This is a genomic window from Pseudomonas sp. R2-7-07 (genome assembly GCF_003852355.1).
GTDB lineage: Bacteria > Pseudomonadota > Gammaproteobacteria > Pseudomonadales > Pseudomonadaceae > Aquipseudomonas.
Genome location: NZ_CP027759.1, coordinates 1671717 through 1727019, shown reverse-complemented (window position 1 = coordinate 1727019; position 55303 = coordinate 1671717). Strand labels below are relative to the sequence as shown.

Sequence of the window (55303 nt, the reverse complement as noted above, 5' to 3'; positions counted from 1 at the left end):
ATGTCACCGCGATCATGGGCGGCGCGGCACTGGCCGCCTCGTTTGCGCCCTTTGTGCAAGTGCACACCGGCAGTTGGCGCATGGGCCTGGCGATATGGGCGGGGCTGGCGCTGCTGGGGCTGGTGTTCTGGTACGCCCAGCGCTCGGCGTTGCCGCCCTTGCCGCAGGTCGACAGCGGCCCGCAGGCGTGGTTTTTCGGCAATCGCCGGGCCTGGCTGCTGGCGCTGTTTTTCGGCCTTGGCACGGCGTGCTACACCTGTGTGCTGGCGTGGCTGGCGCCGTATTACGTCGAGCAAGGCTGGAGCGAACAGCAGGCCGGTTTGCTGCTGGGTTTGCTGACCGCCATGGAGGTCGTCTCCGGCCTGGCGACTCCCGCCATCGCCAATCGCCGCCGGGATAAACGCGGCGTGGTCGCGGTCTTGCTGGTGCTGATCATCATCGGCTTCTGCGGCCTGATCCTCAGCCCGCAGCACCTGAGCCTGGTGTGGCCGTGCCTGCTCGGCCTGGGGATCGGCGGCCTGTTTCCGATGAGCCTGATCCTGTCCCTCGACCACCTCGACAACCCGCGCCGTGCCGGTGGCCTGACCGCGTTCGTGCAGGGCATCGGCTACCTGATCGCCGGCCTCTCGCCGCTGATCGCCGGGATGATCCGTGACCAATTGGGCAGCTTCGAATGGGCCTGGTGGTCATTGGCGGCCGTGGTGGTGGTGATGCTGCTGATGGTCACTCGCTTCAATCCCGCACATTACGCGCGGCATATCCGCTGAGGTCGTGTTGTAAACACTTTTTGTCCCACTCAAAACATAGAAGAGTCCTACAGAGCTTTCTATTGGCACGAGCGTTCCGTTAACATTTTAAGCAGTCTTGTACTGAGTTCGGTACAAAGGGTTTTACGGACGGAACCGATGCTAAACAGTAACTTGCTCAGAAAGCTCGATATGCAGGACTTGATGGTGTTTATCGCTGTCTACGACCAGAGCAGCGTTACCGACGTGTCCGAAACGCTGTTCGTCAGCCAATCCACCGTGAGCTACAGCCTGAAGAAACTGCGCACCAGTTTCGAAGACGAGCTGTTTATCAACACCCGCGCGGGCATGCGTCCGACGTACAAGGCCACCACGATGTACGGCCATGTGCAGAAAATCCTCGAAAGCATCAACCTGTGTCACGCCGGTGGCCAGGCCTTCGACCCGACCCGCGAGGCCGTGACCTTCAATGTGTGCGCCCCGGAATACTTCGAACAGCTGATCCTGCCGCGCCTGCTGAAAAACTTCGACCGCGCCGACCTGCCGGTGATCGTCAACGTGCGCAAGCTGGAAGCCGAGATTCCCGCCGATGACTTGCGCGAAGGCCGCCTCGACGTGGTGATCTGCTTCGGCCCGAATTTTCACCGTGCCCATAAAGACTTCAAGACCCAAATGCTGCTCGAAGATGACCTGGTATGCGTCTTCGATAAACGCGCGGCGCCCCGGGAACCGGCATTCGGCCTGCAGGCCTTCGTCGAGCGGCGCCACGTGTTTCCCACGCCCTGGACGTCCGACACCAACATGATCGACGGCTGGCTGGCGCGCCAGGCCCACAAACGCCAGGTGATCGCGCGGGCCAACAGCTACAGCGCGGCGTTGAAGATGATCAGCGGCACCGACTTCATCGTGACCCTGCCCCGCCGCGTGCAAAAGCTGCTGGCGTCGACTGCGGCGTACGGGTTTTGCGAAGCGCCGAATGGTCTGCCGGGCTTCACCCTGGATATGCAGTGGAATGAAACCAGCGAACAGGACAACGCCAATACCTGGTTTCGCGAGCAAGTGGTGAAGGTGTGTGAGGAGCAGCTGCAAGCGGCAAGTTAAAGCGGCAAGCGATGCCGGGGTGGCTGTCAGCTTGGCGCTTGCAGCTTGTCACTCCCTGCGGCTTCTTTGCGAAACGGTGAATCAGACTTGGACGCCGAGCCCTCGATCACTCATGAACGCCTCCAGCCGCGAGCGCATCCAGCGTTCTGCCGGGTCGGTGTCGACGTGGCTGAGCCAGACCATCGACAAGTCCAGGGTCGGCGTTTCAAATGGAAACGCCTCGCAGAACAGGTTCCCGCCGGCGGCCATGGCCTGGGCCGTGTAGTCCGGCAGGCTGGCGATCATATCGGTGCCAGCGAGCAGCGCCGGTAGCGAGCTGTATTGCGGCACCGACAGTACCACGTGCCGCTTGCGGCCGATCTCCGCCAGCCATTCATCGGCAAACCCGGCCACATTGGCGGTGTGGGACACCAGCACATGGGGCCGTGCGCAATATTCGTCGAGGGTCAGCGGTGTGTCGGACGCATCGGCGCGCAACAGGCAAGGCCGGATATGCCGCAACAGTTTACGCTTGGCATTCGCCGGCAGGCCGCGGGTCTGGGTGATGCCGACGGTGATATCGCCGGAGGCCAGCAGGTCGGGAATGCGCCAGTAATCCACATGCTGTACCACGAACACCACCTGCGGCGCCTCCTGACGCAGAGCCCGCAGCAACGGCGGCAGCAGGCCGAATTCAACGTCATCGGACAGGCCGATACGAAAGGTCATGGTGCTGATGGACGGGTCGAAATCATGGGTCAGGCTCAGGGCCGACGACAGCGAATCCAAGGCCGGCGACAAGTGCTGGATGATTTCCTCGGCGCGTGCGGTGGGCTCCATGCGGTGGCCGACGCGAATGAACAACGGGTCATTGAACAAAGTGCGCAGACGATTGAGGGCCGAGCTGATGGTCGGCTGGCCGAGAAACAGCTTCTCCGCCACCCGGGTCACGTTGCGCTCGAGCATCAGCGCTTCGAAGACCACCATCAGGTTGATATCGGCCTTGCGTAATTCATTGCGATTCATCGGCGCCTGCCCCTTCCCCAAGACAAGCCGCAGTTTAGAAAGGCAATGGGGCGGCGTCTATGTCGGTCGACGCATCGGGTTTCCACAGTTGGCTCGCGTCGTCCCTGACATCAAGGTTTCAAAGGGAATTCCTGATCCCGCTCTGAAAGCTCAGTCCCATCGTCGGGATGCTTCCAGGTTTGCGGTTTTTCTTCCTCAGGTCGTTGCCGAGGCTGTTCTCGCTCCGGCTCATTGTGCTGTTTGTGTTCGTCATCCATAGCCACCTCCCATTCGTAAGCATTGAACCCAGCTTCAAGCGTAGAACAGGACCGACAATTCCGACGGCTCTTTCGATTGATAGCCAAGACGCATCAATCTATCCAAATTTGTCACTTATCATTTCTAAATGTGTCAGCCACTATCCCAAGTCTTAAGCGAAACAAGCACTTTAAAAAGAACGCTGGAGACACAAACCATGACTAGCCCTTCCCGGCCTGCGGCTGCTTCCTCGAAAGTAGGCGCCGTACTGCGCGTTACATCGGGCAACTTTCTCGAACAGTTCGATTTCTTTCTGTTCGGCTTCTACGCCACCTACATCGCCGCTGCCTTCTTCCCCGCCGCCAATGAATTTGCATCATTAATGATGACCTTCGCCGTGTTCGGTGCGGGCTTCCTGATGCGGCCGTTGGGCGCGATCATCCTGGGTGCCTATATCGATGACGTGGGTCGGCGCAAAGGCTTGATCGTGACCCTGTCGATCATGGCCAGCGGCACGCTGTTGATCGTGCTTGTGCCCGGTTATCAAACCATTGGCCTGTGGGCACCGTTGCTGGTGCTGCTGGGGCGTTTGCTGCAGGGCTTCTCGGCCGGTGCGGAATTGGGCGGTGTATCGGTGTACCTGTCCGAGATGGCCACCCCGGGCCGCAAGGGCTTCTATACCAGCTGGCAGTCGGGCAGCCAGCAGATCTCGATTGTGGTTGCGGCCGCACTGGGCTATGGCTTGAACGTATGGATGGAGCCGGCCGTCGTCGCCGACTGGGGCTGGCGCATTCCGTTCGCCGTCGGTTGCGTGATCATTCCGTTTATCTTCGTGCTGCGGCGCAACCTGCAGGAAACCGAAGAGTTCGCCAACCGCAAGCACCGCCCGACCATGCGTGAAGTGATGGCCACCCTGGTGAAAAACTGGACCGTGGTGATTGGCGGCATGCTGATGGTGGCCATGACCACCACCGCGTTCTACCTGATCACCGTGTACGCACCGACCTTCGGCAAGACCGTGCTGCAACTGAGCACCTCCGACGCGCTGCTGGTGACGTTGCTGGTAGCGGTGTCGAACTTTGTCTGGCTGCCGATCGGCGGCACCCTGAGCGACCGCTTCGGCCGCAAGCCGGTGCTGGTGGCCATGACGGTGCTGACCGTTCTTACGGCTTATCCTGCGTTGTCCTACGTAGTCAACGCGCCAAGCTTTGCGCATATGTTGGAGACCCTGTTGTGGTTCTCCTTCCTCTACGGCATGTACAACGGCGCGATGATCCCGGCGCTGACTGAAATCATGCCGGTAGAAGTGCGCGTCGCAGGCTTCTCCCTGGCCTACAGCCTGGCAACTGCGGTGTTCGGTGGCTTCACGCCCGCGATCTCCACCTGGTTCATTCACATCACCGGAGATAAAGCGTCGCCGGCTTACTGGATGATATTCGCTGCGCTGTGTGCCCTGTGTTCTACCCTGGCGCTGTATCGCCGCGCCAATGCCCGTGGCCAGGTCATGCAGGGGGCCGCACAATGAAGCCGCTGTTCAAAACCCTCACGGCCTTGGTCCTCGGCGCCCTGGCGCTGTCAGCCCAGGCTGAGGAACTCAAGGTGATGACCTCCGGTGGCTTCACTGCCGCGTATAAATTGCTCGGCCCGCAATATGCCAAGCACAGCGGCGACACCCTCGACACTATCCTCGGCCCGTCCATGGGCAAGGCGCCGGAAGCGATTCCCAACCGCCTGGCCCGTGGCGAACACGCCGATGTGGTGATCATGGTCGGCTACGCCCTGGATGAGCTGATCAAACAAGGCAAGGTCGACCCCGCCTCCCGCGTGGAACTGGCGGATTCGCGGATTGGCTTGGTGGTCAAGGAAGGCGCGGTCAAACCATCGATCGGCACCGATGCCGAACTCAAGGCCGTGTTGAGCAAGGCCAAGTCAGTGGCGTATTCGGACAGCGCCAGCGGTGTGTATGTCGAGAAAGAGCTGTTCAAAAAGCTCGGCATGCCCGCCAAGGGCACTATGATCGAACGGGTGCCGGTGGGCGAACAGGTGGCCAAGGGTGACTACGAAGTAGGCTTGCAGCAGGTGGCGGAATTGTTGCCGGTCAAGGGCGTGACGTTTGTAGGTAAGATCCCGGAAGACGTGCAGTCCGTTACGCGTTTTGCAGCGGGCATTCCGGTAAACGCCGAACATCCGCAAGAGGCCAAGGCGCTGCTGCAGTTCATGGCGTCGCCCGAAGCCCAACCGGTGGTGCAGTCCACCGGACTGGACTCGGTGTCACGCTGACCGAAACGGCATCTCCCGCACCAGCCGCTCCAACTCCAGCGCCGCCGGCGGCAATGTCCGCCCGCGGCGCTTGATCAAGCCCACATTGCGCATCACCTGCGGTTCCACCAGCGGCACACTCACCAGGATCGGGTGTTCGCACGCCGGCATCGCAATCGACGGCACCATCGCCACGCCCAATCCCGCCTCCACCAACCCGATCATGGTAGTCACGTGGTGGGTCTCGCAGATACTCGGCTTTTTCACACGCACGCCGCGCAGGGCCTGGTCCAGCAGGAAGCGGTTGCCCGAGGTTTTGTCCACCGTGATGTAGTCATGCTCATAGGCTTCGATCCACGTCACGCTCTCACGCGCGGCCAACGGATGGTCACGACGACAGGCCAGCACATAGCGCTCCTGCAGCAACAACTCGAACTCCACTTCATCGGCCAGGCTGCCGCTGAAACTCACGCCAAAATCCGCCTCGCCACTTTCCACCGCATTGCACACTTCACCGGCACTGGCATCCAGCACCCGCAGGCGAATTTTCGGATACAGCTTGTGGAATTCGGAGATGACGTGCGGCATGAAGTAATACGCGGTGGACGGCACGCAGGCGATGGTGACGTTGCCCATGCGCGTGGACGCGACGTTACTGATGCCCATCAAGGCGATGTCGAGATCGTCGAGCATGCGTTCGACCTGGGGCAGGAACGCCCGCCCGACCATGGTCAGGCTGACCCGCCGCGTGGTGCGCTCAAACAGTTTGACGTCGAGCGCGGATTCCAGCTTTTCGATACGCCGGCTGAGGGCCGGCTGGGAGATTCGGATGGCCTCGGCAGCGCCGCGAAAACTGCCCTTGTCTACCACGGCGCGGAAGGCTTGGAGGTCATTGAGGTCGAAGTTGATGATCACGGGAGGCAGGCCAAAGTGGTCGGGGTGGCGGGCATTATCGTATGGGAGCCGGTGGGATGCCATGCGTGCTGGGGGGAGCTGGCCGAGATAGCTCTGTTACACATATGAAGTCATACATATCAGCAGCTTATCAGCGTCCCCAGACCACGCAATCGCCAAAACGGGTCAATACTTGCGGCCTGACCTACACAACGGGAGAGGCAACACCGCATGGAAACCTATCACTTCTGGATGGACGACGAGACGCCGGATATCGGCATCGATCAGCTGCTTCTTGCATCGCGTCAATGGTCGAGTAGGATTGAATCCTACTCACCTCTGGCGGACATCCAAATGCGCTCAACCCAGCAAATGAGCATCACGTTGCCCCTTGAAATGGCTGCCCTGGTCAAGGCCAAGGTGGCTGCCGGCGAATATGCCAGCGAAAGTGAAGTGATTCGCGACGGACTGCGCGTGCTGCTGGCACGTGACCGCGCCATGGACGACTGGCTGAGGGATGAAGTCATTCCGGCAGCGACCGCCCTTGAGGCTGAGCCTGAGCTCGGGCTATCCGCTGAACAGGTCCGCGAACACATGGCAGTCAAACGTCAGCGCAAAGGCACAGGGAAAGCGTGAGCTACTCGGTAGTCTTTTCGCCTGAAGCCCTGGCGCAACTCGATGCCCTCGAAGACTACATCAGCGATGTCGGCTCCCCGCCTGTGGCTGCGCGTTTTATCGACAATCTCGTCAGCTACTGTGAAAGCCTCGCCCTGTTCCCCTTGCGTGGCTTGCGTCGTGACGACCTGCTGACAGGCTTGCGCGTCACCCATTATCGTCGCACCACCCTCATTGCTTTCAGGGTGAGGGCTGGCTGCGAAACGGTATCGATAGTGGGGATATTTTACGGCGGGCAAGACTACACGGCGTTGTTGCAGGGAGATGAGAGTTAACGTCCAACACTGGATAAAACAGCCTGCTGAAAACGGGTCAGCAGGCTCTTAGTATTTCTTCTCGCTGATTGAATAAGTGCACGCCTCGTCACATCGATGGCACTGATGATTACTATCGAAACGAGCGCCTGCCCGATTGCCCACACTGCTTCCTATAATCCCTTCCGAATTCCCTCCCCCGCCTGGCTTCAGGCGACATTCCTGTTGGAACCCAATCCCATGCCAAGCGCGAGCCAGGCCCCTAGCGGGCTTCCCGAACATAACCAACAAAGTGTCAAACAGCAGTGGCTGGCGATTCTCTCGGTCGCCGTGGGCGCTTTCGCCTTGGTGACCAGCGAATTTCTGCCGGTGGGCGTGCTTAACGACGTTGCAAGCGACCTGGGCATCAGCGCCGGTCACGCCGGCCTGATGGTGACCCTGCCCGGTATCATGGCCGCGCTTGCCGCGCCGTTTCTGTCGGTCAGCATCGGCACCATGGACCGCCGCTATCTGCTGATCGGCCTGACGTTGGTGATGATCATCGCCAACTCGGTGGTGGCCTTCGCCAGTGATTTCAACCTGTTGCTGTTCGGTCGTGTACTGCTCGGCATCAGCATTGGCGGCTTCTGGGCCACGGCCATTGCGCTCAGCGGGCGGCTGGCGCCCAAGGGCGTAGGCGTTGCGAAAGCCACCTCGATCATCATGATGGGCGTGACCCTGGCCACCGTATTGGGCGTGCCGGTCGGCACCTGGCTCAGCGGCCTGATGGGCTGGCGCATGACCTTCCTGGTCACCGCACTGGTGGGCATTCCGGTGTTGCTGGCGCAGGTTTTCCTGCTGCCCCGACTTACCCCGGAAAAAGCCATTCAGATCCGCGACCTGCCGGCCTTGTTCATCAACCCACAAGCTCGGGTCGGGTTGATCGCCGTACTGCTGATCGGCTTGGCACACTTTGCCGCGTACACCTATGTCGCGCCGTTTTTCAAAAACAGTTCAGGCTTTGACGGCCCGACAATTGGCTCACTGTTACTGCTGTATGGCGTGGCGGGCGTGATGGGTAACGTGTTCGCCGGCTTCGCCGCCAACCGCAGCGTACGCAACACCCTGCTGCTGGTCGCGCTGATGATCGGCACCAGCACCGCGCTGTTCCCCTACTTCGCCACCGGCATGACCGGCGCCGCGATGCTGATCGCCCTCTGGGGCTTCGCCTTCGGTGCTTTCCCTGCCTGCGCCAGCATCTGGATGTTCGTCGTAGCGCCCAAGGACGTGGAGCGCGGCATGCCACTGTTTGTCGCGCTGTTTCAGGTGATCATTGCCCTGGGCTCGTTCTTTGGTGGGCGGATTGTCGATCAGATGGGTAGCTCGGTGTTGTTGAGCCTGGCGACGGTGTTGGTGGGATGTGGTTTTGCGACGGTATTGGTGCTGGGGCGCAAGGTGAGTAATAGCCTGGTGGCGCAGCCTGCCTGATTGGGTTGAATCCGCGAAAAAGCCTGCTTAGCGTGAGTTCAGCAGGCTTTTTCATTTTGAGCGTGGATGATTATTGAACATGCTTATTGAAAAGCCTGGTAATGAGAATTCCCAGCGCAAGACGGGCGTGCGTAATTCCTTGGACTAGCCTGAGAAGGTCGCTGGTGTGGCGACATACTTTCAGGGAGCTTATATGCCAACAAAATATCGAGATGCCGTCACAGGGGAATATGTAACTGCGGACGAGGCGAAGAAGAGGCCACGGGAAACGGTGCGGGAAACCGATAAAAAGCCGTCAGCAGAATCAAAGGGTAAAAAACCGAAGCTTCAGGCGTCGCACTCTGTAGGCGAGCGGAGCCGATTGCCTTACACGCCCGATCTGGTGACTGAGGTTTAGCTGCCAGCTACGGACGCGGTAACGCATTACGGGGCGTCTTTCGAAGCGGGCGGCTGGCCCGAATCCTTGGTTAAAACATGTGAACTGAATGCCAGAAAATCGCCCAGGTGTTTAGTAATGATGGCAACCGTGATCGGCAACTGAAGCGTCTGATACTCATGTACTGCGATGTTGCGGAAACCGACCATATTTTTCAGGTTGGTCAATAAAGAAGGATTCACCCATCCGCCCTGTGCCAGCAATTCGAACACATCACGAGCGCCCTGGGGAACGCCCAGGCGCTCACGACGAATCAGGTGCTGCCCCATGTCCAGAGCAGCCTCGCAGGCGCGCTGAATATTGAGAATGGCCGCATCCTGACCTACTGTTTGATTCTCCGGATCGCGTAACGGTTCTGCGTTTAAACCACTTGGACAAGGACACTGTCGTTGAAAACGCAATCATCTATGCCCGCCAAATGGTAGGAACGAAGTACTCGAAGAAAGAAGCAGCTGGATCGCTCGTACCAAAGCTTCGCTCAGACCTCAAGAATCGGCAGTTTTGCTCTCGCTTGGTTGCGTAGGCGTTCAATCAGGGTGGAGTCCGCCTCGTGGCGAATCCCGCAGATATCCACGAATCTCAGCTCTTGGTTGAGGTTCACAACTGCATTCGCAAGGCATCACCTGAAGAGTGCAAGTTCGCCGAAAAAACCAGCCCATTAAACACGGGGCACATCATGACGGCTTGCTCCTGAAAAACATCGGGAGCACAGCATCAGTCATTAGATTTCGAGTTGGAATGTGGGCTTTATGGCGCGCTTACTAAAGATCGATTACACGAACTAGGTGATCCTCGGGGATCAACTCTTCCAGCGAGACCGGGAACAGGCAGGTCTGACTGCGCGGCTCTCCTTGGATGTAGGCCATAACGAAAATGCTCCGTATCTTTCGATACGGAGCATCTTCTTTGAGTGCCGCGCAGATTGCTAGGTTTTCACAAAGTCTGCTTGGCCGTTTTTTTATAACTCAGTGCTGAATGTTACTTCTGTAAGGTTATAGGTGCACTATAAGGTGAGTATGTATTGAGATCAGATTTAACTACATAGGACTGGGCCTGAACTGTAACCCATTGGTCAGTACTCGAGAGATCTACGTCGATAGCCCATTGCCCGTCGGGGCCTGCCACTCCTTGTCCATACTGCACGCCAGTATTGGCTTGAATAATTCTGACCGATTGATTTGGTTCTGCCGTCCCCCACAGCCGGGGGGTTGGGCCACATCCAAGACCGCCATTTCCATGGATGACTGGTGTTTGTGCCATGTCATGTACTCCTCAATTTTTATTAAGCATTGTTGTAAACGCCGTTAGAATCGCAACGACGCTGCGTTTAATGATGGGAGAAGTTAGAATTCAGGTAACCTGTTATAAGTGACAGTTTTTTATATTTTTTTTGCATGCTTTTTTTACCTTATATTCCAAGGCTATATATAGCCTGTGTCATGCTGTTTTTGATTTTTTAACGCTCGAAACTCAGTAGGGCAGGTCCATGCCGGTGAAAAAGGGGGGTTGATATCTATCCCGAGTCCCCCAGTGCGCGGGCTTAAGCAATCATGCCGACAGAAAGGGTGCCGCTCTCGACGGCAATTACTTTGTGTCGCTCACGTATTTGTAAAAAAGGGGACTTATTTGAATGGCACTCACTTAGCTGCTAACTAGCTGATGTGATTACGAAAAAAGGAAATAAGGCTGGTATTGATCTACGGTGATAGTTGCGAACACACACCCATAGAGCAAGGACCAACCCGAGTGAATCGTAGACGTCAATCGTCAGGCATCAACAGCAGCGCATCCATCAGCACGCCACAAACAGCAATGCTCATGCGTTCTTCAAGCTGCTCGCCAATCCAGAAATGCGGCTGCTGTCGAGTCAACGATGCATCGTGGCGCACCGCTCGTCTAAAAAAATGCCCCGTCCCCTGGTAGCCACGGTCAAGCATGAACGTCCATTGAATGGCGCACATCGTTTGATAGTTGATGCACAATCTAGCGGGCAAAAAAAATCCCGCAGAGCGTCTAACTCGCGGGATTTCTTAGGTATTTATGGCGGAGAGATAGGGATTCGAACCCGACCTGCCCCGCCCCCAACCCGCTCTAGGCCGCAATTATATTGGGTTATGGATAAGCTGCAAGGACAGAAACGGCCTACAGCGGCCTAGGTTATGCCCTAAATTTGCCCTAAGCTCACAGCGCTTATCGAGCCGCTTTGTTAGCTTCAGTGCAATCGCGTCATCCGCTACGATGCGATCAGATCTCCAATCGAAATGCGGCATTCGAGAGTCAGCGCGGAGACCAGTAGGTTTGGCCCCTGGATATCATCCCCGGTGTTCTCCCAAAACGTGCTGCCAATATGGCAGCCATCATCGAATCCATGGTTTCTAGGTGGGGAATCATCATGGCCACATAGGCGTCAAAAGTCGGGTGTTTGGTCCAATAGCCGTCCGTGACTGCGCTGTGAAGCGAACGGTCGAACCAACTCCGAGTGATCATAAGCAAACCATCAACTCGATCTGCCTCATTCTCCCCACGGCGCATCTGCTCGTATCCATCCTGCTTCATCCGCTCGCGCTCAGTATAGGTCCCAGGTCGGTACCCAAGCTTATCCTCGGCCTCTAATAAGCGCTCGTGGACATCACGGTGCGATTTTTGATCGGGCTTATAGTCGGCAGCAAAACGGTAATCACAAAATAAACAGTGACTTACACTGTTTGGACCATCGGGCGTGGCGACATGCTGATTGATAAGTCGGTCGAACCAGCGATTCAGCTCGTGAAAATTTCGAGCACCGCAAAGCTCAACTGCTGCTTTGTCCAAACGCTGAGCATGTGATAGTTCAGGGGCTGTAGCTTTGAGCTGCTTGGCGAGACGCTTGACGCATCGGACGTCAGCGTAAGTAAGGGCGTGTTTCATATCAGCCTCCAGGGCCAGGCCTAGTGTCCACTACGAGAACCCAATACAGGGCCGTTGTTACGATCACGGTAGAGCGTGAGCTTTGCCTTTGTGGACGGCCGGCACCTACCGGGTGCCTTTAAAACATTACGACAAACAGTTCTTAAAATGCAAATTTTCAGCGAGCCGAGAGTCAGCAAAGTGAAGTCAATTGAATAACGAACACACCCCAATTGTGCAGGGGTGTGTGCGGGATTTTAGGGGATAGTCTCGTAGTCGCTGACTGTGACGTTCGTCCACGGCAGTTTGCGTCATTGCATAGTGGGCATTGGACGGCGTAGCTTGGCGTATGATTTGCCCCATTTTTGCCCGATGCGCGCCTTAAAAATCCCCCTTCACCTTCCCCTCCGTCCGAGAATGTATTGGGCCGTTTAAATAGGCAATAGCCTAATAAACATTGCTCCGAAAGCCATATTTATACGCAGCCGTATCAATCTTAAAACAAGCTATGACCAGCGACAAAAACACAACCCTAACTAAAATCAAACTAGTAACAAATTTACAATTCTCTATAGTCCTGCTACTGATATATGCTCTAACATTGCAGAAGATTTGAGCGAATGCTTTGAGCTAATAGAATCACCATCTAAAAACTCAATCTCTTCCTCTCCAACCCCTACAAGCTTCTCCAAAATAAGACTGACCAGCTTAACATTTACCGCATTACCTAATGCCTCATAGGCATCATAGATGGAGCTGGGTAAAGAAATGTCATCCATGCTTTGGAGCCGAGCACACTCCCTAACTGTCAAGTAACGCTTTTTCCAAGCTACAATTGGAATCTGACTGTCAGAAGCGGCAACTAATGCTGGAGAAAAATCAGGTCTTTTGATGCGCAGTCCAGAGGCGCGCACCTGGACGAGATGCTTCCAAACGTCACGTTCTCCGTCCTTGTAGTTCCACTCTAACTTTTGTAGAGAAGAATGAAAGCCCTGAACACTTGGCAGCCAATCTTCAAGAAACTCTTTGTGCAGCTCATAAAAATTACGGTTTCTTTCGATAAAACTTATTTTCCACTTTGGAAAACCAATCGGTCTTAAAGCATGGCTTGGAAGAGAAGCGTAAATTTTTTCGCGACTCATCCCTTCTAAACTGACACCGAAACTACCTCTATACTTCCAAAGTTCTTTTGTTTTAACTTTGTCAATTGGCCTATCAATTGGGTAGGTAGCACCAAACTCCATACTCCATAATGGGTAATATGGAATGCTAACCTCCGCTGGTATACGAGAGATAAAATCCTGCCACACAGCCAAACAATCGAGAACATGATGAGGCAAATATTTCCCATCAGTCGGTTCATCCTCTAAAACACTTTCAATATGAGTTTTTTCAGCAATAGTCGATGGCCACTCAAATTCTCCTACCCCGTCAAGCGAAGCTACAATATACATTCGCTCACGATGCTGGGGTACACCAAAGTTGTGCGGGGATAGCTTTGCAGAAGTCACCTCATAACCTAATTCATTAAGAGTACTTATAACCTGCCTGTAAGTATTACCTTCATCATGCTTAAAAAAGTTAGCAACGTTTTCTAAAATGACATACTTGGGTCGCTTCAACTCTAAAATTTGAGCTATTACAAAAAACAGCGTTCCCCGCGTTTTATCCTTCCAACCCTTTTGCCCACCAGCCTTAGAAAATGGCTGACATGGAAATCCAGCACATAGTAAATCGTGCTCTGGAATATAACGAGGATCGACTAAGTTTATATCACCTTCAGATTTTACGCCGTAATTTAAATGATACAATTCTCTCAACAAAGGCTTTAACTCTGATGCGAAAACACACTCACCACCAAGAGACGCCGCTGCAAGATGAAAACCACCCAATCCGGCAAACAAATCAATAAATTTAAACCGCTTATTCATAATGTCTCGAGCTTAGAAACTTTAACATCAACCCAGCCATCAATCATATCCTGAAGGTCTTGTGGCAAATCAGCATTTCCGCTAAGACCGGAAAGCAGAAGCGGCCTATCGACCAGCGGTCCACCTATTAATACCAGACTTCGGGAAAACTCCATTTCATCAATTAAAAAAGGTACAGCCATACCCCGAATAGGTACGGAGTAAATATTCATTACATGCTTCCAAACCTGAAGGTCGGGCGTGGTCCTTTTCCCCTTCCAATTGGCGCCTGATGCGCACTGAAACATCATAAAAGGAGCGCTAGGTCGCCTGCCCTGCCCCGGAAAATATCCATAGACGTCTAACCCCAAATCTTTTACGTTACCTGTATCCCAAAGATCGAGGTTCTGTTCCGCAAAATTAGCATCCTGGCAAATCTGACCAACTAAATCGGCAAACTTCTGATTCGTTGTAACGCCACTCCACCCCGTGGACTTGAATCGAATATTAGGATGATGTTTTGCGAGCGACAACTTAGTCAACTCTTCTAATATGAAGCCTTGAGCAAGATAATCCCCACAGTGATTTTTAGACCACCCTTCATAGAAAACGCGCAAGGAGGCGGCCAAGCAATAAGCAAACGCTCTATCCTCCTTCCAATTAGCCTCGAATCGAATAGCTCTCGAATCTACAGTAACTACCGGACTGTTTATAGCACCCACAAACGATTCTAAAACGCCCCAAACAGAAGTTAGAAACTCTTGACAAAAATCCTGATTAGAGTAGACCTGATTTTCAATCAATATATCAGAAACATCTGATCGCGACACATCCTCTTCACAAAAAAGCGAAGAACCTAAAAGCCAGTCAGCAACAGCGAGAACATCACAATTATGAACCTTTACACTACTAGCTATTCCCTTATCTGGTAAAACTAACATTTACATTTTTTCCTCAACCAATTTTTTAAGATCGGGAAATATTTTTGTTATTTGAACCAAATGCATAGCTAAACGCTTCGCGACAGAATATACATCCTTATCATCTTGATGCATATGAAGAGTACTAAACGAGATTTCAATATTGTCGCCCGCCTGAGATAGCAGCGTTATTATCTCATCCGTGTCTCCGCCCGCCTTCTTTAAAGCAAAATCAAAATTAGGACTTTGACTATTTTCTAAATAATTTACCGCTTCGGCACTTAAAAGAACCTTGCCAAATTTATCAATATTCCGTGAATCTGAAAAGAGTGGTGGGTTTTTCTCATCACCAAACATCCATTTAGCATAATTGTATAGCTTTTGCTCATCATCTTGGGCAACTGGAACTCTAGCCACATCTGGAGAAGCTTTAATGTCTATACCGAGATACTTTTGTACGCCTGCCGTACGAAGAGAGAGATATAAAACACTAAATTTATCTTCAATCTTCTCGATCGCGACGCCTTCAGTATCCTCTAACTGCAAAAGCAACTTATACGCAATATAATGGCTTCTGACTGTCGGAGTCTTACTACCAATCTTTCGCATTACCTCTTCATAAGAAAGGTTTTCTCTTTCAATCAGATACGCAATAAATTGTGCTTTTTCTGCCGGATCCCACTCTTTTATTCCAGTAACATGTCGAAACCCTAGAAACGCCGAAACGTCTTTCCTGTCAGCCACCCGAATAAATGGTATACGATCAAAAAAATCAGGAGCCAACTTATCTGCAGACGCTGCTATCTCCTTCCACTTCTTTTCTTTAGCCTGACCGTCAACTGCCTGCTTTAATTTCTTTAAAGCAGCTAAACGCCTGTTACCCTCCAGAACAACTAACCCAGGAGTTCCATAGATCGGCTCTTCAACTACCAGCAATGCCTCTTGAGGCCAGAAACCGCTTTCTATGAAAGAGATAGCCAGTTCATCTAAAGTCCAGTCATTCATAACATCTAGAATAACTTCCTGCTTTACATTAGCTGTCGCTACATTTCGGCCCAACCTTGGGTTAAGGGGGTCAAGGAAAAGCTTATCTAACGAGATGAATTCAATTTCTACTTGACCCATTTTCGCCTCACACAAACTAAATTAGCGATAAAATCAAATATTTATCACAAAATAACCAAGAGCCGTCCCACCTAGGCGAGGGCCCACGAATACCAGAATATTAACCGCCCCCCGCCCTGACGTCACTGCAAATCCTATGTCAAGGTTTGGTCGGGCTTTTTCTCACAACGAGAGCTACCCAGAAGCAGGGGATATCTGGCACACGAAAGGCCTGCGCGACTCGAAGAAGCATTTCCCGTAACTCAGTTTGCGATTGATTAGCGGGGTGCGGATGGCATAACGCCACCTAAAATAGAGTTTCCAGAGCAGAGGGTTCCCAGTTCATAAAAACCAGCTCCACGCTGCACTCCGCCTTCCCTTTCCTTTGGTTGGTCGAACTGTACTTTATGTTGACAGCCTCAAAATGAACCCTTCGAACACTCGCCGGATGTCCGGATGATCGTTGATGCTAACCATAACCTTCCCCTTGCAGCACCGCATGAAGTCAGCCATGCGTTCGTAATTCTCAAACGGAAAATCCACGCCATAGCCGGCCGTCTGCCAGTAAGGCGGATCCATGTAGTGGAACGTATGGGCACGGTCGTAGCGCTCAGCACATTCAAGCCAGCCCAGGTTTTCAACATAAGTGCCGGACAAACGCTGCCACGCTGCAGACAGGTTTTCCTCGATCCGCAGCAAGTTGATGGCCGGGCCGGTCGTTGCAGTGCCGAACGTCTGCCCCGTCATTTTGCCGGCAAAGGCATGGTGCTGCAGGTAGAAGAACCGAGCGGCGCGCTGGATGTCGGTGAGGGTTTCAGGGCGGGTCATCTTCTGCCACTCAAACACCTGGCGAGAACTGAGCGCCCATTTGAACTGGCGGACGAATTCTTCCAGGTGGTTCTGCACGACGCGGTACAGCGTCACCAGGTCGCCGTTGATGTCGTTAAGAACTTCAACAGGCGCTGCCTGGGGACGCATGAAGTAGAGCGCGGCGCCGCCGGCAAAGACTTCAACATAGCATTCGTGTGGCGGGAAAAGCGGGATAAGGCGGTCGGCCAGGCGGCGTTTGCCGCCCATCCAAGGGATGATAGGTGTAGACATAAAAAGCAAGACCTTTGCTGTATGAATAAACAGTGCTAGGCTCGCTCCGCTTTGTGCACGAAGCAGGAGCCTTGGCTGGACTTGCAGGGGTGATCTGCGGGGAAGGTGGCCGGGTTGGATGTTGACGCATTCTACCCGGCCGCTCCTTTTATTTCGGTGTAGAAACTTCTTTTGCGTAAGCCTGACAGGCCCGCAGGGCGATCAATCCTCGGTCGCCGGCATCGGTGATTCCGATAATTCGTTGAGCATGCGCTGGGTCAAGTTGGGCTCTTGTGGGGCCATGAACCACGCGGCCGGTGGCGGTGGTGGTTGGCACTGAACAGCTGTCGGTGGTTTCGGTGGCGGAGAGTACGACTGACAGCCGCAGATCAGCAGTAGCCAGGCGATCACGCAGACGAGCCTGCTTGATTTGCTCATCGGTCAATTCCTTGTAGTGGGTTTCGTCTTTGTTCTGCAGGCGGAGCTCCAGGGCACGGCGCTTGTCCTGCTCGGTACGCTGCAGAGCAGCAGACGCTTGGGATATTTCGTTGAGGGTGTCCGCCTGCAGGCGGGCTTGCCGCTCCAGCACGCTGCCATAACGCCAGTCCTGAGCAGTCCAGGCCAATGCTGCAGATCCTGCGACCACCACCACTAACAGCAAGCTGATAGCGGCGATACGGAACTGCGCGGGGATCAGATCGAAGAGACGCATAACACCGCCCTCGCCCTGGCCCACAACTGCAGTCGATCCTCCAGGCCATTAAGGCCGCCGTTGATCCGGCGAGTGATGGTGTTGAACTGGTCCTGATCCGCGAGCGCATTCAGCCCGTTTACAGACCAGAACCACGCCGCCGACTCTGCCGCCCATTGCGGCTGCTCGAGCAGCTCGGGGGTGCGCAACAATCGCTCATCGCCGAACAGTGCCAGACTGCAGCGCAGGTAGTTATCGTGCCCGGTTACCTGGATCAACCCTCGGCCACGATAGCGTTGACCATCACCATCTGCAGCTGGGGTATTACCAAGCTTGGCAGCCAGAGTGCCGGTATCGTATTTACTCAGGTATTGATCCCCGCCCAGTTCGCGGACGTACTGCAGTTGACCGGACTCGTGACCAAGCTGCGCCAGGAAAGCAGCCTGGCGTTTCGGTGTATTGATCTGCCGATGCGCCATTGCCGCGTTCAGGGCAGATACAAAAACGCCCGCTTGGAGGCGGGCGTTTGGCATGATGCTTTGTAGCTGTTGTTCAGTGATGGTCATAAAAACTCCGGACAAAAAAATACCGCACATAGGCGGCGGTGGCTTGCATTACAGCTTCTCGACGCTCACGACCTTAAGCGGCTTCGTTTCTTTCTTACCCTTGGATTTGCCTTGCTTGCCGGCATTGCACTCGACCGTGGTCGACCAGCCAGATTGGGTAAACACCTGCTCCACCGAATCCGCCAGGTATTCGCCATCCAGCCCGACCTTGAAGCCCTGGGCGTTGATCAGGCGCTCGGCAAAAATGTCAGTCCGGCCTGGCATCTCGAAACGCACGTCGGCGGTCGAGCGATTGAATGCCGCTAACCGTGCTTTGGCTGCTGACTCAGCAGCGGTCTTGTTCGGATAGATGTGCCGATCCGTGTGCACCGCCGGCAAGCCGTCCGGCGCATCATCGTTGTCGATGGTGACCACCGCCAATTTGCCGTCCTTTTTGTTCTGATGCTTAGTCGCAACGGCCTTGTGCGAATTGCGATCCCCTAAACTGAACTGCCAGCGACTGAGATCGCTGCGGGTCAACGTGATCGCACCGAACGTTTTGCCGCTGGCTGTCTGCCCTCCCTGGCGCGGCATCACCAACAGCTTGCCATCCGCGACCTTGGCCGTGCAGTCGTATTGCTTAGCCAGACGCGTGATGAAATTAAAATCGGACTCGTTGAGCTGATCCACACGAGCGACCTTCGTCGCCACCGGACAGCCTGCCTGCCAGCCATTCCGAGCCGCGATGTCGGCCACGATCTTCGACAACGGCGCATCCTCCCAGCTTCCGCTGCGGATAGTCTTACCACTGCCGCGCATATCGCTGGCTTTACCCTTGATCACAATCGTGTCCGGCGGGCCGGAAACCTCGACCGTGTCGACCGCGTAAAGCCCTAAGCGCATCAAAGACGTTTCGGCATAGCCCAGGTGAATCTCGATTGAGCTACCGCGCCGGGGCAACTGCACCTGGCCGTCACGGTCATCGATACGCAATTCAAACTCGTCGGACTCCATACCCGGCTTGTCAGAAGTCCTAAGCAACAACAATCGATCATTGATCTTGGATGTAATATCGGCACCGTCGGCAACGATACGAAAAGTGGGGGTCATGGTTTTTTTTCCAAAGAAAAACCCGCACAGGGCGGGCTGAATACAGAGTTTTCTTACGCTTAACGCAACGGGCCGCACGGAGTCAGTCCCACAAGCTAATCCCTTCCTCAGTCGGGACTGGCAGATCCGGTAGCACGATCACCACACCAGCGCGGAAAGGCTGGGGCTCGTCTGCCAGGCCCTGATTGGCATCCAGCACGGCCTCGACGCTGCCGTTCAAGTGCCCATACACGTTATTGCAAATGACATCGAGCATGTCCCCGTCAGACGTTCTGCATGTCGTCGCCATAGCGCGTGAACTCCAGAGTGAATACTTGTTTACGCGGAATACCGCCGTGCAGCAGCGCGCCCTGTTCCTCGTTGATGGTCTTCAGGCACCAGGTGCCGATCACCTCTCCATAGCCGGTGGTCAGCGTCAGCGGCTGTAGCCGACCGCCGATGGTGCGCAATGTGTCAAGCTGCTTGAGCCCCCCTTTGAAACCTGGATAAATCGTACCCTTTAGTGTGAGCTTTTCATCGCCCATGCCCACGGCCTGCTGCGCCGGGCGCCGGGATAGTCGCTCCTGTGAAGCCCAGCGGAATTCAGTCGAGCGAGTCAATTCGTCGAAGGCCGCTGTATCCAAGTTGAAGTAGTACGGCTGAATTTTAGGATCCCTGGGCTGAATGATCAGCAGGTGCGGAAATGGCTTCACCGCTTCCGGCGCCGGTGTGGCATCCACGGCAAATGCGCTGGTGGGCACGATGTTTGCCAACGACGGATTGACCTTTCCGGCGACCTTGTTGATCGCCGTCGCAGCTTTTCCCGCCTGCTCCTTCAGCGCCCCCATTCGCTCCTGCACTTCGGCGGCGCCCCGTGTCGCACGACTGTACACTGCCAGCACCTGGCCGGCCTTGGCCTGTGCAGCATCCACGCCGCGCATCACCCGCTGGAGCTTGGCACCGACAGCAGGCCCCACGAACGGGATATTTTCCAGCTCGGCCGCTGCACCCGTTATCTCCCTTATTGCACCGTTGACGGGCCCAAGCATGCCCTCAGCACTACGCCTACCAGCCTCCCCGGCTTCAACCAGGTACTTGAAGCCCGACTGCATCTGTTCCATATAAGCCATAGGCCCTCCTTACAGGTGCGGTTCGTCGTACAGCTTCGCGGCGTTTTGCTTCGCCGCATCAGCCATCATTAACCGCATATGCGGCATGAGGTCTTGCGCCAAGCGTTGCGGATCTTTCACATCCCCTTGCACCGTAACCGGCATGTTCAGCGAGTACTGAAACTGCTGATCCACTTTGGCCGGGACAGGCTTTTCCGGCTCTTTGGGCTGGATCGCTACAGCCGCTGGCTTGGTCGGCGCTGACACGGCTAGAGAGCGCGCGACATCACCCAGGACCGGCGCTTGCGGTGCAGTCGCCATCAGCAATGCACCCGAACCGTCCGCCCGGTTGAATGACTTGCCCATGGCGGCCAAGCTTGGAATGGCTGGGCCCGGTCGAGGCGCCATCAACAAAGGCGTAACCGGCGGCGCGGGCTTTTCGTCCTCCCCTCCGAACCACGACTTACCTGCAGCACCGCCCAGCGCCGAACCACCCATGCTGCCTAAGTAAGCACCTACCAGCCCACCAATAGCGGTGCCGATGATAGGCACCACCGAGCCAATAGCTGCCCCTGCAGCTGCACCGGCCATAGTGCCCGCAAGATTGCCAGCGGCAGCGCCATAACCTTCGGCCTTTTCGTCCTTGGTCTTAGCATTTTCGTAGGTGTCAAAGGCCATGGCGCCGGCCTCGATGAGCGAGCCACCAGGTATTGCCTTGGCGGCTTTTCCGATCTTACCGACCGCTTGCACAACCCCGCCCAGTTTCGCTATCGCCCCGCTTGGAATAGAAACTGGCGGGATAGGCGGACGCGGGACCGGCGCTGCAGGCAGTGGTACCGGTGAACGTGGAGCCAGTGTTGCAGGCCGTGGCAGCGGCGGACGCGGAACCAGTGCTGCAGGCCGTGGCAGCGGCGGACGCGGAACCGGTGCTGCAGGCCGTGGCAACGGCTGACGCGGGACCGGTGCGGCAGGCCGTGGTACCGGCGAACGCGGGACCGGTGCTGCAGGCCGTGGCAGCGGCGGACGTGGGACAGGTGCTGCAGGCCGTGGCACCGGCGAACGCGGGACCGGTGCTGCAGGCCGTGGCAGCGGCGGACGCGGAGCCGGTGTGGCTGGCCGTGGTACAGGCGGACGCGGCGCCGGCACCCGAGCACGCAGCGAGGTCGGCCGACGTCGCGGGATATTACGTCTTGAACCGCGACCACGCCGGCGGCCTTCACCTGGCCCCCCAGCAGGCCCCCCCATTGCACTCAAGTTAACGACGAAGACCTTTTGGACGCCGTCGCCAATCGCCGCAGCATCTTCACCTCTCGCGCCGTCATCGTCAGATACCGCTTCTTTAGCTAGCGAAACGACTTTGAGGCCAGTCGCGACGATGTCTAACTTGCCGGTCTTGTTCTCATCCTTTCCCTCCCCATCAGTCGATTCACCCTTGAGAGCGGCTACTGCCTTGAGCCCAGTCTCAACTAACGACAGGGCCTTGCCGGTCTTGCCTTTAGCTTCGCCGCCCTTTCCGACGGCCCCAGCGCCATCCTTGGAGTTGGTCACAAAGACCTTTTGCACTTCGCCGGATTTGCCACCCAACGATCCCCGCGCGACGTTGAGCAAACCTTTAGCGATTTTGAACGAACTGAGCAGCCCCTTGAGCGCGACAAGCCCTCCACCGACCGCCGCGATGCCCGTCACCACACCTGGTGCGCTGTCAGACAGCGAGGTAATACCCCTGGTGACTTTGGTCAGTCCTTCCGCCACGGTGTCTGTGACCGGGCGCAGGGCGTCCCCAACGCTGCGCATGGCGTCATCCATCGACTGGGCCATTTCGGCCCACTTCTGCGACGACGCCTCACGTCGCTCGCTGAGGTTCTTGTCGAGAATGCCCGTTGCATCCCGCGAATCATTTTTAAGCTGGCTGTACAGCGCCTTGTTCTGCATATAGGCAGACAGCGCAGCCTTTACCTGCATGTCAGCGAACAGGTCACCGGTGCGCAGTGACTCTTCCAGCGAGGCCATCATGGCCTTGGCTTTCTCCGGGTCCGACTCCTTGCTGATCTTGGCCGTCGCCTCAGCCATCGCCGCCGCGCGCTTTGGATCCGTGGCCTGAATATATTTCTGCGCCAGTGACATACTGGTTTCAAGGGTGGACATACCGTTTTGTAAACCGGACTGCATCGACCCTTTGTAGTCAATACCAGCTTTTGCATACGCCTTGACGGTGTCGCCGGAGCCGATTTTGCCCATCCAGTTCTTGAGATTGTTTGCCGCTTCATCGGCGCCGCCGGCAGATTTCATCTGCACTTGCAGCATGGCACCCAACTGTGTAACCGCATCCATGCCGGTAATGCCGAGGCTGCCCATGTTCGCCAGCAGCTCAGGAAACCACTTAGCCATGTCGGCCGCTTCAAAGCTACCTGCCTGCCCTTGGTAGGCAATCGCTTCTAGGGCCTGCTGCATCTGCCTAGGGTCTGTAATCTTGGCATTCTGCCCCAGCGCGTTGATCATCTTTGCTGTATCAACACCGCTCGACCCTTGCCCCACGACGAACTTGGCCGCGACTGGCGCATATTCCAGGGCCTTGCTCAAGTCCATGCCGGCGCCAACCAATTGGTTAACCACATCGGCCACATCGTTACGCGCCATGCCCGTGTCGCGCGACGTATCAATGATCTTTCGCGACATCTCTTGTTCTTGCGGTTTGTTGGCAATGCCGGCCTTGATAGCGATATCACGAACAATGGCCCCAAAATCCGCACTGACCTTGGTCGGAACAGCCAGCATGCCGACACCGACGACAGCGGCTCCAACCGCGCTTTTCATGCCAGTCTTTCCAGCATCGATCTGCTGATGCCCTTTTGCTTTGAGCTCCGCCTTGATGGCTGTCTGCCCCATAGAGCGATAGGCTTTCTCCAGTCGGCCGACCTCAATTCCCTGTTTTTTCAAACTATCGAGGTTGGAGTTCAACCGGCCCAACAACTTGGACGCGCCCTCTGATCCACTGTCGTGGGCTTTCTTCCACTCGTCGCGCAGGCGAATGGTGTCACCGATAGTGCGCTGCAGGACACGCGCCTTGTTGCCCTCCGCCTCAAGACGCTTGATGCGCCCCGTTACATCTTTAAACGCAGCACCGACTGTCGAACTGACGGCGCCGCCGATCACCAGCCCGAGGGCAATTTTGTTTGCCATGTCGCGGCCCTCATTTGGATAGCCTTATCGAAGGCGGCTCAGTCCGTGAGCCACCACACCATTTCTGCAAACGGCATCGACAAAATCTCAGCAGCGGAAAATCCTGTTTCCGCCGCCAGACGTTTCGCGGCCATTTTTATGACGTGAGGGTTAAACCCCGTCGTCTTGGTCCAGACGAAAATAGCCGGCCTGCAGGCGGTTAAAATCCACCAGCTTCAGGCCCTCCAGATCCGCGACAGGCGCACCAGCAAGCGAGGCAAACAAAATCAGCTCCCGCTGTTCGTCGTCCCCGCCCGCGTCACGATTAGCCGCACGCACATCGCCCACTGTCGGGGAGCGCAGGGCCAAGGTATCAACCGATACCCCATTGATTACGCTCGGGCAGGTAAGGGTGACCTGGGCCCGATCAGTGTTAACCGACAGCCACGACGGCATCGATTCCGAATAGTCGGTTTCAGGCACCAGGTGCGAATAAGCGGCTTGAACACGGCGGTAGTCCGCCAGCTTCAGGCCTTCAAGATCCTTAACACCCACCTCTGCCAAACCCGCAAACAACATCAGCTCACGCTGTTCATCGTCGCCGTTAGAGGCGCGGTCGGCTGCCCGCACTTCCCGTACTACCGGAGCCCGCAAGGTCAATGTTTCGACCAGCACGCCGTTGGCATTGCTAGGTCGCGTGAGCGTTACGACGGCTGCAAGCGCAGTGAGTGATAGCCAAGCCGGTACTGCTTTAGACGTTGCTTTATTCATTTGGATCTATTCCCTTAGAGGCCGAGTGCGGTGCGCACTTCAAGGAGTTGGTCTTTGCCATCGATCACCTGAACACCAGCGACCATGTCGATTTCGTACATGAGGCGTCCGTCGATTTCGAGCTTGTAATAAGCGACTGCCACGGCGTGCTTGATCTCAGCAGGGTCACCGGCTTTCCAGTCCCCCAGATCGAGCTCTTTGAGGCGACCGCGCAGGGTAGCGACAACGGCCGTGACCGCCCCCTTCTGCCCTTTGAAGGCACCCCGGAACGTCGCATTGAAAGCGGTGCCATCGGCCAGACCGAAGTACTTCAACGACTCACGGCGCACGCCCTTGGTAACAAAGGACGCCTCCATTTTTTCAAGGCCTTGGTCCATCTCAATTGCACCGGCCATGCCACCAGCGCGATACTCGTCAGTCTTGGTGGTCAGCTTGGGCAGCGTAAGGCTCGGCACGTCGCCAGCGAAGTTCACGCCGTCGACAAACAGGTTCGTGTTAAACAAGGTTTGAGGAATCATTGACTAGGCCCCTTAGGCTGCTTCAAGAACTTCGGTCATCCACTGATCGGTGACTTCGAAAAGGAAATTCGGGTTTTCTGCCGGCGGCACGTCGGTGAAGCGGATGCGCCAATAAACTTTGCCCTGGGCGATCTGGCTGGCAGTGTTCAGCTCGGTGTCCGGGAACACCTCAAAATTGATAATCGCGCCCTGGGCTTTGAGGTCGCGCATGAACGCATCCAGCCCATCCGTAACGTCCTTGACGTAGGTCTTGGTGATCGAGCGGTCAACAGCCCATTTATGGCCGGCCTGCACAGCATCCATAAGGATGAACAGTGTGCGAACGCGCGTGACAAACGCCCACTTCGGATCGCTCGACAGCGTGCGGTTACCCCACAAGCGATAGCCGTCGTCACGAATGATCGTCGCGATATTGGCGTTGTTCAGCAGGTTGGCCCGGCACGTCTCATCGCCGTCCAGGTACTCGACAGCTCGGGTTGTACCAGTGAGACCGGTAAACTCTTTGTTAGACGGCGAGGCCCAGAAGCCGTATTCAGCGTCGGTCCAGGCGAACAGGCCCGCCGCCCAGGCCGAGGCCGGCGCATCAACTGTCTTGCTGGACTCGGTGTCCCAGTACTGAACGCCCGGATCGACCATGAACAGGTTGCGACTGCCAAAGTTATCGGCATAAAGCATCGCCGCCTCATCCGTGGTGCCAGGGCCATCAAGAATGCCGATTGCCCGCAGCTTCTGCGCCAGGCTATCAAGCGCGGTAGCGACCGCCTGAGTGGCCGTGTGACCCGGCGCAATCAACAGCCGCGGCTGCGCGTTGTACAGGCTTTTGCCATCGAGTAAGGCTTGTAGCCCGGTACGCTGACCCGAGGCCAGAACGCCGCCAATGATCGCCGAGGTTTGCAGCGCCGCGTCTTCGAGCTTCGGCACGCCGATGGCAACGATCACCGCCTTGGCCTTCGCGTAGATCGCTTTACAAGCCCTGGTGATAGCCGAGTCAGCGCCGAAGGCAGCAATAGCCTCGCGCTCGGTGGTGATCAACTTTAGCTCGCCGGCCTTGGCGGTACCGCCGCCGAGGACGCCTGGGGTGAAGGTGTCGCAAAGTCCGACAATGGAAGACGAGGGCAAGGAAATAGTACGCGCACCTGTCTTGATATCAGTCGTAGTAACGCCGTGAAAGAAACTCATAAAGCGAATGCTCCAGAAACGAAAAAGCCCCGCATAAGCGAGGCCGGGTGGGTGTTTTTGTTACGTGTCGCGGAATACAAAACGCCCCGACAGTGCGGGGCGTTATTGGGTTTGTAGCGCGATCCAGCTAGGTTTCTTGGGTCGGTATTTCTGAACTGGAAACTTCGTTGATTGAGGCCAGTCGCGCAGCAGCTGCATATACGCCAGCAGCTCACCATACTCATCCGAGGTCAATGAAGTCGCACTGCCTAACTCAACCTCATCACGATGACGCTCACGCAGCCATGCGACACCTTGAAGTTCCAGGTCTCGCCAGCGCCGTTCTTCATTCGCCGTTTCTTCAACGGTCTTCTCTGGCAAGGTTTGGCCGCCATCGGCGACCCACTCCAAGTAAGTTACCCAGTCTTTGTTGCCCATATCTTCCGGGATGAACACGCGGTCACTCATCCGCCGGACGCCGGCTGGAGTGAATCTGTACTCAGTTGTATCCATAGTCATCACCTCAGAGTTCCGCTTCGGCGGTCCACTCAATTTGCAGTGTGTAGCCAGGAATGGACCCAGCCGGCGGCAGGCATGAAAGCGCAAAGCCTGTTGCCCATAAGCTCTGGATATTCGTGGAGGTGCAGGGTTTGGCGGAGGACTGTGCCCAGATCTCCGACGAGTTATCACCAGGTGAAAACAATTTCAACGTAGGAACAACGCGTTTCACTTCCCGGAAGTCCATACGCAAGGCTGACTGTGAGGCCTGTGCTGCTGCGGATTGCGTGAAGGTGGCAATACAGGTCGACGGACCGTTGTTGGATTTCAGGGGGTGATCCTGCAGGAAAGACTTTTCAAAGTAGCGCAAGCATGCGCGGTACTCCTCCTGGTGCGTCCTGTAATCGTATGGCGTCGCCACGCTGCCGGACTCGACCTGAACGTTGGTAATGTCCGTGTAGTGGGCACCCGTTCCCCAACTGGCAAAGATGACTTCCAGGAAGTCGTTCGCAACACCCTTGTTCTTGTTCACTACGCCGCCCAGGTCGAGGGTCACTACGTATTTTTTGTATACCGTCGTCAACTCCACTGAGGTGCCCACATCGACGTTCGGCTCGGTTGAGTTCACCCCGAAGTTCTGGCGAAGAATCACCGCACACGTATGTGGAACGCTGGTTTTCATATAAAACGAGACGGTGACCTTCCCGCCGGCCAGTGTTTCGACGTTCTCGATACGCTGACTGAGGTTCCAGCCCTGGCCTTCACCCTGGCGCGAAAGTCTCAGAGCAAACTTTGCCTCGTTGATATTGGCATCCTGCTCGAGCGGCAGCTGGCTCCAATTGCAGGTGGCGTTTTTGGGGCTGTAGATCATCCAGCGGTCCGGGCCGAACGTGCTTTCTGGGTCACCATTGGCTTTTCCGACGACGCCGGACTTGCCTCGCTGCCAAATCTGGAAGGCGCCATTGATCAACCGGTTTTTTCGGAAGACGTGCACAGGAAATACCTGCTTGGGGCTTTCGATCTGAGCTCGTACCGACTCGGTATTGGCGCTACGTTTAGACCTGTCATCAACGGGCGGCGTTGGAACGTTTTGCCCCGCAGACCATTGAAAGGCCAGAGGTGTAGTTCCAAGAACTATCGGACCATCGGAGATCAGTTGCCAGATAGTGTCAGCGTTGGCTGTACCCCGCTCGACTGTGACAAGCAAACCAGGCGTAACCTTATCGCTGGTGTCCGCATCAACCGTGCGCACCCACGAATCAGCGCTGACCAGGTACAGCCCGTTGTCCTTTGCCTGAACTTGATCTTTAACCAGCACCCGCGAACCCGCTGGCACCGCGAAACCGTCGATAGCTTGAACGCCCGCCAGGACCACTGGGCCCGTGGTTGCAACTAATGCCGAATGTTTAAAATCAAGTCTGTTGACCGCATTCGCTACCGAGTCGTCAACATACTTTCGAGTAGCGTTTACAACAGCCGGATCTATCAACAACACAACGTTCGTCGAACTTGAAACCACAAAGTTCATCCGTATAACTTGTGTCTTACCAGACCCTTGGGCTAGCAGCGACTTGTAACTTGGCGCGCAATTGGCTACGGCAACCAAATCTCCGTCAGAATCGAAAAGCCCCAATTCGCGAATCCAGAACCCACCTTCATCCGCTGGAATAATCTGCTCGGCTACTAGGATCCCAGGGTTAGTCGGATGAGGCTCCAGGCTATTCAATGGAGCCCGGCGGCGCTCATTAATCAGTGTTTTCTGTGAGCGATCAGGGATAGGGTCAGTACCGTTTGCGTCCCCAACAGCCATATGGGTCAGCTTCCAAGTTAGCAGCCCTGCATCAGACTTAACTTGCTTTGCCTCGCCAACCGCCGTCAATAACGCGAAAAACTTCGAATTAGCATCAATCATGTGTATACGTCCAAATGGTCTATGGAATATTCGCGGCCAGGCACCCCGACATAGCAGTCAACCGAGATAGGTTCAGGCGCAGGAGGGTAAACTTCTATTTCATCTATGGAACACTCTCGAATCCCGCTTCCGATAAAACCTGTCACCTCGATGTCACTAAGTACCGGCGGATAAACATCAATAACTTCTCCGTCAGATATGCTTGCGAAAATGTTTATAGCCCCGGTGGATTCCAGGCTAATCGCAAGACCAGTCAGGTGACGGCTGACGGGTTTGGCGTCATCAATCAGCCGCTCCAGCTCCTGATACATTTCCTCAGTGATACCGGTGTCCAACACGCCGACCTTTAATGCAAAGGTGCCTGGAGTCCCTTCGGGCCTCATGTTGAACCATTCGATAATCTCGATCAGGTAGCCTAGAGGCTCTACCACACGGCGTAACGCGCCGATGGTGCCCTTGTGGGCATGTATGTAATAAGAAGCCTTGATGGCGGCGCGTTTGGTCGCCTCGGTCCATCGGTAATCCCAGCGATCCACCGACCATGCCCATGCCAGATGCGGCAGCAAATGCACCGGGCAGGTATCAGCGTTGTAGAGGTCGCGAAGCGGGACAATCGTTTTCTCGAAAAACGTAGCCTCCATGGCCCGCTCAAGTTGCGTGCTGTTGATCGGCAATAGACTTTTCATATCAAGCCGCCAGCGTCACGGTGTAGCCCGTACAGTACGCCGCCTGAGCTTTGGTCGGGGCCAAGTCCTGCCAGCCGACCAGCTCAACCCGAGAAACGCCGGCAACGTGTAACTGAGCGTCTACACCGGAACGTGCCACTTCAACGCCAAGCCGTTTGCGCGGATTGATCCACGCCGCCAATCGACTTTTCGCCTCGGCTAAACTGGCATCAGCTTCTGGGCCCGCGCTGGTCATGTGCAGGATCGCCTTGATTTGGTAGCGGATCACCTGGGCGCTCTGAACCGTCACCCTATCCCCCACCGGCCGCACATCGTCGTCATTCAGCGCAGTTGCCACCGTGGCGAGCAGCTCAGGTGAAGCCTCCCCCTCCCCGTCCAATCCCAGCACCGTTACCGTCACGTAACAAGGCGCAGGGCTTTCGGCCGTGGCATCCGCCACCAGCCCCGAGGCGTTACGTGCATGCAGGATGTAGCTGTTACGCGGGCCGGCCGTTGTCAGTCCCTCATAGGCCAGCTGGATGCGCTCTCGGAACGCATCGTCGTCTTCTTTGACTTCTGGAACCGGCGGAAAGGCCAGCAGATCCTCGGCTTGAATGACCAGGCGTTTGAGGTTGACGTTGGCCCCCAGGTGATCAAGGTCACCCCGTATGGCGTGCGCCAGCAATACCGCTTTGCCGGCGTCATTGACTCGGGCGCGGTTGCCGACCTTGATGTAAGCGCCAACCTCCAGCACCTTAAGCACCGGATCGCTCTCCAGCGCAGCAGTCCAGTTGCCCCCCATGTATCCGCGAAAGACCCCCAGCCCCTCCTGAAAAACCTCTTCGAAGTCCAGCGGCTCCAACACGGTCGGCGCCGGCAACGACGACAGGTCCACAATACTCATACAGCCACCTCCAGCGTGACGCTGTCGCCCAGGTACTGCCCGACGATCTTCAGGTTAATTTGCCCGCTGATAACGGAAATAACGCGCACTTGATCCAGCTTCAAACGCGGTTCCCAGCGCCCCAGTGCGCGGGCGACTTCCGCCTGTACGGCGCTTTTCCAGCCTTCGGTGACGGGCAGGTCAACAAATCGCCGTAGCTTGCTGCCGTAAGCCATCCGATGCCGCCGGCTACCCAACGGCGTGCCCAAGATGTCTGGTACCGATTGCCGCAAGTGGGCGATGCCGGAAATGGGTTGGCCGGTGTGGCGATCCATTCCGATCATCTAAATCACTCCTTCAGCAAGTCGAACTCGGCGTTGGCCTTCAGCAAGCTGACGGCTTGGGCATCGGATGACTGAACCTTTACTACGCCTTTCTCGACCGACAAAGTGCGATCAGTTCCGGGAACGATAAGTGTGCGTGACGTGAATACTTTATCGCCGAAGGTCAGCTGCCGATCTGGCACTGGCGCAACGACTGCAGGCTCCTCGGTCACAGGGCTTTCTAACTTGGCCATGTTTTCTCCAGGCATAAAAAAACCCGCGATGGGCGGGCTGTAATGAGTTGAGATTAATGCGTGTGGTGATTGCTGTTGCCACCAGTGTCGATAATCGCACCGGCACTGGTAATGCCTTTCGTGACGTGTAACGCGCCGTCGATCATCACGGCTGCTTTCAGATTGATGTTGCCGGTGGTCACGTTCACGGCGCTGTCCGTCACGACCACCTCTGTACTGGCGACTTTGATGGTCACCGTACCGCTCGGCAGGGTGATGCTGTAGCTCTTGGCCTGCCAGTCATAAATCAGCGAGCCGCCATCATCAAACCGCCACACTTCCACATGATCCCGGTTATCCGGTGGCGGACCCGCGTTGCCATACAATCCCGGAATGAACGTACCCTGTGACACGTCACCGCTGGCACTGACCAGTGTCCCCTGCTCGCCCAGAGACGGAGCCCTCCAATGCCTGGCCTTGCCGGCGGCGATGCTGTGCCAACGCACCCAGGCGCTGGTCCATTCGCCATCCGAAACCCGACACATCGGCGGGGAGGCAGCCAGATCGACCGCCACCACAAAGCAATCCTTGACCACCCCCGCAAGCATGCGGTCGTGCTGGGCAGCAACATAGCCGCTCACAAGTCCTCCGCTGGAACAAAGTCCTCTTTGACGTCGTTGTTAAAACCAAACAACAGCATGCCGGGCGGCTGATCGGGCCAAGGCCACTCTTCAGGGCCGAGGTACACCTGCTGCGTCCATTCCACCAGCCAAACGGTGTAACCATCCAACACTGGCTGGGTCCAGTCCTGTAGTGCCTGAACGAACTCTGCCGGCTCGACTTCCAACCCCCAAGTCTGAGCCCGGAGTAGGACCGCAAGTTGGGTAGCCAGCTGCACCGCCTGTTGCTGATGCAGAGGATAGATCGGGTCAACGACGATACGTGCCTCGAACTTACACACCAATGAGGTTTCACCCGTGCCGATATCGGTACCGGGCTCGATCTCGGCCAGCTCCAGAAATACCGCCGGTAAAACGATGCGATCCTGAATGTCCGGCCAGGCACTTACCGTCTGAACCCCTGGCAGATGGCTCACCAGGTGTTGCTCGACCGCCCGGTAAAGCTGGTCCAGGCTAAAAGGTTCGTCAGCCATTACCCGATCCTCTTCAAGTATTTCTGTAGTTCGAAGTTGAGTTCTTGCTTCAGGATCTCCAGCAAGCGTTCATCCGCCTTTTGCACCCAGGTCTCAAAATGCGGACGGGCCTGCTCCAGAGACACTTTGGCCTTGGCTAACGGGAAACGATTGCCATGCTCCGCGACCCATCCAGAACTTGCACCGCGACCAGGTGACACCGTGCTGTCTGGATAATCATCAGCATTGAAGTGCTTGCTCGCAGTGCGAATCCAAATGTCTGGCTTGTTGCCGTAGACCTTCTTGAGAAACGCGCCTTGATAGCGCCGCCCCGCAACCGACACCCCGCTGCCAGTTTGCCGCGCCCGGCCAATCCGGCTGGACTCGATGGCATTCAAGCCGAACCACAGCTTGCCGCTCGATGCCCCGCCTGACACCGGATAGCTGCGCAACCGCTGACGCACTGCCGCGACAGCAATGCGCTCCTGCCTGCTGACTGCACGGGCAATGTGCGTGCGCAACCAGCCCAACGTCTTGTTGATCGCGCGTCGGTGAGCCGCAGCAGCTGCCTTGGGCACCAACTTGGCGAAGTCCTGAAACGCCTGGAGATCTGCAGCTGACGACTGGATCGAGATCATCCCGCCGCCGGCCGAGGGTTTGACGTAGCTACCGATGCTCATGGTCGCAACCTCAGGATCAAGGCGACCAGACCGTCGCCGCTCGGCTCCAGCTGCAGCAGGTCGTAATCGCCGCCGCCGTCCAGGGCGGGCAAGTCGACGCTAACCAGTAGCCCTCGTTTCAAGCCTTCCGAATCGCTGACTCGGATCTCAAACCTAGGCTCACGCAAGCCGGTGTTGAGCTTGCCGAGCTTCGGCTGCAACCAGGGCGCGGCAAACATACCAAGCACGGGCTCTTCGCGGCCCTCGATCCGTGCGCTATCGCCCAGTGTTTCGAAGACCACTTCGTCGATGTCGTCGATCAGATCGCGGAAGGCCACGATCACATCTCCAGCAGGATCTGCGCGCGAGGCCGCGTGCACAGGTGCAGCGGGTTGGACTGGGCTTCGCCGGCGACCCCCTTGTTGAAAGGCAGCGGCTCGATCTTGCTGTAGTACGGGATGCCTTGGGTGTTGACCGTTTCCATATAGTCGGCCGGTGCGAAGGACGAGATATACAGATCAGGGACACCCTCGGGGACCAGCAGCGCCCTGTCGTCGTGGACGAACGCAACACCGGCAACCTTGCCGCGATAACGCTCCCAGACGATCCCGCCGAACTCGAAGGCTTCACGGGCATCGCCACGCAGAGACGCGGCCTGCATCGTGTTGAGGTAGGTCTCCTTGACCGACTTGTGGACGATCAGCTTGTTCCAGAAATTCTTGCCGCACAAAGCGCGGGAGCCGCTGCTGGTGACGCTGCCGAGGGCTTCTTCCTGCATGTCCAGCGCTTCGCCGCATTTGACCCGCAGCTCGGTATCTGGACTGTTCAAGCCCATCGGCAGCTTCTGGCGATTCACGCCGAAGGATTTATAAATATCCAACAGGACTGTCTTGCCATCGGCGTCCAGCACCTGCCCGTTCAACGCACCCATGCGCTGAAATTCGTGGGTGGCGTCCAGCTGTCGTCGGGCCTTTGCCAGACGCTTGTTGACTACATCCTGCACGGCCTGCAGTTCGCTGCGGGTACCGAAGGCGCGAATGCCTTGGATCTCATCGGCCTTGATGGTGAAGCGTTCAGGCAGGTGCACGGTGTTGAACGGAATCAACTGACGCTTAGTCGCACCGACCACCAGACCAGAAGTACCACGTTCACCCGATGGCACCAGGGCCAGGGTGTCGCCGTCTTTCTCGATCTGCACGGTCAGCGTGCTGATGCCCTCTTCGCGGAAAAGGCCAAGGCTGCTGATGCGGCCCGGCAGGTATTCCTGCTCATTGATTGCAGCGGTCAGCGAGGAGACGCTGAATGCATCGTCTTCAAAAATTGCGATATCGGCCATGGGGTACTCTCCAGAAACGAAAAATCCCGCACTCGGCGGGATGGATAAATGAGGTGAGCGTCTTAACGGACGATCACGAAATGGGCGGCCAGGGCCTTTTCGGCTGCGGGGTCGAGGCCGGTCAAATGGACTTCGCTGACTTCGGCCTGACGCACGATGGCGCGGCCGCGACGTACCACATCAGACTGCCCCAGCGGACCGTAGAGGATCGCCATGGCGTTTTCAGAGCCGTCCTCAGCTGTCGGCTTATAGGGTGCAAACTCGCCCGTAGCAGTCACCAGCCCAAGGATCTGGCCCGGCTCCAACGCCGGCCCGGCGGCGACGTTGATTGCTTCGCGTGAAATAGTGCCTGGGCCTTCAGACAGCAGGAACTCGCCTGCGTGCATCGATTCGATTTTCATGCTCTTACTCCTTTCGAGGTTCCGTTCTGCGCCGCCTGCCGGCTTGCCCAGATTGAATGACTGTCGACCTGTTTGGCCTTGATAGTGGGTGCCGGGTCATTGTCCAGCGGCAGACTGTTGTTGATTTCAAAACCGCCGCCGCTGCTGACCAGCTTGTCGAACAGGCGCGCCCTGACAGCTGCTTCATCCAGGCCAGCGGCCAGGAACTCACCGGTCAGTTCCGGCAATCGTGCTGCGACGCACAAGCCGTGCAGCGCTTTCGCCTTGGTCAGCGCCGCAGTGACTACCGCTTCGCTTTCCAGCTTCGTCGAAGCGAGTATCGGGTCCACCAAGTTGCTGATGCCTGCCGCCGCACACCCCTTGGTGACCATCAACGCCAATCCGGCAGCGTCTAATACGGGTACTGGATCCGGAAGGTTTACGGGATCAGCCGGTTCGACTTCGGGCTCTTCGTCCAACTGGGCCAGCAATTCAGCCGGGGCATTCTGGAAGCGCTGCAACACGCTGCCCTGACCGAGACAGGCTTTCACCTTCAGTCCGTCCCCCACTTCATCGGCCAAGCCCAGGGCCACTGCTTCGTTGGCCGTGAGCCAGGTTTCCGCGTTGACCATGCGCCGCAGCTCGGCCTCATCGATGTCCGGCGCTTTGGACTTGTAGGCCGCAATAATCGCTTCCAGCGTCTGGTCCAGAACGTCGGCGACACGCCGGAAGTCCTCGGCATCACCGCCGGTAAAAGTGTAGGGGTTGTGGATCATCAGCATGGCATTGGCCGCGATGACCACCCGGTGAGCGCCACACACGGCAACACTGGCCGCGCTGGCCGCCAACGCGTCAATGCGCCCGGTACAGCGTTCGCCCAAGCGCGACAGCGCGTTGTGAATAGCCAGGCCGTCGAACAGGTCGCCGCCGATGCTGTTGAACGCCACAACGACCGGAGAAGCGCCGTCATCCATAGCCCGCAGGTCCTGAACAAACTGATTAGCGCTGACACCCCAGGTGCCGATCTCGCCGTATACAAAGACCTCAATGGTCTGTTGCTCGGCTTCACCGCTGGCCTGGAAGGTGTACCAACTTTTATCCGCGACTTTGACCTGCTTGCCAGCCTTGTCATAAATGCGCGGGATCGCTTTTTTACTCATGGTTGTTCCTTGTCATCAATCGGCTCGATGGCATCAAGCGTGGTGTAGTTGAGGCCCAGTTCCGTGGACCTGGCGAGGTCGGCCGCGTTTTCCGCGTCGATGGTTTCCGCGTCGTAGCCGTTGCGCAGACACATCTCGCTGCGCGAACCGAAGCCCGCCTGCACTTCCATCCGCCGCGCCTGGACGTCCTGCACCGGCTGAATGTAGGCCCAGCCTTGTGGCACCCAGCGTGTGCGCAGGTATTCGCGCCGACGTTGCGCGTAGTCCTCCAGCGCCAGAGCGCCGGACAGCACCGCCATGTCCATCCAGGCGGCACGCACAGGGCGACACAGTTGATGCACATACACGCCGAATTGCAGCTGCTCCAGGCGCCGCCGGAACTCGTTGAGCACCACCCGCAGCGCCCGGTCGTTGACCTCGCGCATATCGCCGGTAAGGATCTCGTACGGGGTGCCCGAGCCCGCCGCCGCAGCCATCAGCTGCTGCCGCATGAAGTCCGGGTAGTTGTTGCCGGCGTCCGGTGGCTTGGAGAACTCCACCTCTTCACCTGGCCCCAGTTCCTGCATGGTGCCGGGCTCTAGGGCGACCATCGGCGTGAAGCCGTCTCGGTCGGTGACCAGCAGCTCCCCCGTCATCGGGTTGCGCGCTTGCGGCCCGGCCTCAGGTGCAGGACGCTTGATGAAGCCGGCAAACAGGTTCGCCACCTCCTGGCGAAACAGCACCGCGTCGTCGTAGTTGTCCAGACTTCGCAAGCGTTTCAACACCGGGGCCAAGCGTGGTACACCGCGCAGTTGCCCTGGCTCCATCGGTTCGAAGATATGCAGCACCTGCGTCGCCGGCACGCGCACCAGCTGGTTGTAACCGACGTTAAGCGACGACGAATCGCGTGGGTGCGACAAGTACATCCAGTACGCCACACGCTTGCCGGCCGGATTGAACTCGATCCCGGCGCGGATAACGTTGCCGTTTTTGGCCGTCTCGAACTTGTCATGGGGGACAAACTCAGGTGCCAGCGCCTGCAGTTGTAGCGGCACGGCTAACCCCTCACTGAGGCTGCGCGGACGCAACCGCACAAAGCACTCACCGGCCGTTTCAACCGTGCGCGCCACCAGGGCCTGCATGCCGTAGAAGTCGGTCAGTTCATCGGCGTCCGCTTCGTCAACCCAGTCGTCCCACAATTGCTGCTGGAGTTTGCGCAGTTCCGCGTCATCCGTGGTCGGTCTGGGCGTGATGCCAGTGCCGATCAGGTTGCTGACGCGCTTGTCGATGACATTGAAGGCGTACGGGTCATTGCGCACCGCCGCTCGTGAACGCGCCCGCAGGTTACGCAGGGCCGGGGTGTTGATGCTGTTGATGCCGTTGTCGGTGGCTTCCCAACTGGCCGAGCGTCGACCCTCACCCGCGCCTTCGTAACTGGCCTTGATGTTCGACGGCAGCAAGAATCCATTACGGGTTAGCGTCGGATAGTGTCGTGCCATTAGAGTCCCTTGCCTCCATGCATGAGCCGAACCACGCGTGAGCGCGGCCCGGCGGCGTTGGTCAGCGACGTGCGGATCTCGTCGCGGGCCTTGAGCAGTTCGTCGATGGAGCGGTATTCCACCGTACGGTCGCTGTAGCGCACGGTCTTTTCACCGCGTGCGATGGCGCGCTCGATGGCTTCGAGGTGCTTCGGAGTAAACGACATATCAGCGTCTCTTCAGGTAACCGCTAGTGGAGCTGCGGCGTTGTGGGGGTGCAGCGGGTCGCGGTTGGGCGACCGGGGCAACGGGTTGAGGCGCAACCTGGGATGTCGCGGGAGCCTCTGCGGCAACCGTGACACGCTCAGCAGCGACCACCTTTTCATCGAACAAACCGGCCTGTGCCAGCGAGTTCCGTACCCGGTCCCAATCGTGTTCCTGATACCGGTTGATGCCGAGGTAATGCGCCATCGCCAGGCAATACACCATCAGGTCGAGGGCTTCGTTGCGCTCGGCCTTGCCCTTGATCCACTCGATACGCTTGTGGCCCCGCACGTACTTGGCGACCTTGCGCTCGGCCACGCACTGGGCGAAGAACTCGTCTGGCAGGTCGTTGGCAAAGTGCAGCGCACCTGGGCCGGATTCGAACGGGTAGCGATTGTAGATCCAGTCCTTAGCGGTGTCGGTACCGACAAACCACAGCTCGGCGCCGCCGCGTTCGGTTTGGCCCTTCCAGGTCACGTCAACCATGGACGGCCGCTGAGCGATCACCGGCTTACCGGGTTTGCTCGCGCCCTTGATGGCGAAGATGTTGCGCCAGCGCCGCACGCGGCAGAACTGGTAGACCTCGTCGGTGTGGTGGCCGCCGGAGTCGACGGCGACCGCGAGAATGCCCAGGCCAACACCGCAGGGGTGCCGGTACCGCTCTTTCAGCAGTTCATCCAGTACCGCCCAAGTGCGTTCGTCCGAAGGGTCGCCCGCGATCACACGGTGATCAATAACCCAGCGCTCCATGCCGACGCCCCAGCCCATTGCCATGAACTCAAGGCGGTCGGCCTGTACGTCGACAGCGCCCGTAATCATCATCACGGCAGCGGGCATCGCACCGAGGGAGAACCCTTCCCGGCGCGCCCGCTCGATCAGTACCGATGCCTTGGTCTGCTCTTGCGCGCTGTCCCACACCTTAGCCAGACGGGTGTTGTAGAACACCTGCATGGGCTCAAGATCGCCTTTGGCCTGTGCCTTTTTCGCCTTCTCGAATTGCTTCGCCAGCGACTTCCAGCCCGTCCAACCCAACGGTGAATACAGCGCGTTGAGGTGAAAGCCGACCGTCTCGCCATCGCCTTTGGCATGGGCACGCCACTCGCCACGGGCGAGCATATCGCCCTTGTGGTGTTCCTCGATCAGCACGTCGCAGTCGGGCCCGGCGCACTCGTAATGCACCACGCTGAAGTCCTGGGAGTAATGCAGCCGCTCCCACTCCAAGGTTTGCATGTGGCCGCAGGTCGGGCACGGCACGTAGTAGTAACGCTGGTCGCTACCCTCGAACAGATCGTCGATGCGCGAGGCGCCCTTGATCGTCGGCGAACTGGAGAAGTAGAACTTGGCATTGCGGCCGAAGGTACTGCCCCGCGTTTCTGCCAGTTCGATGGGGTCGCCCTCTTCGCCTACGTCGACCTCCCACCGGTCGATCTCATCGCCGTACACGTAGCGCGCTGACAGCTCGGCCAAGTTGGCCGCAGAACCGGCGGTGGTGACGTACAGCGAGCCGCCTTCGAACTCCTTGGTGTCCATGGTGTTGCGCGAGTCCCGCGAGCGGCTCGCCGCCACACGCTCGCGCAGCACCGGGGTGGCCTTGATGGTCTTGCCGATCCGCGACGACACCCGCTTTGCCAAGCCTAGGCTGGGCAGCAGCGTGAGAATGTTCGACGGCACCATGTGGATCAGCGCACCGATCCAGTTCAAGGCGATCTGGGTTTTCATCAGCTGCGAGGCAACCATGGTGACCACACGCTTGCACGGGTGGGCCGGTGACAGGCAACGCATCGGCTCGCGTGCGTAGGGTGTTCGCACGGTGCGATATTTCCCTGGCTCGGCGGCGCCGGTATCACGCGGGATGCGCATGTACTCGTCGGCCCACTCGTCCACCCAGAGGCTGGGGTCTGGACGCAGCCCACGGAAATACGCCTCACGGTACACCTCAGCGCCGTCAGGTTTTTCCGTCTGCATGGGTTAACTCGTAATGATCAGATCGCGTTCAAGGTCAGCCGAAGACATGCGCTCGGCCTCTTCCAGGGACAGCCGCAGCGCCTTGGTCAGGTGCTGCTCAATCTCCCAAGGGTCGGACATCGCCGCCAGTTCCGGCGCCAGTTGCGGGGGCATGCTGAGCAGTTGATCGCGCAGCATGCGTCCGGCGTTGTAGGCCCCGGTGGTGACCGCCTTCATATCCACCAGCGAACCCTGCACCTTGTGAAACTCGGCTTCGGCCAGCTGGGCCAGGTAGTACTCGCGGTGTGCGCGGGCTTTCTGGAAGTCGGGGTGCCCGCCCTTCGCGCCAGCAGGCTGCGGCGGCGCAGCCGTGTTAGTCGGCTCGACCATGGGGGACAGTTGGCTGTAAACGTCACGCTGGAGCCGGTCTTGCTGGTGTCGAGCCGCGACGGCAGCCTTGCTGGGGTCGGCGGTTTCGAGGATGAGCGCTTCGGTTGCAAGCACGTCGACCTTCTTGCCATCTGGCGAGAGCACCAGGCGGTTGTTGTCTTTCAGCCAGGTGATGTAGCTCGGCGTCCTGCCGATGCGAACCGCGAAAGCGCTTTTAGACAGGAACAGTGGATCCGTCATAAGCCCTCCTTTTCAACGGCTTTTCAATGGAAACCTTTCAATTTCAATAGATTGAATTTCAGTAAGCTGGCAGCCCTGCCGCTAACACTTTCCCGCGGGTTTCATGCCCCGTGTCCCTCGAATGCCGCCAGGGTCCCCGGCGACTTTCGGCGCACCATTTTGACGCGCTCCGCTACAGGCCACGTAATCCGTGACCTCCAGCGCATCATGCCTGACCACTGCCCGAGGGCGGCACATCGCACACGCCCAACCGCTTGGCGGCCCAGCGTTCATACAGCCCGATGGCGACATCGGCGCCGGCCATCGCGGTGAGGCATCCGATGCTCCCTGCCGCCAGGACCGACATGCCCGAAGCGTGTAGCAACATCATGGTGGAAAGCCCGCAGACCACGCATGCCCCGGATCGAAGGAGCAAGCGGCGAATCAAGGACCAGCCGCTTACCCCCGCTTTGTCGGCGCGCCATGCCTCGCCGGATATGCCGCCGACCAGGGACAGCACGATCACCATCCAGATCGGCATATCAATAAGCGCTTGCTGCTCGTTCGTCATCGCCCTACCCCATAAACGCAAAAACCCGGCGCAATGGCCGGGTTCAGTGTGGTGGTGTGTCCCGCTGCTTGCGGTCGCACCTATCGAAGATGGGTACTTTTTACAGGTGGATTTTACTGGCAGCAAGCGGGTTTTAATGCCATAGCGCAATACGGGTGCAATACAGGTATGACGCAGGTGTAACGCAGGTACAACGCATTCAATCGGCTATCGCTTCTGGTGCCCTGTCTTGCCTGTCCCACTATTCTGGATCGAAGTAGGACAGCTACAGGTCCCTGAATTCGGGGCTCTGCCCTACTGTCCTACCTTTTTTACTTTTCTCTTGTGTATAGAGAGAAAGCTAAAAGCACGCGTGCGCGCCATGGGCGCGACTACGTCCCCGCTATGCTCATGTGTGCGTGGAGCGGGTGAAGGTTGGACAGTAGGACAGCCCAGTATCGGCGCGGCCTGCACCTGTCCAACTGCGCTAAATGCGAGTCGGACAAGGTGGGACAGTAGGACAGGGGCACACGGAGTGACGCCGAGGGTCATGCAGCTTTCCCCATCAGCATCCCCTGGATGAACACATGCGCGTCATGTAGCCGCATGTAATAGGTCCTCGAACTGCAGGCGCAGTGCAACAGCTTCTGCGAGAGGAAGCTTTCGTGGTTGCAGTAGTGCTCCCATACGACCAGGGCAAGACGAGGCGGCAGGTGTTTCCTGACGATCAGCTCTATGTCGGCCGATTCATCCAGCAGCACCCGACTACCCCGCGTGCCACGTATCAACTCCCCTTTGCACTCCATCAGCATGGCGATCATGTTGGCGCCACTCGGTCCGCCAGCACCGTCTGGCACAGGCGAATGCAGATCCTGCGCCCATAGTTTGAGCATCTCGTCGATTCTCTTAATCAAAGCAAGGCTCCTCCATCTCCGACTGCTGCAGAGCAGACGCACGCCCCCAACCCGCAGGTTTTTGATAGGCCCAAGGCCGCACCCCGCTTTTCGGCAACGCCGGCATACGCCGCTTGCGCCAACCCAGCCGGTGCATGATCGCCCCGACCCGCATCTGCTCAGGCTTGCCCCAATGTCCGAAGTCCAGCTTCAGCGCCTGGGTCAGGATCTCGTTGCCGGTAGCGGTCTCCCCGATCTGCGACTCTTCCATCCAGGCCAGGATCGGCCCTTCCCATTCATCCACCACAAAGCGCTCGTCTTGAGCCTCGGCGAACATCTTGGATTCGTCCTTGTTCACCCACCAGATATCGCCCGCTTCAAAGCAGAACAGCGCCTCAGCCCATAGCTGATCACGGATCTCGCGCAGTTGCTCCAGATCGACCTTGTTGCAAAACACCGGCCAGTAACGACGGTTGCCCGTGGCGTCCTTGAGGTACTCCTCTTGGTTGGTGGTGCCCACGAAAACACACTGGCGTGGCACGTCATTCGTTCTGCGGCCATAGCTCTCTCGGTAGGTGTCGGTGGACGCGGAAAAGAACTGTTTAGCCTTGGTGCTTTCTGCCTTGTTGAAGCTGTCCAGCTCACCCAGCTCGACGATCCATTTGCCGCGAATGGCCTGGAAGCTGTCCTTGTCGCCGAGGGCAAAGGGCGTGTCCATGAACCACTCGCCGCCGAGGACACCCATGGCCGTGGACTTACCGGCGCCCTGCCCGCCTTCGAGGATCATCACGGAGTCGGCCTTGCAGCCTGGGCGCATCACACGTGCAACCGCTGAGATGAGCCAGCGCTTAGCGACCTTGGCCGAGTACTCACTGGCCTGGACGCCCAGCACGTCGGTCAGCCAGGTTTCAATGCGTGGCACGCGATCCCATTCCAGCTTCTCCAGGTACTCACGCACCGGGTGGAAGGCGTGGTCGTGGGCAACCACGCTGACCGCCTCGATCACATGGGAGGCTTTGACCCGCAGGTTGTATTGCTGCGCGAGCCACTTCATCACCCGCATGTCGTCAATGTCGGCCCAGTCACCGGCACCGCCGCCAAAGGGCGCAGACCGCAGCTTGACGATCTTGGAGCTGAACACGCTGTAGCCGATGACACCGGCCCAGCGTTCGTCATTGCCCAGGATCAGCTCGACGTTTTGCATGTGCGCGATCAGGGAGCCGTTTTCGGTGCGGGCCAGTTGGTCCTTCCAGCCACCCGCTGCAGGAGGCTTGACCACCGCAAGCACCTGGCGGCGGACGGCCTCCAACCCCTCGGCGACGTGCAAGTCGTTGAAGTCGGTCCATTTGATCTCGCGCTCGCCGGAGAACACCGGGGCAACCACCTGACCACCGACGACCAGCGCGGCGTTGTTGGCTTTCTCTTCGCCGGGGTTCCAAGGGTCACCATTGGGACGCTTGGTTTTCCAGTCGTCGTCCCGGCAGATTATCAGCGGGCAGCCGGGGAAGCGCTCGCGCATGGCCTTGGAAACCGGTAGCAGGTTGCCCGCGTCGAAGGCGATGGCGACAGTGAGCGAAGTCGCCATGTGCAGGCTTGCGCCCGTAGCGTATCCCTCACACACCAGCACCGGTTCGCCGGGCTCTGGATGGGGGCCGATCAGGTGGAATGCGCCCTCTTTTGACATACCGGGCGGCCAATACTGCTTATCCCGCCCAGTGTCTTCTTGCTTGGCCGGGAAGATCACCTGCAGACCGACAATTTGGTCGCGCACGTTGCACATGGGCACCAAAAATGCGCCGGTACGTGGCGCATAGCGAACCTTGAAGCCAACGATCTGTTTTCGATCCAGATAGGCGCTCTTACCCTTTTCGGGCATGCGCTTGAACAGGCCGGCAGCACGGTTGGCCGCTCGGCGTGATGCGTTGGCCGCGATCTCGGCAGCCTTACGCTTGGCATCCTCCTGCCGAGCGCGCATGACTTCGCGCTCCTCGGGGCTCATACGTCCGGGTTTAACCTTGATCTTCTGGGTATCGCCAGAACGCCAGTCACCGAAGCTGCCGAAGATCAGCGTCTCGTTTTTTTCGGTGCGGTGTTCGTGGATGACGTACCAGCCGTTTTTTTCTTTACCTTTGTCCTGGGTGGTTTTGCAGCGGGTGAGCTTGCCGAATACCAAGGGTTGAGCGGGTTCAAGACCATAGTCCGCGAACTGATTGATCACATCATCGAGCATAACGGGCAGCCCTTTGATCATCGACGGTCTTGCACTCAATGCAGAGCGTGCAACCTGGTTGTGCCAAACGACGGGCCTCAGGGATGGGGCCGTCGCATTCGTCACAGAACATCAGCGAATGCTGAGCCGTGGTAGACATCAGCGCCAGGCGTGCAGCGACGGCCTGATCAATGCGCTCTTGCACCAGATCATTTGCGAAGTCAGCGATATCAGCCACGTTCCACCCCGCAAGTCGTCTGGTTGACGTAGCGGGCGCGGTTGTACATGCCCAGCAACCCCTGAATGCCACGAAACACCAACTGGCGTATCTCAGCCAGCTCACGGTCATCGACCTTGCCGTCGCCAATGTGCTTGGCCCAGGTTTCGGACAAATCGGCGACCTGCCGGAAAAACATGGCGATACCCGTGGTCAGAGTCTCAGGCATGTCGTTGGTGTACGCCTCAGCCAGTTCCTGCCAGATCGTGTCGCCGACAAGGGCGTGCACCGCATCGAGAATGCGGCGGTCCTTGGTCAGTTCGAGGATCTCGCCGAACTCCTGGATGTTGACGGTGTGCGAGGGATGGGTGGGAGACAACTTGTGTTGCAGCGTGGTGGCATTGCGGCCGGTGGTGGCGGCGATTGCTGCGGCACCGCCGGGATAGTCCCGTGCGGCGTGGTACAGGGCTAATTCGAGCGTCAGTATTTCCTTTTGCGCTCGATCAACACAGCTTAAAGCTACTCGGCTCATGGCATTAATCCTACTAAGTTGCCAGTGCTCCGCGACGTGTAGTGGTGATACATTTGCCGCGTGGCTTGAAAGGGCCCAAACGCCGGCTAGATCTTAGGGATCGAAACCGGCACCGTGCCGAGGCGAACAATCCGTTGCTCACCTCTGGCGCAACAGCTGCCTAATCTGTGGTGGAAAAGGCAGCAACCCAAGACATCCGTGTCTTGGCAGCGCGATAAAGGGAGGTGGTTTGCATGTGGTGTGCCCTCCTACCTTCGTCGCGACCCGACAGCACTGTGGTGGTGTGTGCCGGGAGGAACTGGGCGGCCCTTGGGTCGCCTTTTTTCTATCTACGCTGCAGCTTTCTGCGGGGCCGATGCGTTGAGCAGCCAGGCAGCGTCAAACGCGTTGCCCTTTTGCTCTGCAGCAGTCGCTAGAAGCTGCGCGTAGTGCGTTTCACCTGTGTAATCGGTGCGTGGAAGGCTGGCAGCCAAGCGCCATTTATTGAGTGCTTGGTAACTCCTGTCACATACCTTGGCGGCGGCTCCGATGCCGCCTACTGCTTCAAATGCGAACGCGATGGCGTTCGGAAAATCTGCGGGGTCCAACATGGCAACCTCCATTTATCAACTCGCGGTTGATATTAACATCAACTGACTATTGCGCAACCCCTGTGAGAGTATCAACTCATGGTTGATAAGAATGAGCTACGGGCAGCTTTCACGGCGCGCCTTCACGAAGCACTCGACGATGCCGGGATACGCACTCACGGCCGCGGAGTGGATATCCACGCCCATTTGGTGAAGGTAGGGGCTGAAAAAAGCAAACAAGCTGTCAGCAAGTGGTTGAACGCCGACGCTATACCTGAAGCAGATAGCATGGCCGTGCTTTGCTCATGGTTGAACGTGAGGCGAGAGTGGCTGGAATATGGAGTGCCACCCAAAAAACAGAGTGGGTACAGCAACGTACACCACATCGCTGGAGGCCATGAAAGCAATGTAAGTGAGGTCACCCAACGCTTCGGTAAAGTGCCGTTGATTTCATGGGTACAAGCTGGAGCTTGGTGCGAGTCAAATTTTGAACTTCACGATGGTGAAAGCTGGCTTTCTTGCCCTGTGCCTATTAGCGAAAGTGGTTACGCTCTCAAAGTAATGGGGGACTCAATGACGAATCCAGGCCCAGGACGCAGCTATCCAACTGGATGCATTATTTTTGTTGACCCTGAGGCGGAAACAAAAACCGGAGATCGTGTGATTGCTCGAGTCCCACGAACGAACGAAGCAACATTTAAAGTCTTGGTCGAGGACGCAGGTCGTCAATTTTTGAGACCTATTAATCCGCAATATCCAATCATTGATATTACAGAAGAAACGCATATATGCGGAAAAGTAGTAGGGTCTTTCATCCCAGAATGATAGGCACTTGTTATTCGAAAACAGGCTGAACGCTTATTTCACCGAGACTAGTTAGCCTAGAGTTCATAGCCCGTATAAAAATCACAACCCTTCTATCATAGATCTCCAAATTACGATCAATATTACGACTACGCTCCCAATGCTGCCCAACAGATGACAGAAAATCATCGGAGTCCTTCATTAACTCCTTATGAGAATAGGCTGTAAATCTGATACTGCACTCAATGGATTCGGCCGCAACGTAATAACTATCGTATTCCTTCGGAATACTTGGGCAAGGAGAGGCCACATGAAGCCCGTCATACCTGTCGCCTGATATCAACTTCTCCGCATCTACTAAAGTCCTAGCCATATCCTCTCCAAAATACCGCTGCACTTTATAATGCATAACTATTAAATCGCGCCTCCACCCTTCCTTGTAACTCAGAAACTCACGATAAGGACCAGTTGAAAAGTCATACCATGACATTTTACTAACAGCTGCGCCCTGCAACTTCTTTAACTGTGCCATCCCTTCAAGAAGCGTTATCGTTAAGTCGTCTGCCACCTTGTGAGCCTCAGCAATTGCACGGTCATGTCTGGCAGTCTCCCATTGCGCACGATAAGCATACATACCTCCAAGAACAGTGATGAGAACCGCCAATAGTGTAACAATATAGCCGGAGAAGGTTAGGACATACTGATCATGGCGACTCAGATCGTTGGATACACTTGGTTTAAAAAACATCAATTACACTCCACACTTAGCCCACCTAGCCCAACGAACCCAATTTAACTTCAATCAATTCAGCCGCTCAACAACTAGTATGGATAGCTTATTCTCTTCACATACGGATTGACCTGCACTCCAGGATTACCAGAACTCAGAATCGCTCCATTACTTGCTGGAGCCTCGGGCCACCTCAAAGGGACTAGACCATTCAGCGAAATCCTTATCTTATAACCCTGATCTTCATTATCATTCAACACAGATGACAAATTGATAAATCCCTGTACGGGATATTTATAACCCCCAGAATTCTGACATATTGCAAACCCGACAGGATAAGCCTTATATGCAGACACCCACAGCATTGATTCAACCTTGGCCCAATCGACTATAAAAATATCACGAAAGACTGCCTGCTCATTATTTGGATACAACCAAAAAAGAACATCATAGCCTGTAGGAAATACCTTTATTTGCCCCCAAAAATATCGCCTCAAAACCTTCAAAAATGGAGACCTAACCTTCGGTGAATCATCATACGCCAGCAAATGCCCTACAACAGCCCTAATGACCTTATTAAGCTTTACCCCTTCAAGGTTGAAGTACTGATTAGGCAACAAATATTTATTTCTAACATGAACATCAATTTCATTACAAAAAGCAATCAGCGAGGGATCCAACTTCGCCCCTAACAAATTATTATTACATCTTGAGCAGAGCGTTTTCTTTTTTAAACCATTTTGAGCAAGCCTAGTACTACGAGGAACTTTCCTGCGACCTTTTTCAGATTCTTTGAGGTAGTTTGAAATAATACGGGCCCCAGGAGGAGTCATACCTTGCGGAAAGATATGATCCTCAGTCATAGCCGATCTTTTGAGGCAAATATTACAGCGACGATTTAGCATCAACATCCCTATCGTAAAGTCCAATTTTCGGAGACTACCAACTTTCGCGGGAAAGAGGTATGTGCTGACACAGATCAGGTCTCGACTGGCGTGCGAAGCCACTGCAAAAATCAACCAACAGTTGACATATAACAATCAACGGTTGATATTCACCTCACTCTTCCACCACAGAGCGAGGCAACACCATGCACACCACAGCCACCCTGCACGTCCACCCGGCCGCTGCTAACCCCTCCCGCATCTTTGAAATCCGCCGCCTGGCGCAAGACCTTGGCTGCACATTCATCGTGTCCAAACCTAAGCCGAAAGAACGCAACGCGCCCTGCCCGTTCGATCCAAACGGCGGAGGGCACGCGGCATGAGCAAGTACAAACTCGACAACCGCACCCTGACCCTGCTCAAGGCCCAGGTAAACCTAACCGAAACCTTCAACCACTTGCTGCGTGCCGAAGTTCAGCGTGAGGCCCTAGCCTTCCGCCTGAAAGTCGAGCGCCGCAAAGCCGACACGCACTTCACTATTGAGCTGGGCTGCGAACGCCACACGCTGACCCTGACCAACAGCAAGAAGATGCACCTTAAGCTTGCGGACTTCATTGAGGAGATCGTCAACGGGCCAGCTTGTCCAAGCGACCCGTCGTCTGTGCCACACGCAGACCGCCGCTACGGCGTGTTCGAAATTGAACACAAGCAGCGCGTGTTCGACCTGGTGCAAACCGGCGGCGCGCTGAGCCTCGATATGGGTTTTGAGCAACCTATCAACCTGGCAATCCATCGCAACAAAACCCGCACTGGCATCACCACCATCATGAGCATCGGCGTCAAGAAGCCATTCAGCAAGTGCTTCACGGTGTGCGGCAGTGACGTGGAGATCTACTCCATGGTGGCCGAATCCATCACTCACCTGGCAGCCGTGGCGACTCCCTCCGCGCATGCAGCCTAGGAGGTCGCAATGGAACGTAGCCTGGAAAAGGCCGCCAAGTACTTCGGCCTCACCCGCCCAAAACTGATCGCGCTGATGCGTGACAAGGGCTTGCTCACTGACCGCAACCTCCCGGCGTTCCCCTTACGTGACCGGGAATACCTGCGGATCAAGAATGGCAACTGGTACCACGAGACGGCCGGAATGCAATACAGCCAGTCGACGAAGGTCCGGCAAGCCGGCATGCCCTGGCTGGCAAGTCAGCTGGGCCTCGAACTGCCAACCATCCCGGCAGACAACCGTGACGTGGCCTAGGGAGTACGCCCGCCAGATCGTCGCCATGCACACACGCGAGGAGCGCAATGCCGCGCTCCTCGAAGTGCCGGAGCATCTGCGGGAGCTGACCAAACGCCACTGCCTGAATGCCTGGAATCACCCCTCACGACTCAAACGCAAGGAGGCAGCTGCCCATGAGCAACAACAGTCAAACACCGCTACGGCTGCAACCCGCGCCAGATAGCGCAACCGTGGAGATGCTGCACCAACTCTTCGGCGACGTGCTTATCCCCCTGGAAAAGCTGCGCGTGCATTACTTCAAGAACCTCAACGAGAAGACTTTCACCGAGGCGATCAACAGCGGCCGCATTCAGCTGCCGGTGACCACCCTGGATCACAGCGTCAAGGCGTTGAGGTATGCGCACATCAAGCATGTCGCGGCACTGATTGATATCCGGGCCTACCGAGCGGATGAGGACATGCCGCGACCACAAACTGACTCAACCGAGCTAGAGCAGTAACACCAACGGCTGCCACCACCAGCCAACAAACCACCAGGAGCACACCACATGACCGTAATTCAAATCTGCGCACTGATCAGCATCGTTATCGCGCTCGCGATCCTTTATTGGATCGGCTACAGAGGCGGCTTAACGGATGGTCTGGCTCAGGGCTACGACGAAGGACACGCACAAGGGTTCATTGAAGGGGTGGACGAGGGAGAGTCAGCGGGCTCTACCGCTCTGGAGCGGATCTCCGAGCGTTGTCGGCGCCTGCAACAGATATTGGATCACCAGCCAATGGATCGCATCACCCTGTTAACAATCGCCGAAAAGCTCAAGCTCGCGGCCGACACGTTCCGAGCGGTGAGATCTGACAGCCAGGCAACTCAAGCACTTGCCTTACGTGACAAGGCGCTGAACATGGCTGCCCAGCTGGACCCATTCGAGTTGGGAGACGCAGCATGAACTGGATCCTGACCCATTCAGGCAAACACTTTGATTTGCTCGAACCCGACGCCGACATGATCGACCCACGGGACATCTCGCACGCACTGGCCCACCTGTGCCGCTTCAACGGTCACACCCGCGAGTTCTACAGCGTGGCCCAGCACAGCTGCATCGTCGCCGAGCTGGTGCCGGAAGAGCACAAGCTTGCGGCATTACTTCATGACGCACCCGAGGCGTACCTAGGCGACATGACGCGACCACTCAAGCAATGGATCAGTGCCTATGAGCACTTCGAGGACTGCATCTGGTGGCGCATCTGTGATCGGTTCGACATAGCACCAGAACTCCCCGCCTGCGTCCACAAGGCCAACCTGATAGCGCTGGCTACCGAACGCCGCGACCTTATGCCACCCGATCCGGCAACCTGGGACTGTCTGGTCGGCATCGAACCCATGGCCGAAACCATCCGCCCTTGGCCTGCCGCAGAAGCACGCAACGCCTACCACCAGCGCCTGATGGACCAACTTACTACCGAACACCGGAGGAAAGCGGCATGAAGAACCAACAGAACAACACCAGCGCCTTGTCCGCTTTGCTCCGCACTGCAAATCGTGGCGACACGCTAGAAACAACCAGTCTCTGCTGCGCAGCAGCAGGCATTATTGCTCCTTCAAGCGCCACTGCCGAGGCACTTATACCCCACGAAAAGCTGCGCGGGGCAGCGCTCAGTGATGCAACGCTAACCGCTCCAGCACGCCCGCTCGCGCAGCCTGCCTTGGGGTATAAGCACGCATTGAATGCTGTGTACTACTCGCCAGAATCAAAACCAGGCCAACGTTATTGGCCTGCCGACCTGACCAACGTGCGACCCAATGAGCGGGCTGTCATGTCTCCAAAGCACATCGAACAGCTAATACGCATGTTTGATCTGAATAGAGCCGCTGACGCGGCTATCGAAGCACAACGCTATTTCAGGCTGCGGGTCCGGCGGGTAGGGGAGATAGCACAATGAGCGCAGCAGAGAAACTCGACTTCCACATCACACCAGGCGCCTGGTTTCGGCAGGATCTGCTTTACCCAGTCTTCGGCCTATCCACCGAAGCAGTTCGCAAATACCGCACCCGGGGTCTGTGGCTAGAAGGCAAGCACTGGCGTTATGACCCGGCCAACGTAATCGTTTACAACCGAGCCGCTATCGAACGCTGGATGGAAGGGAAGCCATGATCGACAAGATGCCGACAGGCGTTGAGATGAACGGCAAACAGCTACGCATTTGGTTCATCTTCAACGGCCAGCGGTGCCGGGAACCCCTGGAAGGGATCTCGAAAGTAAACAAGGCCGCGATCGCCTATGCCGACAACAAGAGGCGCACCATTCTCGCGGAAATCAAAGAGGGCCGCTTCGACTATGCGGCCCACTTTCCCAACTCGCCAAGAGCTGCCATGTTCACTGGAACCGGCGGCCCTTCGCTCAAGCGTACCGTAAAAGAAGGAATTGAGCGCTGGCTGGAGGTTCAGCGCGCACTGAAAGCGTCGAGTACCGTCATCAACTATGTGAGCAAGGCAGTTCACGTGGAAAAGAAGTTCGGCAAGCGCCGGATTGTCGACATCAGCAAGAGCGATATTGAGTTGTTTCAAGCACAACTCCTCAAGCAGGGTCTGGCTCCGAAGACAGTAAACGACATCTTCACCATCGTTCGCGGAGTGTGGGCGGACGCCTTCGGCGACGGCATCCTGAAGGCCAACCCACTCGACAGGATCAGTAACGTCGGATCGGACGTTGACCTGGAGCATGCCGATCCCTTCAGTCGCACCGAGATCGACTTAATCGGCAAGACGGACCCCGACCGCCGAGCTGACACTCGAATGATTGAGTTCAATTGCTGGGCAGGGATGTCCCTTTCCGAACTCATAGGACTTGCCGTTGAAGATGTAGATCTTGATGCCGGCCTGGTGCACGTCCGCCGCGCATTGGTCGTCGGCGAGTTCAAAGTCCCCAAAGAGCGCTCCAGAGTCCGAGTCATCGAGCTCATAGACCCGGCCCTCGCACTGATGCGGGAGATAGTTGCCGCCGCCAAAGACGCGGTAGCCGACGAAATCACCGTTATCCAGCGCGACAACATCACGTCCAAGAAGATGAAGGTCAGGTTCCTTTTCCGCAGCTCGACCAGCGGTTTACTCTGGAACGGCAAAACGTTGAGCAACTGGTTCACCGCCCATCTGAAAAAAGCAGAGGTTCGTCACCGAGGCGCCAACCAATGCCGCCACACGTTTGCCAGCCAGATGCTGTCGAGCTACGTCCCGGTCGAATGGGTAGCCCGTCAACTCGGACACGCAGATACGACAATGGTGAGAAAGCACTACGGGAGATGGATACCGAAGGATACCAAGAGCATGGCGGGTATCGTGTCGAAAATGCTGGGCTTTAGAGACACTTGATAAAAAGAGGGAGATTCAACTCCCTCTTTTCAATTGCTAGCGATTGTCTGGATGAATAGCTTCCCCAATCACCTGAATGATCTCATCAGCACTCATGGAACGCATCACAAGGTTTCGGCGGATTGGATCAAACGCTGCGTACATACGTGCATACCGTTCGATTGATGGGCAGTGAGAGTTTTTACTAGCGACTTCACTGAACTCTGTGTATCGGTCCAGTCGATTTACCATAGTATGAGCGATACTCAGATATTCTCCTTCGTTGTTTCCATCGTACCCGGCAAACGAAAGCCATGCTGCTGCATGAGGTGTTGACTTGTCGACGCGGGCTTTATCTGCTGGGGACAACTGCGCATATCCCGCTCCGACAAATGAAAACATATCGAATACATTTCCGACGAAAATCACTTCGTCTGGAGTTTCGACTTCAGGGAACATCATTGGGTAGGCCCAACCCAAAATCCACATGCTGTCAAAGTTTACGGCCTGCTCCACCAGCTCAGGATCTAAACCATCCTCAATCCCAAGCTTCGCATAGATGTCGCAAAGCATCTTAACCGTCAGTTTTTCCATTGGTGTTGGCTTCAAATCCCTTACTCCTACCTATTTTTCTCGATCCGATGATTGACGATCGCTTCATCCAGTGAAGCGCCAGTGAGCAATCATGCACAAAGGTCAGTGAGATAGGAATGACTCAGAGCACTAAGTCGACGGTATAGACCGGTACAAAGCGGCATGGAGGATCGCTTCTATGCCCTAGAAATGCCCTAATCGTTGCGAAAGGAACGAAAAAGCCCCCGTAATCTTCAATGATTACGGGGGCTTAGTCTTATTCAATAATGGCGGAGAGATAGGGATTCGAACCCTAGGTACCGGTGAAGGTACAACGGATTTCGAATCCGTCCCATTCGGCCACTCTGGCATCTCTCCAACGGCGCGCATCATAACAGCCTGTTTCGTGGAAGCAAAGCTCTGTTGAGATTTTTTTCCGTGCTATCAGACGCTTGCGTCGATTAAAGCGGTACGCCGAGACGCTTGGCGACTTCTTCGTAGGCTTCGATAACGTCACCGAGGCCCTGGCGGAAGCGGTCTTTGTCCATCTTCTTCTTGGTGTCCTTGTCCCACAGGCGGCAGCCGTCAGGGCTGAATTCGTCACCGAGGACGATGGAGCCGTCGTGGAACACACCGAATTCGAGTTTGAAGTCCACCAGCAAGAGGCCGGCGTCGTCGAACAGTTTGCTCAGCACGTCGTTGACCTTGAGGGACAACTCTTTCATGCGCGCCAATTGTTCAGCAGTGCCCCAGCCGAAGGCCACGACGTGGGATTCGTTGATGAACGGGTCGCCCTTGGCGTCGTCCTTCAGGAACAGTTCGAAGGTGTAGGGATTGAGCTTGAGGCCCTCTTCCACGCCCAGGCGTTTGACCAGGCTGCCGGCAGCGTAGTTACGCACGACGCATTCGACCGGAATCATGTCGAGCTTCTTGACCAGGCACTCGTTGTCGCCCAGCAGTTTGTCGAATTGGGTCGGAATGCCGGCCTCTTCGAGTTTCTGCATGATGAAAGCGTTGAACTTGTTGTTCACCATACCCTTGCGATCAAGCTGCTCGATGCGCTTACCGTCGAACGCCGAGGTGTCGTTGCGAAACAGCAGGATCAGGCGGTTGGCGTCGTCGGTCTTGTATACCGACTTGGCTTTGCCGCGGTAGAGTTCTTCACGTTTTTCCATGATGGGCTCCGCTTTGAGTGAGGTGGGCTAGGCGATATGTCGCCAGTCGAGCCCTGAATCTTGATCGGCCAGTTGCAGCCAGTCCGGGTCGCACCCGAGGGTGTCGACAAAACATTGCCGGGCAAGCGTCGGCAGGTTGTTCTTGCTGCTCAGGTGGGCCAGGACCAGGTGTTGCAGGTCTTGCCAGCCCAACTCATACACCAGGTACGCCGCCTGATGGTTGTTCAAATGTCCCAGTTCGCCGCCCACCCGCTGCTTGAGAAAGTAGGGGTAATGACCGCGAGCCAGCAGGTCTCGGCAGTGATTGGACTCGATCATCAAGGCATCGAGGTCGCGGTAACCGTCCAGCACCTTGGCGCAGTAGGAACCCAGGTCGGTGAGCACACCGAAGCGCCGCTCGCCGTCACTGAATACATATTGCGTGGGTTCCTGGGCATCGTGAGCGACCGCGACAACACTGATGCTCAGGGCACCGATCTGCAGTTGCTCGCCTCCCGCCAGGAAACCTGCGGGTTCAACGGGTTTGCGCATCCCGCGCAACGTGCCGCGACTCAGGTACACCGGAAGATTGTAGCGCCGAGACAGCAAACCCACGCCATGCACGTGATCGGCATGTTCGTGGGTCACTAGAATCGCGCTCAGCTGCGCGGGGTGAACCCCCAGGCGCAGCAGGCGCCGCTCGGTTTCTCTTAACGAGAAACCACAATCCACCAGTACGTACGTGTCGTCGTGGGCGACCAGCGTGCCGTTCCCTTGGCTACCGCTACCGAGAACAGCAAAACGCATCGGATCAGCCCAGGTTGTCCTGAATCACGCCCAACACTTTGCGCGCTGTTTCAGCTGGCGCGACGGTGTTGATGTTCTTCTCGACCGTGACTTGCACGCTCTCGCCAACCTTGCTCAAACGAACCTGGTAGCGCTCGGCGCGGGTCTCGACTTCTTCCTTGGTCGGCTGGCTGCCAAACAACTTGCCGAGGAAACCTGGCTCGTCGTCCTTTTTCTCGGCCTTTTCAGCCACGTTGATGTAGTACAGGCCCAGGCTGCGGTTGATGTCTTCAACGCGCCAAGGACCCTGCTCCAACGCGCGACCGACGCTGGCCCAGGCACGATCCAGGTCTTCACCCAGGTTCAGCACCACGTTGCCGCTGCCATCTTCGGTAAGGCTGACGCGGCTCGGGGTGTCGTAATCGCGTGCGGCGAGTAGGGAAACCGAGCCGCCCTTCTCGGAGATACGGCTCATGCTGGCCAGCATTTCGTCGACCAGCGCGGCATCGACACCGGTATTGACCGAGCGGTTGGTGAAATCGACGTTGGCGGTGCTGCCGGCAGGACGCTCGGCGCTGACCACATAGACTTCACTGGTATTGCGTTGCACGCCAGGCTCGATGCGCACTCGCACACGGGCTTCGTTATCGGCGGCTACACCACTGGCCTGCAGACGCTGGGCCATGTTGGCGGAGAGCTCGCTGCCGCGCTGCCAGGCGGTGGTGAACTCACCGGTCTGCGGACGCTGTTGGTCGAGACGAAAACCGTTGTCCTGGAAGAACTGCACGGCCACCGGCCAGACTTCGGCGGGTGGGCGCTGAGCCACGATCCAGCGGTTGTCGCCGCTCTTCTGCAGGCTGTAGTCGCTGGCATCGGCCACCGCCGTGATCGGTTGCGGGCGTGGCACCACGTATTCGCCCTTGACGGTGTCGTCGGCGACATTGCGCGGAATCGGCAGCAGCGGGTCGAGGCGCTTGGCGACGCTCACGTCAGGCGGCAGTTGCATCGGTTTGGTTGCTTGCGCTTCCAGGTAATCGCTGCCACGGTCACGGAAGTAGCCTTCCGGGCCCCATACCCAACCGCAGCCACTGGTGCTGGAGATAATCAAGGCAAGTGCGGAAAGTCCGGCCAATCGCTTCATGCGTAGTGCTTCCTCAATTAAACCAGGACGCCGGACTGGCGCAGGGCCTGTCGCAGCGGTTCGTGACAGGCTTCGCTGAGCCGGGTGAGCGGCAGACGGATACCGTCCGGCATCAGGCCCATCTCAAACAGCGCCCACTTCACGGGAATAGGGTTGGATTCGATAAACAGTGTCTTGTTGAGCGGCATCAGCTTCTCGTGGATCGCACG

Annotated in this window: 64 protein-coding genes, 1 tRNA gene and 2 pseudogenes (2 of these 67 only partly in view); 16 read left to right on the top strand and 51 right to left on the bottom strand. The window is 56.9% G+C overall.

The features are described 5' to 3' along the window. Together C4J86_RS07860 and C4J86_RS07855 are read left to right on the top strand one after the other, a co-directional pair. Positions 1-767 carry the 3' portion of a cyanate transporter gene (locus tag C4J86_RS07860; protein WP_124370001.1) on the top strand. It extends 421 nt beyond the left edge of the window, so the window shows 767 of its 1188 coding nt (coding positions 422-1188); the start codon falls outside the window, past its left edge; the stop codon is at positions 765-767. Positions 768-905: 138 nt separating this feature from the next. Further along, positions 906-1847, top strand: coding sequence for a LysR family transcriptional regulator (locus C4J86_RS07855; protein ID WP_124370000.1), 942 nt, complete (start codon positions 906-908; stop codon positions 1845-1847). 81 nt (positions 1848-1928) lie between these two features. Here the strand turns inward: C4J86_RS07855 and C4J86_RS07850 are convergent, their stop codons facing one another. Together C4J86_RS07850 and C4J86_RS26815 are read right to left on the bottom strand one after the other, a co-directional pair. Beyond that, positions 1929-2852: a LysR substrate-binding domain-containing protein gene (locus tag C4J86_RS07850; RefSeq protein WP_124361748.1), complete on the bottom strand. Its 924-nt coding sequence runs from the start codon at positions 2850-2852 to the stop codon at positions 1929-1931. A gap of 110 nt (positions 2853-2962) precedes the next feature. Then, positions 2963-3109: a hypothetical protein gene (locus tag C4J86_RS26815; protein WP_164487766.1), complete on the bottom strand. Its 147-nt coding sequence runs from the start codon at positions 3107-3109 to the stop codon at positions 2963-2965. 197 nt (positions 3110-3306) lie between these two features. Between C4J86_RS26815 and C4J86_RS07845 the strand changes: the two genes are divergently transcribed. Together C4J86_RS07845 and C4J86_RS07840 are read left to right on the top strand one after the other, a co-directional pair. Further along, positions 3307-4614, top strand: a complete 1308-nt coding sequence (locus C4J86_RS07845; RefSeq protein WP_124369999.1) for an MFS transporter — start codon at positions 3307-3309, stop codon at positions 4612-4614. Then, on the top strand, positions 4611-5369 hold the full coding sequence (locus C4J86_RS07840) for a substrate-binding domain-containing protein (protein ID WP_124366227.1): 759 nt from the start codon (positions 4611-4613) through the stop codon (positions 5367-5369). Before C4J86_RS07845 ends, C4J86_RS07840 begins: the two co-directional genes overlap by 4 nt. Here C4J86_RS07840 and C4J86_RS07835 read toward each other — a convergent pair. Beyond that, positions 5361-6263, bottom strand: a complete 903-nt coding sequence (locus C4J86_RS07835; RefSeq protein ID WP_124369998.1) for a LysR family transcriptional regulator — start codon at positions 6261-6263, stop codon at positions 5361-5363. The two genes, C4J86_RS07840 and C4J86_RS07835, sit on opposite strands and share 9 nt — an antisense overlap. A gap of 333 nt (positions 6264-6596) precedes the next feature. Here C4J86_RS07835 and C4J86_RS07830 point away from each other — a divergent pair, with 333 nt between their 5' ends. The 3 genes from C4J86_RS07830 (at position 6597) to C4J86_RS07820 (ending at position 8638) form a co-directional block, all read left to right on the top strand. Then, complete coding sequence (locus tag C4J86_RS07830) at positions 6597-6878, top strand: type II toxin-antitoxin system ParD family antitoxin (RefSeq protein WP_177412808.1); 282 nt, start codon at positions 6597-6599, stop codon at positions 6876-6878. Next, complete coding sequence (locus C4J86_RS07825; RefSeq protein ID WP_124369997.1) at positions 6875-7192, top strand: type II toxin-antitoxin system RelE/ParE family toxin; 318 nt, start codon at positions 6875-6877, stop codon at positions 7190-7192. The genes C4J86_RS07830 and C4J86_RS07825 overlap by 4 nt, the downstream gene beginning before the upstream one ends. Positions 7193-7411: 219 nt before the next feature. Then, a complete protein-coding gene (locus C4J86_RS07820; RefSeq protein WP_124366224.1) occupies positions 7412-8638 on the top strand; it encodes an MFS transporter in 1227 nt (408 codons plus the stop codon). Between the two features lie 423 nt (positions 8639-9061). Here the strand turns inward: C4J86_RS07820 and C4J86_RS07810 are convergent, their stop codons facing one another. The 40 genes and pseudogenes from C4J86_RS07810 to C4J86_RS07625 form a co-directional block, all read right to left on the bottom strand. Beyond that, positions 9062-9475: a DUF86 domain-containing protein gene (locus tag C4J86_RS07810; protein ID WP_256681396.1), complete on the bottom strand. Its 414-nt coding sequence runs from the start codon at positions 9473-9475 to the stop codon at positions 9062-9064. A gap of 1359 nt (positions 9476-10834) precedes the next feature. Then, entirely contained in the window at positions 10835-11011 is a 177-nt protein-coding gene (locus C4J86_RS26810) for a hypothetical protein (RefSeq protein ID WP_164487518.1), read from the bottom strand. 340 nt (positions 11012-11351) lie between these two features. Next, positions 11352-11981, bottom strand: a complete 630-nt coding sequence (locus C4J86_RS07805; RefSeq protein ID WP_124369996.1) for a hypothetical protein — start codon at positions 11979-11981, stop codon at positions 11352-11354. A gap of 548 nt (positions 11982-12529) precedes the next feature. Beyond that, positions 12530-13891, bottom strand: a complete 1362-nt coding sequence (dcm, locus tag C4J86_RS07800) for a DNA (cytosine-5-)-methyltransferase (protein WP_124369995.1) — start codon at positions 13889-13891, stop codon at positions 12530-12532. After that, positions 13888-14811, bottom strand: coding sequence for a hypothetical protein (locus C4J86_RS07795; RefSeq protein ID WP_124369994.1), 924 nt, complete (start codon positions 14809-14811; stop codon positions 13888-13890). The genes dcm and C4J86_RS07795 overlap by 4 nt, the downstream gene beginning before the upstream one ends. Then, the gene (locus C4J86_RS07790) at positions 14812-15915 is read right to left on the bottom strand and encodes a hypothetical protein (RefSeq protein ID WP_124369993.1); all 1104 of its coding nucleotides are present in this window, start codon (positions 15913-15915) and stop codon (positions 14812-14814) included. It abuts the gene before it with no gap. Positions 15916-16201: 286 nt separating this feature from the next. Next, positions 16202-16995, bottom strand: a pseudogene (locus tag C4J86_RS07785) (DNA adenine methylase). A 148-nt stretch (positions 16996-17143) separates the two neighbouring features. Continuing rightward, positions 17144-17686, bottom strand: a complete 543-nt coding sequence (locus tag C4J86_RS07780; RefSeq protein WP_124369992.1) for a lysis system i-spanin subunit Rz — start codon at positions 17684-17686, stop codon at positions 17144-17146. Beyond that, positions 17668-18231: a glycoside hydrolase family 19 protein gene (locus tag C4J86_RS07775; protein WP_124369991.1), complete on the bottom strand. Its 564-nt coding sequence runs from the start codon at positions 18229-18231 to the stop codon at positions 17668-17670. Before C4J86_RS07775 ends, C4J86_RS07780 begins: the two co-directional genes overlap by 19 nt. A gap of 48 nt (positions 18232-18279) precedes the next feature. Beyond that, complete coding sequence (locus tag C4J86_RS07770; RefSeq protein WP_124369990.1) at positions 18280-19320, bottom strand: phage late control D family protein; 1041 nt, start codon at positions 19318-19320, stop codon at positions 18280-18282. 82 nt (positions 19321-19402) lie between these two features. Next, positions 19403-19609 (bottom strand): tail protein X, encoded by a 207-nt coding sequence (locus tag C4J86_RS07765; RefSeq protein ID WP_059397059.1) that lies wholly within the window; start codon positions 19607-19609, stop codon positions 19403-19405. After that, complete coding sequence (locus C4J86_RS07760) at positions 19584-20429, bottom strand: phage tail protein (protein WP_124369989.1); 846 nt, start codon at positions 20427-20429, stop codon at positions 19584-19586. Before C4J86_RS07760 ends, C4J86_RS07765 begins: the two co-directional genes overlap by 26 nt. A gap of 9 nt (positions 20430-20438) precedes the next feature. After that, positions 20439-23588, bottom strand: a complete 3150-nt coding sequence (locus C4J86_RS07755; protein WP_124369988.1) for a phage tail tape measure protein — start codon at positions 23586-23588, stop codon at positions 20439-20441. Positions 23589-23738: 150 nt separating this feature from the next. Then, the gene (locus C4J86_RS27330; RefSeq protein ID WP_059397108.1) at positions 23739-24023 is read right to left on the bottom strand and encodes a phage tail assembly protein; all 285 of its coding nucleotides are present in this window, start codon (positions 24021-24023) and stop codon (positions 23739-23741) included. Between the two features lie 39 nt (positions 24024-24062). Further along, positions 24063-24338: pseudogene (locus tag C4J86_RS27325) on the bottom strand (phage tail assembly protein); the annotation flags it as partial. 14 nt (positions 24339-24352) lie between these two features. Then, positions 24353-24856: a phage major tail tube protein gene (locus C4J86_RS07745; protein ID WP_056783396.1), complete on the bottom strand. Its 504-nt coding sequence runs from the start codon at positions 24854-24856 to the stop codon at positions 24353-24355. Between the two features lie 12 nt (positions 24857-24868). Then, positions 24869-26035, bottom strand: a complete 1167-nt coding sequence (locus C4J86_RS07740; protein ID WP_046071197.1) for a phage tail sheath family protein — start codon at positions 26033-26035, stop codon at positions 24869-24871. Positions 26036-26137: 102 nt separating this feature from the next. Further along, positions 26138-26482, bottom strand: a complete 345-nt coding sequence (locus C4J86_RS07735; RefSeq protein ID WP_256657780.1) for a phage tail assembly chaperone — start codon at positions 26480-26482, stop codon at positions 26138-26140. Between the two features lie 55 nt (positions 26483-26537). Next, entirely contained in the window at positions 26538-28424 is a 1887-nt protein-coding gene (locus tag C4J86_RS07730; protein WP_124369986.1) for a phage tail protein, read from the bottom strand. Continuing rightward, entirely contained in the window at positions 28421-29110 is a 690-nt protein-coding gene (locus C4J86_RS07725; protein ID WP_124369985.1) for a phage tail protein I, read from the bottom strand. The genes C4J86_RS07730 and C4J86_RS07725 overlap by 4 nt, the downstream gene beginning before the upstream one ends. A 1-nt stretch (position 29111) precedes the next feature. Beyond that, complete coding sequence (locus tag C4J86_RS07720) at positions 29112-29993, bottom strand: baseplate J/gp47 family protein (protein WP_046071194.1); 882 nt, start codon at positions 29991-29993, stop codon at positions 29112-29114. Further along, positions 29990-30316, bottom strand: a complete 327-nt coding sequence (locus C4J86_RS07715) for a GPW/gp25 family protein (protein WP_078820567.1) — start codon at positions 30314-30316, stop codon at positions 29990-29992. Before C4J86_RS07715 ends, C4J86_RS07720 begins: the two co-directional genes overlap by 4 nt. 5 nt (positions 30317-30321) lie before the next feature. Continuing rightward, complete coding sequence (locus tag C4J86_RS07710) at positions 30322-30549, bottom strand: hypothetical protein (RefSeq protein WP_124369984.1); 228 nt, start codon at positions 30547-30549, stop codon at positions 30322-30324. Between the two features lie 53 nt (positions 30550-30602). Then, positions 30603-31136, bottom strand: a complete 534-nt coding sequence (locus tag C4J86_RS07705) for a phage baseplate assembly protein V (protein WP_124372400.1) — start codon at positions 31134-31136, stop codon at positions 30603-30605. Positions 31137-31165: 29 nt separating this feature from the next. Further along, a complete protein-coding gene (locus C4J86_RS07700) occupies positions 31166-31681 on the bottom strand; it encodes a hypothetical protein (protein WP_124369983.1) in 516 nt (171 codons plus the stop codon). Continuing rightward, entirely contained in the window at positions 31681-32340 is a 660-nt protein-coding gene (locus C4J86_RS07695) for a hypothetical protein (protein WP_056783416.1), read from the bottom strand. The genes C4J86_RS07700 and C4J86_RS07695 overlap by 1 nt, the downstream gene beginning before the upstream one ends. After that, a complete protein-coding gene (locus tag C4J86_RS07690) occupies positions 32337-32657 on the bottom strand; it encodes a hypothetical protein (RefSeq protein WP_124369982.1) in 321 nt (106 codons plus the stop codon). The genes C4J86_RS07695 and C4J86_RS07690 overlap by 4 nt, the downstream gene beginning before the upstream one ends. A 2-nt stretch (positions 32658-32659) precedes the next feature. Continuing rightward, a complete protein-coding gene (locus C4J86_RS07685) occupies positions 32660-33655 on the bottom strand; it encodes a major capsid protein (protein WP_124369981.1) in 996 nt (331 codons plus the stop codon). Between the two features lie 62 nt (positions 33656-33717). Continuing rightward, on the bottom strand, positions 33718-34056 hold the full coding sequence (locus C4J86_RS07680) for a head decoration protein (protein WP_122736813.1): 339 nt from the start codon (positions 34054-34056) through the stop codon (positions 33718-33720). Beyond that, positions 34053-35195 (bottom strand): head maturation protease, ClpP-related, encoded by a 1143-nt coding sequence (locus C4J86_RS07675; protein ID WP_124369980.1) that lies wholly within the window; start codon positions 35193-35195, stop codon positions 34053-34055. The genes C4J86_RS07680 and C4J86_RS07675 overlap by 4 nt, the downstream gene beginning before the upstream one ends. Beyond that, positions 35192-36673: a phage portal protein gene (locus C4J86_RS07670; protein WP_124369979.1), complete on the bottom strand. Its 1482-nt coding sequence runs from the start codon at positions 36671-36673 to the stop codon at positions 35192-35194. The genes C4J86_RS07675 and C4J86_RS07670 overlap by 4 nt, the downstream gene beginning before the upstream one ends. Then, entirely contained in the window at positions 36673-36879 is a 207-nt protein-coding gene (locus C4J86_RS07665; RefSeq protein WP_056783432.1) for a phage head-tail joining protein, read from the bottom strand. The genes C4J86_RS07670 and C4J86_RS07665 overlap by 1 nt, the downstream gene beginning before the upstream one ends. A 1-nt stretch (position 36880) precedes the next feature. Then, positions 36881-38881, bottom strand: a complete 2001-nt coding sequence (locus tag C4J86_RS07660) for a phage terminase large subunit family protein (RefSeq protein WP_124369978.1) — start codon at positions 38879-38881, stop codon at positions 36881-36883. Between the two features lie 3 nt (positions 38882-38884). Then, a complete protein-coding gene (locus C4J86_RS07655) occupies positions 38885-39490 on the bottom strand; it encodes a terminase small subunit (RefSeq protein WP_124369977.1) in 606 nt (201 codons plus the stop codon). 205 nt (positions 39491-39695) lie between these two features. Continuing rightward, positions 39696-40040, bottom strand: coding sequence for a phage holin family protein (locus C4J86_RS07650; protein ID WP_043046669.1), 345 nt, complete (start codon positions 40038-40040; stop codon positions 39696-39698). A 527-nt stretch (positions 40041-40567) separates the two neighbouring features. After that, positions 40568-40933, bottom strand: a complete 366-nt coding sequence (locus tag C4J86_RS07645; RefSeq protein ID WP_124369976.1) for a hypothetical protein — start codon at positions 40931-40933, stop codon at positions 40568-40570. After that, positions 40926-43142: a VapE domain-containing protein gene (locus C4J86_RS07640; protein ID WP_124369975.1), complete on the bottom strand. Its 2217-nt coding sequence runs from the start codon at positions 43140-43142 to the stop codon at positions 40926-40928. The genes C4J86_RS07645 and C4J86_RS07640 overlap by 8 nt, the downstream gene beginning before the upstream one ends. Then, the gene (locus C4J86_RS07635) at positions 43132-43359 is read right to left on the bottom strand and encodes a TraR/DksA family transcriptional regulator (RefSeq protein WP_124369974.1); all 228 of its coding nucleotides are present in this window, start codon (positions 43357-43359) and stop codon (positions 43132-43134) included. The genes C4J86_RS07640 and C4J86_RS07635 overlap by 11 nt, the downstream gene beginning before the upstream one ends. Continuing rightward, positions 43352-43870 (bottom strand): phage regulatory CII family protein, encoded by a 519-nt coding sequence (locus C4J86_RS07630; RefSeq protein ID WP_043046664.1) that lies wholly within the window; start codon positions 43868-43870, stop codon positions 43352-43354. Before C4J86_RS07630 ends, C4J86_RS07635 begins: the two co-directional genes overlap by 8 nt. Before the next feature lie 329 nt (positions 43871-44199). After that, the gene (locus tag C4J86_RS07625; RefSeq protein ID WP_124369973.1) at positions 44200-44460 is read right to left on the bottom strand and encodes a hypothetical protein; all 261 of its coding nucleotides are present in this window, start codon (positions 44458-44460) and stop codon (positions 44200-44202) included. A gap of 78 nt (positions 44461-44538) precedes the next feature. Here C4J86_RS07625 and C4J86_RS07620 point away from each other — a divergent pair, with 78 nt between their 5' ends. Next, positions 44539-45264 (top strand): LexA family transcriptional regulator, encoded by a 726-nt coding sequence (locus tag C4J86_RS07620; protein WP_124369972.1) that lies wholly within the window; start codon positions 44539-44541, stop codon positions 45262-45264. A gap of 10 nt (positions 45265-45274) precedes the next feature. On the opposite strand, the gene C4J86_RS07615 is transcribed toward C4J86_RS07620, so the two are convergent. Both C4J86_RS07615 and C4J86_RS07610 read right to left on the bottom strand, forming a co-directional pair. Next, complete coding sequence (locus C4J86_RS07615; protein WP_124369971.1) at positions 45275-45991, bottom strand: hypothetical protein; 717 nt, start codon at positions 45989-45991, stop codon at positions 45275-45277. 74 nt (positions 45992-46065) lie between these two features. Then, a complete protein-coding gene (locus tag C4J86_RS07610; protein WP_124369970.1) occupies positions 46066-46836 on the bottom strand; it encodes a hypothetical protein in 771 nt (256 codons plus the stop codon). A 400-nt stretch (positions 46837-47236) separates the two neighbouring features. Between C4J86_RS07610 and C4J86_RS07605 the strand changes: the two genes are divergently transcribed. The 8 genes from C4J86_RS07605 (at position 47237) to C4J86_RS07565 (ending at position 51461) form a co-directional block, all read left to right on the top strand. Then, the gene (locus C4J86_RS07605) at positions 47237-47818 is read left to right on the top strand and encodes a hypothetical protein (protein ID WP_124369969.1); all 582 of its coding nucleotides are present in this window, start codon (positions 47237-47239) and stop codon (positions 47816-47818) included. 9 nt (positions 47819-47827) lie between these two features. Next, positions 47828-48112, top strand: a complete 285-nt coding sequence (locus tag C4J86_RS07600) for a phage antirepressor KilAC domain-containing protein (RefSeq protein WP_124369968.1) — start codon at positions 47828-47830, stop codon at positions 48110-48112. A 155-nt stretch (positions 48113-48267) separates the two neighbouring features. Further along, entirely contained in the window at positions 48268-48594 is a 327-nt protein-coding gene (locus tag C4J86_RS07590) for a pyocin activator PrtN family protein (protein WP_124369966.1), read from the top strand. 48 nt (positions 48595-48642) lie between these two features. Beyond that, positions 48643-49041 (top strand): hypothetical protein, encoded by a 399-nt coding sequence (locus C4J86_RS07585; protein ID WP_124369965.1) that lies wholly within the window; start codon positions 48643-48645, stop codon positions 49039-49041. Continuing rightward, a complete protein-coding gene (locus tag C4J86_RS07580) occupies positions 49038-49580 on the top strand; it encodes a phosphohydrolase (RefSeq protein ID WP_124369964.1) in 543 nt (180 codons plus the stop codon). The genes C4J86_RS07585 and C4J86_RS07580 overlap by 4 nt, the downstream gene beginning before the upstream one ends. After that, on the top strand, positions 49577-50035 hold the full coding sequence (locus C4J86_RS27005; RefSeq protein WP_256681729.1) for a hypothetical protein: 459 nt from the start codon (positions 49577-49579) through the stop codon (positions 50033-50035). The genes C4J86_RS07580 and C4J86_RS27005 overlap by 4 nt, the downstream gene beginning before the upstream one ends. Continuing rightward, complete coding sequence (gene xisR / locus C4J86_RS07570) at positions 50032-50247, top strand: excisionase family protein (RefSeq protein ID WP_008036021.1); 216 nt, start codon at positions 50032-50034, stop codon at positions 50245-50247. Before C4J86_RS27005 ends, xisR begins: the two co-directional genes overlap by 4 nt. Next, entirely contained in the window at positions 50244-51461 is a 1218-nt protein-coding gene (locus C4J86_RS07565) for an Arm DNA-binding domain-containing protein (RefSeq protein ID WP_124369963.1), read from the top strand. The genes xisR and C4J86_RS07565 overlap by 4 nt, the downstream gene beginning before the upstream one ends. Before the next feature lie 36 nt (positions 51462-51497). Here C4J86_RS07565 and C4J86_RS07560 read toward each other — a convergent pair whose 3' ends face one another. From C4J86_RS07560 to dapA, 6 genes are all read right to left on the bottom strand, one after another. Further along, the gene (locus C4J86_RS07560) at positions 51498-52049 is read right to left on the bottom strand and encodes a YfbU family protein (RefSeq protein WP_218567880.1); all 552 of its coding nucleotides are present in this window, start codon (positions 52047-52049) and stop codon (positions 51498-51500) included. A gap of 252 nt (positions 52050-52301) precedes the next feature. Beyond that, positions 52302-52391 (bottom strand) — tRNA-Ser (locus C4J86_RS07555). Positions 52392-52474: 83 nt separating this feature from the next. Next, positions 52475-53188: a phosphoribosylaminoimidazolesuccinocarboxamide synthase gene (gene purC, locus C4J86_RS07550; protein WP_048726015.1), complete on the bottom strand. Its 714-nt coding sequence runs from the start codon at positions 53186-53188 to the stop codon at positions 52475-52477. A 27-nt stretch (positions 53189-53215) separates the two neighbouring features. Beyond that, positions 53216-53974 (bottom strand): MBL fold metallo-hydrolase, encoded by a 759-nt coding sequence (locus tag C4J86_RS07545; RefSeq protein WP_124369961.1) that lies wholly within the window; start codon positions 53972-53974, stop codon positions 53216-53218. Between the two features lie 4 nt (positions 53975-53978). After that, a complete protein-coding gene (gene bamC / locus C4J86_RS07540; RefSeq protein ID WP_124369960.1) occupies positions 53979-55094 on the bottom strand; it encodes an outer membrane protein assembly factor BamC in 1116 nt (371 codons plus the stop codon). Between the two features lie 17 nt (positions 55095-55111). Then, positions 55112-55303 carry the 3' portion of a 4-hydroxy-tetrahydrodipicolinate synthase gene (dapA, locus tag C4J86_RS07535; RefSeq protein ID WP_124366220.1) on the bottom strand. 687 nt of this gene lie beyond the right edge of the window, so the window shows 192 of its 879 coding nt (coding positions 688-879); its start codon lies off the right edge, out of view; its stop codon occupies positions 55112-55114.

Excerpts from the sequence above, each read along its gene's own strand:
- C4J86_RS07760 (WP_124369989.1), bottom strand. The coding sequence starts at position 20,429 with ATGGCTTATATGGAACAGATGCAGTCGGGCTTCAAGTACCTGGTTGAA.
- C4J86_RS07585 (WP_124369965.1), top strand. The coding sequence starts at position 48,643 with ATGACCGTAATTCAAATCTGCGCACTGATCAGCATCGTTATCGCGCTC.
- C4J86_RS07545 (WP_124369961.1), bottom strand. The coding sequence starts at position 53,974 with ATGCGTTTTGCTGTTCTCGGTAGCGGTAGCCAAGGGAACGGCACGCTG.
- C4J86_RS07725 (WP_124369985.1), bottom strand. The coding sequence starts at position 29,110 with ATGAAAAGTCTATTGCCGATCAACAGCACGCAACTTGAGCGGGCCATG.
- C4J86_RS07655 (WP_124369977.1), bottom strand. The coding sequence starts at position 39,490 with ATGACGGATCCACTGTTCCTGTCTAAAAGCGCTTTCGCGGTTCGCATC.
- C4J86_RS07600 (WP_124369968.1), top strand. The coding sequence starts at position 47,828 with ATGGAACGTAGCCTGGAAAAGGCCGCCAAGTACTTCGGCCTCACCCGC.
- C4J86_RS07630 (WP_043046664.1), bottom strand. The coding sequence starts at position 43,870 with ATGAGCCGAGTAGCTTTAAGCTGTGTTGATCGAGCGCAAAAGGAAATA.
- C4J86_RS07790 (WP_124369993.1), bottom strand. The coding sequence starts at position 15,915 with ATGGGTCAAGTAGAAATTGAATTCATCTCGTTAGATAAGCTTTTCCTT.
- C4J86_RS07625 (WP_124369973.1), bottom strand. The coding sequence starts at position 44,460 with ATGTTGGACCCCGCAGATTTTCCGAACGCCATCGCGTTCGCATTTGAA.
- C4J86_RS07615 (WP_124369971.1), bottom strand. The coding sequence starts at position 45,991 with ATGTTTTTTAAACCAAGTGTATCCAACGATCTGAGTCGCCATGATCAG.
- C4J86_RS07795 (WP_124369994.1), bottom strand. The coding sequence starts at position 14,811 with ATGTTAGTTTTACCAGATAAGGGAATAGCTAGTAGTGTAAAGGTTCAT.
- C4J86_RS07730 (WP_124369986.1), bottom strand. The coding sequence starts at position 28,424 with ATGATTGATGCTAATTCGAAGTTTTTCGCGTTATTGACGGCGGTTGGC.
- C4J86_RS07715 (WP_078820567.1), bottom strand. The coding sequence starts at position 30,316 with ATGATCGGAATGGATCGCCACACCGGCCAACCCATTTCCGGCATCGCC.
- C4J86_RS07740 (WP_046071197.1), bottom strand. The coding sequence starts at position 26,035 with ATGAGTTTCTTTCACGGCGTTACTACGACTGATATCAAGACAGGTGCG.
- C4J86_RS07580 (WP_124369964.1), top strand. The coding sequence starts at position 49,038 with ATGAACTGGATCCTGACCCATTCAGGCAAACACTTTGATTTGCTCGAA.
- C4J86_RS07820 (WP_124366224.1), top strand. The coding sequence starts at position 7,412 with ATGCCAAGCGCGAGCCAGGCCCCTAGCGGGCTTCCCGAACATAACCAA.
- C4J86_RS07735 (WP_256657780.1), bottom strand. The coding sequence starts at position 26,482 with ATGAGTGACCGCGTGTTCATCCCGGAAGATATGGGCAACAAAGACTGG.
- C4J86_RS07605 (WP_124369969.1), top strand. The coding sequence starts at position 47,237 with ATGAGCAAGTACAAACTCGACAACCGCACCCTGACCCTGCTCAAGGCC.
- bamC (WP_124369960.1), bottom strand. The coding sequence starts at position 55,094 with ATGAAGCGATTGGCCGGACTTTCCGCACTTGCCTTGATTATCTCCAGC.
- C4J86_RS07850 (WP_124361748.1), bottom strand. The coding sequence starts at position 2,852 with ATGAATCGCAATGAATTACGCAAGGCCGATATCAACCTGATGGTGGTC.
- C4J86_RS07710 (WP_124369984.1), bottom strand. The coding sequence starts at position 30,549 with ATGGCCAAGTTAGAAAGCCCTGTGACCGAGGAGCCTGCAGTCGTTGCG.
- C4J86_RS26810 (WP_164487518.1), bottom strand. The coding sequence starts at position 11,011 with ATGCTTGACCGTGGCTACCAGGGGACGGGGCATTTTTTTAGACGAGCG.
- C4J86_RS07565 (WP_124369963.1), top strand. The coding sequence starts at position 50,244 with ATGATCGACAAGATGCCGACAGGCGTTGAGATGAACGGCAAACAGCTA.
- C4J86_RS07665 (WP_056783432.1), bottom strand. The coding sequence starts at position 36,879 with ATGTCGTTTACTCCGAAGCACCTCGAAGCCATCGAGCGCGCCATCGCA.
- C4J86_RS07685 (WP_124369981.1), bottom strand. The coding sequence starts at position 33,655 with ATGGCCGATATCGCAATTTTTGAAGACGATGCATTCAGCGTCTCCTCG.
- C4J86_RS07640 (WP_124369975.1), bottom strand. The coding sequence starts at position 43,142 with ATGCTCGATGATGTGATCAATCAGTTCGCGGACTATGGTCTTGAACCC.
- dcm (WP_124369995.1), bottom strand. The coding sequence starts at position 13,891 with ATGAATAAGCGGTTTAAATTTATTGATTTGTTTGCCGGATTGGGTGGT.
- C4J86_RS27330 (WP_059397108.1), bottom strand. The coding sequence starts at position 24,023 with ATGCCGTCGTGGCTGTCGGTTAACACTGATCGGGCCCAGGTCACCCTT.
- C4J86_RS07670 (WP_124369979.1), bottom strand. The coding sequence starts at position 36,673 with ATGGCACGACACTATCCGACGCTAACCCGTAATGGATTCTTGCTGCCG.
- C4J86_RS07780 (WP_124369992.1), bottom strand. The coding sequence starts at position 17,686 with ATGCGTCTCTTCGATCTGATCCCCGCGCAGTTCCGTATCGCCGCTATC.
- C4J86_RS07720 (WP_046071194.1), bottom strand. The coding sequence starts at position 29,993 with ATGAGTATTGTGGACCTGTCGTCGTTGCCGGCGCCGACCGTGTTGGAG.
- C4J86_RS07855 (WP_124370000.1), top strand. The coding sequence starts at position 906 with ATGCTAAACAGTAACTTGCTCAGAAAGCTCGATATGCAGGACTTGATG.
- C4J86_RS26815 (WP_164487766.1), bottom strand. The coding sequence starts at position 3,109 with ATGGATGACGAACACAAACAGCACAATGAGCCGGAGCGAGAACAGCCT.
- C4J86_RS07680 (WP_122736813.1), bottom strand. The coding sequence starts at position 34,056 with ATGAAAATCGAATCGATGCACGCAGGCGAGTTCCTGCTGTCTGAAGGC.
- purC (WP_048726015.1), bottom strand. The coding sequence starts at position 53,188 with ATGGAAAAACGTGAAGAACTCTACCGCGGCAAAGCCAAGTCGGTATAC.
- xisR (WP_008036021.1), top strand. The coding sequence starts at position 50,032 with ATGAGCGCAGCAGAGAAACTCGACTTCCACATCACACCAGGCGCCTGG.
- C4J86_RS07650 (WP_043046669.1), bottom strand. The coding sequence starts at position 40,040 with ATGACGAACGAGCAGCAAGCGCTTATTGATATGCCGATCTGGATGGTG.
- C4J86_RS07695 (WP_056783416.1), bottom strand. The coding sequence starts at position 32,340 with ATGAGCATCGGTAGCTACGTCAAACCCTCGGCCGGCGGCGGGATGATC.
- C4J86_RS07840 (WP_124366227.1), top strand. The coding sequence starts at position 4,611 with ATGAAGCCGCTGTTCAAAACCCTCACGGCCTTGGTCCTCGGCGCCCTG.
- C4J86_RS07755 (WP_124369988.1), bottom strand. The coding sequence starts at position 23,588 with ATGGCAAACAAAATTGCCCTCGGGCTGGTGATCGGCGGCGCCGTCAGT.
- C4J86_RS07830 (WP_177412808.1), top strand. The coding sequence starts at position 6,597 with ATGCGCTCAACCCAGCAAATGAGCATCACGTTGCCCCTTGAAATGGCT.
- C4J86_RS07610 (WP_124369970.1), bottom strand. The coding sequence starts at position 46,836 with ATGACTGAGGATCATATCTTTCCGCAAGGTATGACTCCTCCTGGGGCC.
- C4J86_RS07770 (WP_124369990.1), bottom strand. The coding sequence starts at position 19,320 with ATGACCCCCACTTTTCGTATCGTTGCCGACGGTGCCGATATTACATCC.
- C4J86_RS07745 (WP_056783396.1), bottom strand. The coding sequence starts at position 24,856 with ATGATTCCTCAAACCTTGTTTAACACGAACCTGTTTGTCGACGGCGTG.
- C4J86_RS07775 (WP_124369991.1), bottom strand. The coding sequence starts at position 18,231 with ATGACCATCACTGAACAACAGCTACAAAGCATCATGCCAAACGCCCGC.
- C4J86_RS07620 (WP_124369972.1), top strand. The coding sequence starts at position 44,539 with ATGGTTGATAAGAATGAGCTACGGGCAGCTTTCACGGCGCGCCTTCAC.
- C4J86_RS07590 (WP_124369966.1), top strand. The coding sequence starts at position 48,268 with ATGAGCAACAACAGTCAAACACCGCTACGGCTGCAACCCGCGCCAGAT.
- C4J86_RS07705 (WP_124372400.1), bottom strand. The coding sequence starts at position 31,136 with ATGCTTGCGGGGGTGGTCAAGGATTGCTTTGTGGTGGCGGTCGATCTG.
- C4J86_RS07765 (WP_059397059.1), bottom strand. The coding sequence starts at position 19,609 with ATGGCGACGACATGCAGAACGTCTGACGGGGACATGCTCGATGTCATT.
- C4J86_RS07700 (WP_124369983.1), bottom strand. The coding sequence starts at position 31,681 with ATGGCTGACGAACCTTTTAGCCTGGACCAGCTTTACCGGGCGGTCGAG.
- C4J86_RS07660 (WP_124369978.1), bottom strand. The coding sequence starts at position 38,881 with ATGCAGACGGAAAAACCTGACGGCGCTGAGGTGTACCGTGAGGCGTAT.
- C4J86_RS07805 (WP_124369996.1), bottom strand. The coding sequence starts at position 11,981 with ATGAAACACGCCCTTACTTACGCTGACGTCCGATGCGTCAAGCGTCTC.
- C4J86_RS07845 (WP_124369999.1), top strand. The coding sequence starts at position 3,307 with ATGACTAGCCCTTCCCGGCCTGCGGCTGCTTCCTCGAAAGTAGGCGCC.
- C4J86_RS27005 (WP_256681729.1), top strand. The coding sequence starts at position 49,577 with ATGAAGAACCAACAGAACAACACCAGCGCCTTGTCCGCTTTGCTCCGC.
- C4J86_RS07675 (WP_124369980.1), bottom strand. The coding sequence starts at position 35,195 with ATGAGTAAAAAAGCGATCCCGCGCATTTATGACAAGGCTGGCAAGCAG.